This is a genomic window from Clostridioides sp. ES-W-0018-02 (assembly GCF_020658175.1).
Lineage (GTDB): Bacteria > Bacillota > Clostridia > Peptostreptococcales > Peptostreptococcaceae > Clostridioides.
In genome coordinates this window covers 1-57,671 of the sequence record NZ_JACVVY010000004.1, presented here as the reverse complement: position 1 = coordinate 57,671, position 57,671 = coordinate 1, and the positions used below count along the sequence as shown (strand labels likewise).

Annotated in this window: 46 protein-coding genes, 1 tRNA gene, 2 rRNA genes and 1 other RNA gene (1 of these 50 running past the window's edge); 7 read left to right on the top strand and 43 right to left on the bottom strand. The window is 27.7% G+C overall.

Annotated elements, in window-relative coordinates; genetic code table 11:
• The 4 genes from IC219_RS11245 to IC219_RS11230 all read right to left on the bottom strand — a co-directional run.
• Positions 1-181 carry the 5' portion of a PTS sugar transporter subunit IIB gene (locus tag IC219_RS11245; RefSeq protein ID WP_227434042.1) on the bottom strand. 95 nt of this gene lie to the left of the window's left edge, so only the first 181 of its 276 coding nucleotides appear in the window; the start codon lies at positions 179-181; the stop codon falls past the left edge of the window.
• 131 nt (positions 182-312) lie between these two features.
• The gene (mobB, locus tag IC219_RS11240; RefSeq protein ID WP_227831258.1) at positions 313-843 is read right to left on the bottom strand and encodes a molybdopterin-guanine dinucleotide biosynthesis protein B; all 531 of its coding nucleotides are present in this window, start codon (positions 841-843) and stop codon (positions 313-315) included.
• A 23-nt stretch (positions 844-866) separates the two neighbouring features.
• A complete protein-coding gene (locus IC219_RS11235; RefSeq protein WP_227831259.1) occupies positions 867-2,048 on the bottom strand; it encodes a molybdopterin molybdotransferase MoeA in 1,182 nt (393 codons plus the stop codon).
• Between the two features lie 253 nt (positions 2,049-2,301).
• The gene (locus IC219_RS11230) at positions 2,302-3,036 is read right to left on the bottom strand and encodes a hypothetical protein (RefSeq protein WP_227831260.1); all 735 of its coding nucleotides are present in this window, start codon (positions 3,034-3,036) and stop codon (positions 2,302-2,304) included.
• A 363-nt stretch (positions 3,037-3,399) separates the two neighbouring features.
• Between IC219_RS11230 and IC219_RS11225 the strand changes: the two genes are divergently transcribed.
• Positions 3,400-4,305: a selenium metabolism-associated LysR family transcriptional regulator gene (locus tag IC219_RS11225; RefSeq protein WP_227482171.1), complete on the top strand. Its 906-nt coding sequence runs from the start codon at positions 3,400-3,402 to the stop codon at positions 4,303-4,305.
• Between the two features lie 178 nt (positions 4,306-4,483).
• Here IC219_RS11225 and IC219_RS11220 read toward each other — a convergent pair whose 3' ends face one another.
• The 3 genes from IC219_RS11220 to IC219_RS11210 are packed head-to-tail and all read right to left on the bottom strand — an operon-like array spanning position 4,484 to position 7,580.
• On the bottom strand, positions 4,484-5,878 hold the full coding sequence (locus IC219_RS11220) for an aminopeptidase (RefSeq protein ID WP_227434037.1): 1,395 nt from the start codon (positions 5,876-5,878) through the stop codon (positions 4,484-4,486).
• Positions 5,879-5,897: 19 nt separating this feature from the next.
• Positions 5,898-6,107 (bottom strand): DUF896 domain-containing protein, encoded by a 210-nt coding sequence (locus tag IC219_RS11215; RefSeq protein WP_227482170.1) that lies wholly within the window; start codon positions 6,105-6,107, stop codon positions 5,898-5,900.
• 27 nt (positions 6,108-6,134) lie between these two features.
• Positions 6,135-7,580, bottom strand: coding sequence for a PLP-dependent aminotransferase family protein (locus IC219_RS11210; protein WP_227434036.1), 1,446 nt, complete (start codon positions 7,578-7,580; stop codon positions 6,135-6,137).
• Between the two features lie 109 nt (positions 7,581-7,689).
• Between IC219_RS11210 and IC219_RS11205 the strand changes: the two genes are divergently transcribed.
• Both IC219_RS11205 and IC219_RS11200 read left to right on the top strand, forming a co-directional pair.
• On the top strand, positions 7,690-8,484 hold the full coding sequence (locus IC219_RS11205; protein WP_227434035.1) for a histidinol-phosphatase HisJ family protein: 795 nt from the start codon (positions 7,690-7,692) through the stop codon (positions 8,482-8,484).
• 50 nt (positions 8,485-8,534) lie between these two features.
• Positions 8,535-9,857 (top strand): polysaccharide biosynthesis protein, encoded by a 1,323-nt coding sequence (locus IC219_RS11200; RefSeq protein ID WP_227831261.1) that lies wholly within the window; start codon positions 8,535-8,537, stop codon positions 9,855-9,857.
• Between the two features lie 101 nt (positions 9,858-9,958).
• Here the strand turns inward: IC219_RS11200 and IC219_RS11195 are convergent, their stop codons facing one another.
• The 3 genes from IC219_RS11195 to IC219_RS11185 form a co-directional block, all read right to left on the bottom strand.
• Positions 9,959-11,164, bottom strand: a complete 1,206-nt coding sequence (locus IC219_RS11195; RefSeq protein ID WP_227482168.1) for a hypothetical protein — start codon at positions 11,162-11,164, stop codon at positions 9,959-9,961.
• A 184-nt stretch (positions 11,165-11,348) separates the two neighbouring features.
• Positions 11,349-11,529, bottom strand: a non-coding RNA gene (gene ssrS / locus IC219_RS11190) — 6S RNA.
• Between the two features lie 117 nt (positions 11,530-11,646).
• On the bottom strand, positions 11,647-12,534 hold the full coding sequence (locus tag IC219_RS11185; RefSeq protein ID WP_227831262.1) for a hypothetical protein: 888 nt from the start codon (positions 12,532-12,534) through the stop codon (positions 11,647-11,649).
• Between the two features lie 211 nt (positions 12,535-12,745).
• Here IC219_RS11185 and IC219_RS11180 point away from each other — a divergent pair, with 211 nt between their 5' ends.
• A complete protein-coding gene (locus IC219_RS11180) occupies positions 12,746-13,147 on the top strand; it encodes a hypothetical protein (RefSeq protein WP_227434031.1) in 402 nt (133 codons plus the stop codon).
• Between the two features lie 122 nt (positions 13,148-13,269).
• Here the strand turns inward: IC219_RS11180 and ccpA are convergent, their stop codons facing one another.
• The 5 genes from ccpA to IC219_RS11155 form a co-directional block, all read right to left on the bottom strand.
• The gene (gene ccpA, locus IC219_RS11175) at positions 13,270-14,292 is read right to left on the bottom strand and encodes a LacI family transcriptional regulator CcpA (protein WP_413926669.1); all 1,023 of its coding nucleotides are present in this window, start codon (positions 14,290-14,292) and stop codon (positions 13,270-13,272) included.
• Between the two features lie 247 nt (positions 14,293-14,539).
• Positions 14,540-14,746, bottom strand: coding sequence for a hypothetical protein (locus IC219_RS11170; RefSeq protein WP_227434029.1), 207 nt, complete (start codon positions 14,744-14,746; stop codon positions 14,540-14,542).
• Between the two features lie 33 nt (positions 14,747-14,779).
• Entirely contained in the window at positions 14,780-14,959 is a 180-nt protein-coding gene (locus tag IC219_RS11165; RefSeq protein ID WP_227434028.1) for a hypothetical protein, read from the bottom strand.
• Between the two features lie 181 nt (positions 14,960-15,140).
• The gene (locus IC219_RS11160; RefSeq protein WP_227434027.1) at positions 15,141-15,347 is read right to left on the bottom strand and encodes a hypothetical protein; all 207 of its coding nucleotides are present in this window, start codon (positions 15,345-15,347) and stop codon (positions 15,141-15,143) included.
• A gap of 47 nt (positions 15,348-15,394) precedes the next feature.
• Positions 15,395-15,820, bottom strand: a complete 426-nt coding sequence (locus IC219_RS11155) for a hypothetical protein (RefSeq protein ID WP_227434026.1) — start codon at positions 15,818-15,820, stop codon at positions 15,395-15,397.
• A 171-nt stretch (positions 15,821-15,991) separates the two neighbouring features.
• Here IC219_RS11155 and acpP point away from each other — a divergent pair, with 171 nt between their 5' ends.
• Positions 15,992-16,219 (top strand): acyl carrier protein, encoded by a 228-nt coding sequence (acpP, locus tag IC219_RS11150; protein WP_227434025.1) that lies wholly within the window; start codon positions 15,992-15,994, stop codon positions 16,217-16,219.
• A 161-nt stretch (positions 16,220-16,380) separates the two neighbouring features.
• Here acpP and IC219_RS11145 read toward each other — a convergent pair whose 3' ends face one another.
• The 12 genes from IC219_RS11145 to IC219_RS11090 form a co-directional block, all read right to left on the bottom strand.
• Positions 16,381-17,385 (bottom strand): nucleoid-associated protein, encoded by a 1,005-nt coding sequence (locus IC219_RS11145; protein ID WP_227434024.1) that lies wholly within the window; start codon positions 17,383-17,385, stop codon positions 16,381-16,383.
• A gap of 14 nt (positions 17,386-17,399) precedes the next feature.
• Positions 17,400-18,302 (bottom strand): RluA family pseudouridine synthase, encoded by a 903-nt coding sequence (locus IC219_RS11140; RefSeq protein WP_227434023.1) that lies wholly within the window; start codon positions 18,300-18,302, stop codon positions 17,400-17,402.
• A gap of 178 nt (positions 18,303-18,480) precedes the next feature.
• Complete coding sequence (locus IC219_RS11135) at positions 18,481-19,656, bottom strand: acetyl-CoA C-acetyltransferase (RefSeq protein ID WP_227434022.1); 1,176 nt, start codon at positions 19,654-19,656, stop codon at positions 18,481-18,483.
• A gap of 91 nt (positions 19,657-19,747) precedes the next feature.
• Positions 19,748-20,593, bottom strand: a complete 846-nt coding sequence (locus IC219_RS11130; RefSeq protein ID WP_227482163.1) for a 3-hydroxybutyryl-CoA dehydrogenase — start codon at positions 20,591-20,593, stop codon at positions 19,748-19,750.
• A gap of 100 nt (positions 20,594-20,693) precedes the next feature.
• Entirely contained in the window at positions 20,694-21,491 is a 798-nt protein-coding gene (locus IC219_RS11125; RefSeq protein ID WP_227831263.1) for an enoyl-CoA hydratase-related protein, read from the bottom strand.
• A gap of 18 nt (positions 21,492-21,509) precedes the next feature.
• A complete protein-coding gene (locus IC219_RS11120; RefSeq protein WP_227831264.1) occupies positions 21,510-22,520 on the bottom strand; it encodes an electron transfer flavoprotein subunit alpha/FixB family protein in 1,011 nt (336 codons plus the stop codon).
• A gap of 17 nt (positions 22,521-22,537) precedes the next feature.
• Positions 22,538-23,320, bottom strand: a complete 783-nt coding sequence (locus IC219_RS11115; RefSeq protein ID WP_227434018.1) for an electron transfer flavoprotein subunit beta/FixA family protein — start codon at positions 23,318-23,320, stop codon at positions 22,538-22,540.
• Positions 23,321-23,376: 56 nt separating this feature from the next.
• Entirely contained in the window at positions 23,377-24,513 is a 1,137-nt protein-coding gene (locus IC219_RS11110) for an acyl-CoA dehydrogenase (protein ID WP_227434017.1), read from the bottom strand.
• 695 nt (positions 24,514-25,208) lie between these two features.
• Positions 25,209-25,676 (bottom strand): YbaK/EbsC family protein, encoded by a 468-nt coding sequence (locus IC219_RS11105; RefSeq protein ID WP_227831265.1) that lies wholly within the window; start codon positions 25,674-25,676, stop codon positions 25,209-25,211.
• A gap of 85 nt (positions 25,677-25,761) precedes the next feature.
• Positions 25,762-26,304, bottom strand: a complete 543-nt coding sequence (locus IC219_RS11100) for a hypothetical protein (protein WP_227434015.1) — start codon at positions 26,302-26,304, stop codon at positions 25,762-25,764.
• A 35-nt stretch (positions 26,305-26,339) separates the two neighbouring features.
• Complete coding sequence (locus tag IC219_RS11095) at positions 26,340-27,035, bottom strand: ABC-2 transporter permease (RefSeq protein WP_227482160.1); 696 nt, start codon at positions 27,033-27,035, stop codon at positions 26,340-26,342.
• Positions 27,035-27,895, bottom strand: a complete 861-nt coding sequence (locus IC219_RS11090; RefSeq protein WP_227434013.1) for an ABC transporter ATP-binding protein — start codon at positions 27,893-27,895, stop codon at positions 27,035-27,037. The genes IC219_RS11095 and IC219_RS11090 overlap by 1 nt, the downstream gene beginning before the upstream one ends.
• A 136-nt stretch (positions 27,896-28,031) precedes the next feature.
• Here IC219_RS11090 and IC219_RS11085 point away from each other — a divergent pair, with 136 nt between their 5' ends.
• Both IC219_RS11085 and yfcE read left to right on the top strand, forming a co-directional pair.
• Entirely contained in the window at positions 28,032-28,832 is an 801-nt protein-coding gene (locus IC219_RS11085; RefSeq protein ID WP_227434012.1) for an NAD(+)/NADH kinase, read from the top strand.
• Between the two features lie 23 nt (positions 28,833-28,855).
• Entirely contained in the window at positions 28,856-29,422 is a 567-nt protein-coding gene (gene yfcE, locus IC219_RS11080; RefSeq protein ID WP_227434011.1) for a phosphodiesterase, read from the top strand.
• Between the two features lie 372 nt (positions 29,423-29,794).
• Here yfcE and IC219_RS11075 read toward each other — a convergent pair whose 3' ends face one another.
• The 16 genes from IC219_RS11075 to IC219_RS11000 all read right to left on the bottom strand — a co-directional run.
• A complete protein-coding gene (locus IC219_RS11075; RefSeq protein ID WP_227434010.1) occupies positions 29,795-30,847 on the bottom strand; it encodes a cell wall-binding repeat-containing protein in 1,053 nt (350 codons plus the stop codon).
• Positions 30,848-31,056: 209 nt separating this feature from the next.
• Positions 31,057-32,283 carry a peptidase T gene (pepT, locus tag IC219_RS11070; protein WP_227434009.1) on the bottom strand — a complete coding sequence of 409 codons (1,227 nt, stop codon included), beginning with the start codon at positions 32,281-32,283 and terminating at the stop codon, positions 31,057-31,059.
• 88 nt (positions 32,284-32,371) lie between these two features.
• Positions 32,372-33,424: a sporulation integral membrane protein YtvI gene (gene ytvI / locus IC219_RS11065; RefSeq protein ID WP_227831266.1), complete on the bottom strand. Its 1,053-nt coding sequence runs from the start codon at positions 33,422-33,424 to the stop codon at positions 32,372-32,374.
• Between the two features lie 150 nt (positions 33,425-33,574).
• Entirely contained in the window at positions 33,575-34,828 is a 1,254-nt protein-coding gene (locus tag IC219_RS11060) for an HlyC/CorC family transporter (RefSeq protein ID WP_227482158.1), read from the bottom strand.
• A 132-nt stretch (positions 34,829-34,960) separates the two neighbouring features.
• Positions 34,961-38,488, bottom strand: a complete 3,528-nt coding sequence (locus IC219_RS11055) for an AAA family ATPase (protein WP_227831267.1) — start codon at positions 38,486-38,488, stop codon at positions 34,961-34,963.
• A complete protein-coding gene (locus tag IC219_RS11050; RefSeq protein WP_227831268.1) occupies positions 38,475-39,686 on the bottom strand; it encodes an exonuclease SbcCD subunit D C-terminal domain-containing protein in 1,212 nt (403 codons plus the stop codon). Before IC219_RS11050 ends, IC219_RS11055 begins: the two co-directional genes overlap by 14 nt.
• 46 nt (positions 39,687-39,732) lie before the next feature.
• Positions 39,733-43,560 carry a helicase-exonuclease AddAB subunit AddA gene (gene addA, locus IC219_RS11045; protein WP_227831269.1) on the bottom strand — a complete coding sequence of 1,276 codons (3,828 nt, stop codon included), beginning with the start codon at positions 43,558-43,560 and terminating at the stop codon, positions 39,733-39,735.
• Positions 43,560-47,030 carry a helicase-exonuclease AddAB subunit AddB gene (gene addB / locus IC219_RS11040; protein WP_227831270.1) on the bottom strand — a complete coding sequence of 1,157 codons (3,471 nt, stop codon included), beginning with the start codon at positions 47,028-47,030 and terminating at the stop codon, positions 43,560-43,562. The genes addA and addB overlap by 1 nt, the downstream gene beginning before the upstream one ends.
• Positions 47,020-47,850: a PD-(D/E)XK nuclease family protein gene (locus IC219_RS11035; RefSeq protein WP_227434002.1), complete on the bottom strand. Its 831-nt coding sequence runs from the start codon at positions 47,848-47,850 to the stop codon at positions 47,020-47,022. Before IC219_RS11035 ends, addB begins: the two co-directional genes overlap by 11 nt.
• 145 nt (positions 47,851-47,995) lie before the next feature.
• Positions 47,996-50,215, bottom strand: coding sequence for an ATP-dependent helicase (locus tag IC219_RS11030; RefSeq protein ID WP_227831271.1), 2,220 nt, complete (start codon positions 50,213-50,215; stop codon positions 47,996-47,998).
• Entirely contained in the window at positions 50,208-52,124 is a 1,917-nt protein-coding gene (locus IC219_RS11025) for a hypothetical protein (protein WP_227434000.1), read from the bottom strand. Before IC219_RS11025 ends, IC219_RS11030 begins: the two co-directional genes overlap by 8 nt.
• Before the next feature lie 246 nt (positions 52,125-52,370).
• Entirely contained in the window at positions 52,371-54,386 is a 2,016-nt protein-coding gene (locus tag IC219_RS11020; protein WP_227831272.1) for an N-acetylmuramoyl-L-alanine amidase, read from the bottom strand.
• Positions 54,387-54,968: 582 nt separating this feature from the next.
• Entirely contained in the window at positions 54,969-56,990 is a 2,022-nt protein-coding gene (locus tag IC219_RS11015) for an N-acetylmuramoyl-L-alanine amidase (protein WP_227853331.1), read from the bottom strand.
• 268 nt (positions 56,991-57,258) lie between these two features.
• Positions 57,259-57,375: ribosomal RNA gene (gene rrf / locus IC219_RS11010) — 5S ribosomal RNA — on the bottom strand.
• An 8-nt stretch (positions 57,376-57,383) separates the two neighbouring features.
• Positions 57,384-57,457: transfer RNA gene (locus tag IC219_RS11005), tRNA-Gly, on the bottom strand.
• 91 nt (positions 57,458-57,548) lie between these two features.
• Positions 57,549-57,671: ribosomal RNA gene (locus IC219_RS11000) — 23S ribosomal RNA — on the bottom strand; the annotation flags it as partial.

Here is a 57,671-nt window from a genome sequence, read left to right as displayed (position 1 = left end):
TTGGTAATATAGTAGTAGATACTATCAAATCAGCACCTTCTTGTTTTGTTGCACATTCAGCAATTTTACATTGTATAACTTCTGCTTGTATGTTATTTTCTTTAACCAATCTTTCTACTTTGTCGCAAACTACTGTTGATGTTGCAATTCCTGCTCCACATGCTACTAATATTTTTTTCATATTATCCTCCTACGATTTCTATAATATTTTATAATTCAAAATACGATTTTTATAATTAAATAAATTTCTCATATCTTTGTTTATATATAAATAATTATACCATTTTATATCAAAATAATATCTTAAAATTATTATTTTAAGATGTTTTTTATTTCACTATCATTTAATTTTAAAGTATTATTTTTTATACAATATGCTATGTACTTTGATACATTTTTATAGTCATTCAAACTAAACTGCTTAATATTTAAATCATATTCTATGTCACTTATAATACCTATCAAATCAGATTTATTTGATAAAATATCCTTATACTTATCTTTTCTAGTTACCTCTAATCTTTTAAATCTATAATTTTTATAGCCTTCTATAATAATCAAGTCCATGTCTTCATAAAACTTAATCATTTTATATAGTGGATTTTTATCTTTTAACTCTTCAATATATGCTAACCTCTTATTTGATATTATACAAACTTTCCTCGCACCTGATTTTCTATGTTTATAAGTATCTTTCCCTTCCTCATCTATCTCAAAATCATGGCATGTATGTTTGATAACTCCAACATTATACCCTTCTTTACTTAATTCTCTTACTATACCTTCAATCAACGTAGTTTTACCTACTCCTGAATAAGAGACAATTGATAATACATTATACATAAAACCATATCCCCTTCATAAAACTATATAACAACAACATCTACTAATTGATTTTCTTTTATTATTTCTCTCTTTTTTATCTTAATCATGCAATTGCTTCTCAATGTTGCAGATAATCTAGCCTTGGCATCTTTTTTATCATTTAATGTAACATATAATTTACCTTCATCTGTATATAATTTTCCACTTACAAATCTATCGTTATTTGAGAATTTGTTAAATTCTCCTTTAAATATAGCTTTTATATAATGATTGCTGTCCTTATATGTTAAATACTCAATCACAGGAACAACTACATTATCAAATACCACAATTGCTGCATGTGGATTGCCAGAAAGCCCAAACAATATTTTTTCTCCCAATGTAGCTACATAACAAGCTCCTCCAGGTTTAATATTTATCTTCCAAAACAATTCTTTTGCTCCTATGCTTCTAAATACATCTGGTATTAAATCTTTATCTCCAACAGATACACCACCTGTAGTAATTAAAAAATCTACAGTTTCTAGCATATCCTTTACTTTTTTTTCTAACTCCTGTATATCATCAGTACAATTACATATTGTATCTGCTTGTATTCCAAGCTTTAAAAGCTTTGAATATAATGTATATCTATTGCTATCATATATTTTGCCATCCTCCAAAGTTTCATTTATATCTTGTAATTCTGTTCCTGTATTTAAAATACCAACTTTTAAATCATCATATACAGTTAATTTAGATATTCCAAGACTCGCTAATACTCCTATACCATCATACCCTATATTTTGATTTTTACTAATAATTAATTGACCTTTTTTTATATCCTCACCTTTAAATATATAATTGTCATATTCCTTTAGTTTTATATTTAAAGTTATCATGTCTTCTCTAGTTGTCACATCTTCTTTCTTTACTACACAGTTTGCTCCCTTTGGAATTTTTCCACCAGTCATTATCTTCACTGCTTCATTTTTATTTAATATACCATCAAACACTTCTCCTGCATATAATGTTCCTATAACCTTTAAATTTTTATTTTCAGAATTTGCATCATATGCATAACCATCATATGGTGACCTGTCAAATGGAGGACTATCAATTGTTGAATATATATCTTCTGCAACTACTTTATTTACTGCTTCTATAAGATTAACTCTCTTAATCCTACTTATTGGTATAACATTTTCTTCAATAATTTTTATGGCATCTGCTAATCCTATCATTTTAAATACACCCCAATATATTTTTTATTTAAAAACATTCTTAATGTAGTATAATTGTAAATTGCAATAAATCATTTTAGCTTATATTTAATTATAACTAATTGTTATCTATAATTGCAGTTTAAATTTAATAAATCTTATAAAATTATCTTAATTGTATTAATTTCAATTTTATACATTTTATAAAAAAAAAACTGCTTCAAGTTAGAAATTTACTTCTACCTTAAAACAGACTTGTATGCTTTAAAATTCATTATTCTAATAAAGCTCCTTTTATTATTTTTACAACTTTATCACTCTCAATAGTTTTTATAGACTTTATTTTATTATCTACTATACTTATTGTAAGTATTTCTTTGTCTAATAATTTATTATCTTCTTTTAATCTATAACTCTTCACTACCCTATTTCCTTCATGGTTATATGCTGTTAAATTATAATTGGCATTACCCACGATTTCATTTATCCTAGATTCTTCAACTCCAATATACTCTCCCAAGTCAATGTTTTTATATTCCTCCAAGGATACAGCTGATTTTTCATTATCATTTGTTTCAATCATAATACCATAATTTTCATCTATATCTGTTATACTTTGTGATGAAAAGGAATTTGTTTCAACATTAACAACTTTATTTTTATTAATGTTAATGTATAAAGCACTTCCATCTAATTCATTGTTTCCAGTATATTTAGGGTAAACTAATGTCATATAACTTGATGTATTTATATCTTGCATTGTATTTGATTTTTTTAAATTCTTATTTTTTATATAATAAATTGTGTTATAAGGTATTCCCATATTTTTTATAACATATTTATAATCTTTATCCATCATTTCATTAACATCATTTTGAACTTTTGTCATAGTTTTTTGCTGTGTTGCTTTACTTGCTACTTGATTTTTCTCTTTAGTAGTTTCTTTATGACATCCAACAAGTACAATCCCTAAAATAGTTACACAAACTAATGACCTTTTTAACTTCATAAATCAATCCTCCTTTCTTAAATTTTATAATATTTATCTATATCTCATTGTGTGATTATCTTTTTTTTCAATAATTACGTTTATTATTTTATAAAATAATTATATAATATTTATTTAAATTTAATAAGATTAAGAAGCTATCTGTAATTTTTTTGTAACAAAACACATTTTAAAGTTGAATTTTGAAAATTCAATTTACAAGATACTTGTGGTAAATATCCTTATAACATTATACCAAATTATTCCTAAACAATCAAAAACTCCATAAACATTTTAAGGTTTTCTATTTCAAAAAATCACCTTTAACTATTAATTTATCAAATATGTTATAATAGTTTTAGATAATTTAAGGAGGATTAAATAATGGATTTTAAACAACTTGAAGTATTTGTTGCTGTTGCAAAACATCAAAGTTTTTCAAAAGCTGCAAGAGAACTTTTTTTAACTCAACCTACTGTAAGTGCACACATACAAAATTTAGAAAGAGAGTTAGAAACTGTACTTATAAACAGAAGCAACAAAGTTATTACACTCACAAAATCTGGTGAAATTCTTTATGAGCATGCCATATATATATTAAATAACTGCAAACGTGCAATTTATGATATAAAAGAATATTCAGGTAAAATAGAAGGTATTATAGATATAGCATGTAGTTCTATACCTGAAACTTATATTCTACCTGATTTTATGAAGAATTTTTCTATGAGTTATCCAGATGTAAAATTTTCCATAAGCCATTATGATTCTCAATATGCTATATCAGAAATTTTAAATGAACGGATAAGCTTTGGATTAGTTGGTTCTAAAATTAACAATCCTCAAATCGAATATCTAGACTTATTAGATGATGAACTTGTACTTATTACTCCTTCAGATTTTAAAATTGATAACAATAACAATTACATTGATATAGAAGAATTGGCTTCTGTCAATTTTATTATGAGAAAAGAAGGCTCTGGTACTAGAAACTTAATACTAAACACCCTTAGCAAAAATAACTTTCCGGTAAACAAATTAAATGTAATAGCTCATGTAGAATCAAATGAAGCCATTAAAGAAATGGTTAGATTAGGCCTTGGTGTATCTTTTATATCATATATTTCAGCTATTGATTATCTAAATGCAGGCAAAATAAAATGCTACAAAGTAAAAGATGTTGATTTTACAAGAAAATTTTTCTTTATTTATTCTAAAAAGAAAACTTTTTCTCCATTGGAAGATAAATTTCTAAACAGACTATGTGAGTACTTTGAAATCATAATATAATAATTTTAATACACGACACTCAAATTTAAATTATAAGCTGTTAAATAATAAAATAATAAATAGAGTAGTATTATACTATGTTCATTTAATTAATGAGCATAGTATAATACTACTCTATTTACTTATTACTTATTACTTATTACTTATTACTTATTACTTATACTATTGTATATTAAACTTATAAATTTATATTAAAAAACGATTTATATCCTTTGTACATTTCATATATATCTACTTTAGAAACAATCTCATGCGGTGCATGCATATTTAAAACACCAACACCACAATCTATAACCTCTGCACCTTGATTTGCTAAGATATAGGCTATTGTTCCACCTCCACCTTGGTCCACTTTACCAAGTTCAGCAGTTTGCCATACTACATTACCCTCGTTAAAAATTCTTTTTACTTCTGATATAAACTCAGCATTAGCATCATTACATCCACTCTTACCTCTCGAACCAGTATACTTATTTAAAACTATTCCATTTCCCATATATGCAGAGTTTCTTTTTTCATATGCCTCATCAAAATTTGGGTCATATCCAGCTGCAACATCAGCTGATAATACTTTACTATTTGCTAAAGCTCTTCTTACCTTAATATCACAGTAATCGCCTTCTAAAGCTATTAACTCAGCCACAGTATTTTCAAAAAACTTTGAATGCATACCTGTATTTCCTTGGGAGCCAACTTCTTCTTTGTCTACACATAATGTAACTGAAGTAAATTCTGGTTGTCTAGTCTCTAGTATAGCTTTTACAGCAGCATATGAACATACTCTATCATCATGACCATATCCTAATACCATTGACCTATCAAACCCCAAATCTCTTGCCTTCCCAGCTGGAACTACTTCAATCTCAGCGCTTAATAAATCTTCTTCAACTATACTATATTTTTCATTTAAAATTTTTAATATATTTGCTGTTATAGGTTCTTTTTCTTCGCCATCCAAAGGCATATTTCCAATTAATACATTTAAAGCTTCACCACTGATTCCTTCTGACAATTTCTTTTGCATTTGGTTTCCAGCTAAATGAACTAATAGGTCAGTTACACAAAACACTGGGTCACTGTCTTCTTCACCAATAGATACATCCACCTTTGTACCATCATTTAATATAACTACTCCATGTAAAGCAAGAGGAATAGCTGTCCATTGATATTTTTTAATTCCTCCATAGTAGTGAGTCTTAAAAAAACCTAGATTAGCTTCTTGATACAATGGGTTTGGTTTTAAATCTAATCTTGGAGAATCTATATGACTACCTATAATCTTCATACCTTTTTCTATATAGTTTTTACCTATTACAAAAAGTGCCACTGCTTTTTCTTTATTTATAGCATAAATCTTGTCCCCATGACTTACACTTCCATTTTCCATAGCTTCATCTATTGAAATATAACCATTTTCTTTAGCCAATTTTATAATTTCTTTTACTGAAAGTCTTTCAGTTTTTGATTTACTTAAAAAATCCATATAATTGCGAGCATATTCCATAACCTGTTCAATAGCATTCTCTTTTTTTTCAATTTCCCATGCATTCTTAAATTTATGCTTTAAGTCCATGTTTTCCTCCTATTAAGTTTTAATTTTTATTATTTTTCATATATTGTTCATATTCTTCTGGTGAGACTACTTTAACACTATCAAGTCTTGATTTAAAATGAGCTCTAAAATTTTCTAAATATTCCTTTCTTAAAATCTCCCTTTCTTTGATTTCATCATCAGAAAGAGCTCCCTCTTTATTTTTCTTTGCTAATTCATTAATCCTATCTAATTTCTTCTTGTCAAACATTTTTTCCTCCTAAAAAACTTCTATTTATTAATAAAATAATTTATTACTTTTTATATCTAACTTATTTTTATATTCACAGAAAAACTCTTCTATATTATCACTTATTATAGATATTCCCTTTTCTAACTCTTCCATACTTGGACGAGCTATATTTATTCTAAAAAATCTATCATCCACTAGATTATCAAAAAAATAAGTCCCTGGAAGCATGGATACTCCTTTATTTAACATAAAACTTGTAAAGCTTTGTGATGTATACCCTCTTGGCAATTCTAAAAAAAAGTTTATACCTCCACAAGATTTTCTAACTTTTAATTTACCACTCAATTTATCATTAATCAAGTTTTTTGCTAACTTGTACTTATCAGTATATATCTTCTCTATATGACTTAGATAATTCTTCCAATTGAAATTCTCCATATAGTAATACATTGATTTTTGAATAAGACCTGGTGTTGATATGTCTGATGAATATTTAGCCCACAAAACTTTTTTTAATAATTCATTTGGCATTTCTACAATTCCTATTCTTAAGCCTGGCATAAGTATTTTTGAAAAACTCTTTATATATACTACCCTATTTTTATCATCATAGCTCCTGACTGTCCTATTATCCTCTGAATCAAATATAAAATCACTGATAAAATCATCTTCAATTATATAAAAATCATGCTCTTCTGCCAATTCTATTAGCTTCTTTTTTTTATATGTAGAATAAGATATACCTGTTGGATTTTGAAAATTAGGCATAATATATATAAGTCTTGGTTTTATTTTTTCCAATTTTAATTTTAAAATACCTATATCAATTCCATCATCTAACATAGGTATAGATATTATTTTTGCACCTCTACTTTTAAATACTTCAATTGCTCCATTGTAAGAGGGTTCTTCCATAAAAACAACATCAGAATAACTTATAAGCCCTTTACAAACTATATCTATACCTTGCTGTGCTCCTGAGATTATTTGAATGTTTTCTTTAGTAGTATTTATATTTTCATCACTTAAATACTCTACCATCTTTTCTCTTAACTCCTCAGAGCCTAGCCCTTCATCGTAATCAAATATTGAACTTCCATCTTTAGATAATGCCATGTTTACAGCATTTTTAAATGAATCTATAGGAAACATATCATTAGATGGATTTCCATTATCGAAATGAATTAAATCATCTCTTTGTCTAATGTTCTTGTTTTTCCCTTTATCTATACCATTTTTATAAGAATTTGAATTTGATACAAAAGTTCCACTTCCTATAATTTTATATACATATCCTTCATTTTCCAAAAGCTCATATACTTTAACTATAGTAGTATTATTTACATGTAAATAATCTGATAACTTTCTTATTGGTGGAAGTTTTTCATGCTCAACTAGTTCTTTGTTTATTATTAACTGCTTTATATGATTAAATATTTGTATATATTTAGTTGACTTCCTTTCACTTAAATCTATTTTGTATTTTTCCACATTTATCACCGCTTATTGTTTTTATATTTTATTGATGCCTTAGCATATATTTGATATTATTTAGTATGTATATATAATACCAAAATTTTTATAAAAAGGGGAAATATTTATGTTTTACGACTATCACATGCACTCAAGTTTCTCTACTGATGGAAAATCTACAATGGAAGAAATGATAAAAAAATCTATAGACCTTGGTATAAATGAAATTTGTTTCACAGACCATGTCGATTATGATGTTTATGCGGATGATTCTTTTTCGATTGTTTACGAAGATTATTTTAAAAGTCTAGAAACTCTTAAAAATAGATATAAAGATAAAATATCAATAAAAAAAGGGATTGAATTTGGAGTTCAAACTCAATTAATAGATACATATAGAAAAGAAGCTCATCAATATCCATTAGATTTTATAATATGCTCTATTCATGCTATAGATAAAATGGATTTATACCTTGGTAGCTATTTTGAAGGTAAGACTCAACATGAGGTCTATGAGAACTACTACCTTTATTTGTATAATATTGTTAAAAACTACAAGGATTACTCTGTTTTAGGTCATTTAGATTTAATTAAAAGATATGCACCTTATGATACCATCCTAGATGACAGACTATTTTCAGATATAATTGAAGAAACTCTCAAGCAAGCTATCTATGATGGTAAAGGTATCGAAATAAACACATCTTGCTACAGATACAACCTGCCAGATTTAACTCCATCTAGATATATCCTTCAGATGTATAAAGATTTAGGAGGAGAAATCATAACTACAGGCTCAGATTCACATCATGTAAGTCAAGTTGCATATGAATTTGATTACATATATTCATTACTAAAAAACATGGGATTTAAGTATGTATCTAAATTTAATAAAATGAAACCAGAATTTATAAAATTATAAATTTTTACACCTCCTTATGAATATATTTAAAAGATAAGGAGGTGATTTTTTTGAAAGTACCTTATTTAGTACTATCAACAGTTATTTTATTTATGTCTAACTTTGTCGTAAGAATATTTGGATTTTTATATAAAATATTCTTATCAAGAGCTTTAGGCGAAACAGGTCTAGGTATATATCATATGATTTTTAACTTTTTAATGATTTGTTTAGCTGTTACAACAACTGGAATACCTACTGCACTTAGTTGTCTAGTTGCAAAAAGAAAAGCTTTAAATGATAAGCACAACACTAATGCTTTGTTTATATCAACTTTATACATATCATTTTTTGTAGCATTAATTATATCTATAGTTGCATCTTTCAATAGTTCTTTTTTATCACTTAAGTTTCTAAAAGACCCTAAATTGAACTTATTTATACTAGCAGTTTGTCCTGCCATAGTTATAATAACACTTTCAAATGTACTTAGGGGGTATTACTACGGCATAAAGAACGTAAAAGTTCCTGCTATTGGACAAATTATTGAACAGATGGGTAAAATTCTATTTGTTTTTTTACTCGTTATGTATGTAAATGATAAGTCTATGAATTGTTATATTGCTCTTTTAGGTATATCTATTGGTGAATTGAGTAATATCATATTTATGCTCATATGTTTATGTCGAGATTCTTCATTTGACAATAAATATATTATAAGTATAAAAGATTTTTATACTTCCTCTATGGAAACATTGAAAATGTCCATACCTATAACTTGCAATAGAATGTCAAATATACTTTTACAATCTATTAGCTCTATGATGATACCATCAAGATTAGCATTATCAGGCATGACTTATCAACAATCATTAAGTATGTATGGTGTCGTCAGCGGGATGGTAATGCCATTTATATTTTTACCATTTACTGTTGGCTCAGCACTTATTGTAAATTTGATACCTACTATATCACAAGAAATGGCCTTAAGAAAACGTAAAAGTGTCCTAAAAAAAATAAAGTATTCTGTACTCCTAACTTTGTTTGTAGGTATACTATCATCAGTGTTTTTTTATTTCTTTGGAAAAGATTTATGTATACTAGTATTTAAAAATAAACTTGCTGGAGAATATTTAAAAGCTATGTTTTTAGTACCACTATTTATGTCACTAAATCAAACACTATCTGGTATTTTACATTCAATAAGAAAAGAATTAGCTTCAAGTATAAACACTATCATTGGTATGTTAATTCAGCTAGTAGCTCTATATGTATTTCTTCCCATTCCAGGACTTAATATTTATGCATACATATACACAATGACAATAGTATCAATATTTACTTGTTTATTACATACTATAGTACTTTTTAAATCTATAAAATCTATACATTAGTTATAAATAACGTGAAGGCTACCAATGTAAATCATCTACTATTGGTAGCCTTCCTTAAATGATTTTTATTTATAATTTAAACTGTCTATATATCTACCTATCTATCTGTGGCAACCTGAATTTCCACTTCCATGATTAGGTCCACATTGCGAAAAATCACATACTTTAGAGAAAGTATCAACAAGTCTTGGTTGGATTGGGTTTGGTGATGCTAAAACTACTATTTGTTCACTTATTAATGTGCTAACTGTTTCTTGTAAGCAAAGTACTAAATCTATATCATTTGGTATAATTAATTCATACATAGGTTCACAACATTCATTACATTCTAATTTTAATATAGATTTTCCTATACAATCTACAGTTAAGTTAGTTTGGTATTCTTGTCTTAAAGTGACAGCTCTTCCGTCAGCTGGCAAGCATATTGGTGCTGAAAGTGTGTTAAAAGTAAATTCTACAAAATCAACTCTTCTCTTACATCCACCTCCTGCTCTAACTGCTGGGAAAGCTAATGCAACGAATTCTGTACATCCACATCTACCTCTTAGTTCTAATACTAGATTACGAACTGCTACAGTTAAGCCTCTTTGTTTATAAGCTACTGATTTGCCTTTTCCTTGTCTACAACATTCAGCGTTTCTTTCTCCACATACTGCATATTCAAAAGTTGTTTCACAGTTTCTTCCTATTATATCTCCTAATGGATCTAAATCGAAATCTTCTAAAGTTGTCATTCCTGTGTCTATAACTATTCCATCATTACTTAAGCATATTTTATCTATAGTTACACTTGCTCTACCTGCACTTGGAACTGAACCAAATACTTCTACTACTTCTGTTTCAAAAGTTAATGGTTCTCCATTTGGTCCAGTTGCATCTGTAAATGTTTGGAATTGCATAGTATCAAAAATTCTATTAGCTTCTATTGCAAATGGAACTGCATTTGCTACAGAAAAGTTTCTTGGAGATATAGGATTACAGCAGTTTGGTCCACATTTGTTTTCAAAACATTCATCTGAATCCATTTGGCATGGTTCACAATCACATTTACAATTATCATGGCATCCACAATTGTCATCACATGGATTAGGTTTGCATGGATTAGGTTTACATGGATTGCATGGATTAGGTTTACAATCATCATGACAATCACAATTATTATCATTGTTACATCCATTATGATGATGTGATTTTTTGAATCCTCTCATCTCATCTGAACTTATTTCATCTGTATACACTTCTTCTTCATTCATTGTAGACATTGGCTGATTTAGCATTCTTCTTTTATTTTTTTTGTAATCTTGCATTTTTCATTGCCCTCCCTGTAAGCGATTCTTATTAAGTCTTCGGCTTTTTATAGCCTAATTAATACTATGCACTTATAATCCTAATTGTTACTTAGCTTTTTAAATTTCTCAATAATTAGGTATATTTGGTAGAAAAATGCATTTTAATAAAAAAAAGTACTACTATTTAAAATAGTAGCACTTTTTTTGTCCCGAAACACCGGTGGCTAAGTAAATTCACACCCTAGGCACTCCCAGGTGGGTGACTTGCCAGTAACCTTTAACGTCCAAACTAAACAGGCATGTTATAATTTACTAGACACGGTCTCCCGTATTTCATTTGTAGGTTGAATTTAAAAAAGCCTTATCGTATGTTTCAGGATTTCATATTATTATTATATAATAAATTTTGAATTTTTTAAAGTGGTTTTATATAGTAATTAAGATAATCTTATTCTAGTATTACTTTTTCTTCCTTTTCTCTTTATGTATTTAGTTAATTATTACTTTCTCTTAGCTTTACTTCTAGTATTTTTTTCATTACGATTATGTTCATGCTTTTGTTCATTAACATCATACAATTCTTCATCATATACTATATTTTCATCATTTTCTGCATACTCATGGTCTGTTTCTTCATCTTCTGTTAATTCTTCTTCATTATCATCTATCTCATCTTCATAATTTAATTCTTCATCTTCATATGTTGACTCTTCATCTTCTTCATTACTATCTTCATATTCATCCTCATCATCATTATTACTATCATCACCTCTTAAAAGATTTCCTAGCAGTTTAAGATTATTCATGCTACCTAGATTATTTATATTTGCCAAAGAACTTAAACTAAATCCACCTTCACCAAAATCATCAGGCAAAAACAATTCTGCAAATAAATCTATCTTTTTTTTCATTCCTATAGCCTTTTCAACAGAATTTTTTCTCTTTTCTGGAAATACATCTATAATTTCTTTTATCATCATATTTTTTTTGTCTTCACTATCCATTTTTCTAAAAAAATCTGTTTCCTCTTCAATATCTACCACATCTATATTGTTAAGTTTCTTTATGCCTCTAACTAAGTCTAAAATACTTTCTATTTTTACTAGTATTTTCCTTTCATCTCTTGACATGTATTTTTTAGTTCTTGTTATTATTTCCATTCCCATTTCTAGGTCTTCTTCACTCAAATCCATAAGTCTTAGACCTCTTTTTATATCATTTGCATCAAACCTTAAAGTTTCATGTATAGCTTTTGATAATTTCTCATTTGAATTTTTTTTGTTTTTTCTGGCTCTATTATTTTTCTTTGATTTATCTTTATCATCAAATATAGAGATATTACCATTACTCAATGCAATCACTCCAATCAAAAATAGTAAGTTATTCAAGACAATTCCCCCTTATATTATATAATTGCCCTATATTAAAGTATGTTTTTCATATTTTAATGTTCCATTTTTAAAGCTCAGTGCATATATATTATCTATAAGAATTTTTATTTATATTATATATCACTCACAATTCACCACTTCAATATTATTTCTATATATAAATAGTATGAATATAATTCAATATATATTTATAGAAAGGGGTTTTTTTATGAAAAAAATAGATACAGATTCATTAGAAAAGATGGCTAAGCAAAAAAATATTGACAAGGATAAGATAGAAAAGATTGCTGATAATTACAAAGGTAAATCAGAAAGTGAACTTATGGAGGAACTTATAAAGATAGGTAAGAACCTAGATGGAAGAGAGGAAGTAGTATCAAAATTCAAAGCATTTTTAGATGACAATCAACGTAAAAAATTAGATACTATAATGGATAAAATATCAGATGCAGAGACTCAAAGAGATACTAAACCTGCTAAAACTAAAAAGACTAAACAACCAACTAAAGGTAAATCAAATACACCTGCACCAAAAAATACACCAAATAATCAACAAAAAAAATCTAAGAGTATATTTAAGAAAACTAAAAAATCCAATCCTCATGAATAAACAAAAATAAACTACTTTTAAGGCTTAAAGTTATTATTTTTAACTAAAATATTTTAATTGCATATTATTTAAACTAAAAATCAGGTAGTGTTTTAAACACTACCTGATTGACTTTAATAACTTTATTTCTTTCTCTCTATAACACTTTCTCTATCAACAATTTGATAAGGTAATTCTATTTTCTTGTTTTCAATTAATTCTTTATTGATTAATTTAATAACCATTCTTATTGCTACTGCTCCCATATCATATAAAGGCTGATAAACTGTAGTAAGCTTAGGCCTATACATCTTAGCTATCTTAACATCATTAAATCCTGCAACTGATATGTCTTCTGGAACCTTATATCCAGCATCACAGATAGCATTTATAGCTCCTATAGCAGCCTCATCACCCGTAACAAAGGCTGCATGAGGTATTATTCCTTCATCTAATAATTCTTTCATACTATGGTATCCACTTTCATAATCAGTTCCACCATATTTGATTAAACTCTTGTCCAACTCTATATTATTACTTGAAAGTGCTTCTTCGTAGCCTGAAAGTCTTTCCATTTCTAAAACAGTATCATCTTTACTTGTCATTATAAAAGCTATCTTTTCATGACCTTTCTTTATAAGATGTTCTGTCATATCAAAAGTAGCTTCTTTATTACTAGTGCTCACTGTGTATATATCATAATTTCTAGCAGTTTTACTTATATATGTTGCTGGTATACCACAATTTTGTATATAGTTGATATGCTCTTGTTCAACTACCCATGAAATCATAACTATACCTTCTACTTGTTTTGCTCTTAATAGATTTATACTCTTTAACTCTTGTTCTTTATCAGAGTATGTATTAGCTAAAAGAATATCATAATCATACATTTTAGCAACTTCTTCTATTCCATTTAATATCTCATTAACAAAAGAATCTGAAACTTCTGGAACTATTACCCCTATTAATTGACTCTTTTTAGTTACTAAGCTTCTTGCAAGTGGATTTGGAATATATCCAGTTTCTTTTATAACCTCTAAAACTTTTTGTTTGACTTCATCAGTCACAGGTTTTGAATCATTTATAACTCTAGATACTGTAGATATTGACACGCCTGCTTGTTTAGCAACATCTTTTATCGTTATATTACTTTTCATTTTCATCCTCCTAATTTTGCTAAATTTATCTAAATCTGAACCAAATTTATACAGGTTCTTATTTTAACTATATTTATATAAGTTCTTATTTTACCATAAAAGCAAGTACATTTAAATACATTATATTTTATATTATACCCTATATTCAACAATTTTAATAATATTCATTCTTAATTTAAATTACATTAAAAAATAAAATAAAAAAATGCTGGTATAAAACATACCAGCATTTTTTCACTTTAACAGTTTAGTTTTAGCAGCCGCAGCCACAACCATCATCACCATCAAAGAATCCACCACATGAACAAGTTATTAATAATAGTATTAAGAATGGTATCCATGACATTATATCGATATCTCTCCAACAATCTTCAAAAGCTAAGAATAGGAAGAATAATACGATTATCCACCATCCTCCCCCACCAAAACATCCATCGTTTCCAAAAAATCTATCTAACATAATAAACTCCTCCTTTTTTAATAATTACTACTCTTATTCTAAGCATCCACTACAGCAGCAAAGTATTAATAAAACTATTAGGAATGGAATCCATGCCATTATGTCAAATTCTGCCCAGCTCTCTCCAAAAGCTAAAAATAGGAAGAATAGTACGATTATCCACCATCCTCCTCCACCAAAACATCCATCTTCTCCAAAGAATCTATCTAACATTCCACGTTACCTCCTGTTGATATTTTGTTGAGCTTTTCGCTCCTAACATATACTATGCATTTGGTTTCCATTTTGCTAATGTATTTTTATTATTTTTTTAAAATTTTTTATCTTAACTAAAAAAGGCAAAACCATAACTTGTATAAGTTACTGGCTCTGCCTATTTAATAATCAATATTTTTTAGCAACAACAACCATCATCGAAGTTAAATAACAACAATACTATTAATATAACCCATATCCATATATTGTCATCGCATAATAAGTCTTCTAAAATGTCTGTACATAATAATAAGAATACTATAACTATTATTATCAACATTTTATTACTAAAAAATCCTTCGCATCCTCCAAAGAAACGTTCCATATTGTCTTCTAATTTTGTCATAACTAATCCTCCTTGAATCATTAAGAGACTAACTTTTGTCTCTTTAATTAAATATATGTAGTAATAGACAGATAAGTTACTTCTAAAAAGTTTTTATTGATTAATTTATTTATTTCTTTTTCTCCTAGTTTATTGTATCTATCAACTTCATCTAAATAATCCTTTTTTTCTTCTGATATAGTATAAATTAAACTTTCTATTGATTTTACTTTGTATTCTTTATATCTTTCTATCAAGAAGGATGTTTTTGAATTTTCTATGCCTTTCTTTACATGCATTAATCTTGATATATAATCGTCCTTTTCATTAGATACATAGCTTTCCTTCTCTGCTACATCTTCAAGAATTAAATTGGTTTCCATTACATAGTCCTCTATTCGTTGCATATCTAAAGTTATTGAATTATAATAAAAATTTACTGCTATAAGTAAAAATATTCCTACAGATGTTAGTAATAAGCCTACATATTTCATAGCATTTCCTCCTAAGTTATATTTGTTATCAATAAAGTTTATTCATCAAATAAGACTTTATTACTACCTTTATAAAATTTTATTTTTTTTTACTAATTGCATATTGAAAAATTTTTGATATTATATTAAACTAACATTAAAATTAATTAAAACTGCTGTAGGAGGCTTAAAATGTTTGAAAAAATAAAAGAAATAATAGCAGAACAATTAGGGTTAGACAATTTAGATGAAATAACTATGGAAGCATCTTTAATGGAAGATTTAGAAGCTGATTCATTAGATGCTGTTGAGATTATAATGGCTCTTGAAGATGAATTTGGTATAGAAATACCAGATGAGGAAGCTGAAAACTTTAAATGTATTGGTGATATATGTAAATATATCGAAGAAAATAAATAACATCATTTTGTCTACAAATATAAATAGTCTGTGTCTACTTCTACTTAATATTTCTATTAGAAGTTTACACAGACTAATCTACATTTTATTTATAACTATATTAACTATACATTTCTTCTAACTTAATTTATATCCAATCCTATAAATTACTCAAATTAAGATTACTTTTCTTCATAAAATGTTACATTCTTTATTACTATATCTATAGTTCCATCTTGATTTTGCTTTACAGTATATTTCATTGGGTCTTCAAAATCAGTTAGGTTCCCTTTTATATCAAAACCATTATCAGTTTTTATACTTCTCTTTTTGAGCTTTTTCTCAACCCATTTTTTATCTATGCTAAAACCTTCATCAAGACCTTTTTCTTCCATATGCTCTTTAAAACTACCTTTTAATTCTTCATCCTTAATTGAATTATCAACAAAATCATTTATATCAATTTCATGTTTTTCTTTTAATGTATAATTTAATATACTTCTTACATCTTCTGCTTGTTTTATATCATTACTAAGAGCATTAGTTATCCAATTTTCGGCTGTATTTTTAAATACTTTTGTCTTATACTTATCATCATCTATTTTTTTAGCATGCAAAAATTCTGTTACAAACTTTGATTCTGAACCCTCTTTTTCTGCATCTTTGTCTAAGAGTCTTAGATGAAACTCATCATTCATTCCACTTAATCCAATTAAAGCTCCTTGTTTTTGTCTTAAAGTTTCTGGAATACCAATTTCATTTGATACCATTTGAATATTAAATTTATCATCTACAAACTCAATTGAATGAGTATACAATTTTTTATAATCTAATTTCAATATAGCAACACTCTTTTCATCTTTTACAGTATACAAGCAAATTGCCAAATCACAAGATTCTAATGCTGCATTAATCTTCATAACATCAAACAGATAAGATGCTATTTCTTTAGAGTTTTTTAAAAATGAACTTTCATCATATATTATTTGTTCACAACAATTTTTAATTAAATTGTCATTATAATCTTTAAAAATCCCTTTTCTTAAATCTTCATCCTTTGAAATTCTCTTTATTGCTTTTTGAAAAAATCCATCTACTTCTTGATTAACTTTACCTTCAAAATCATTTAATATTGGAACATCACTATTCTTATCCAAAACATGTATTATAAATTTATGTATTATCATATATATCACCCCATCTATCTTAATTTCGATATTAACTCTTGCATATCCTTTGGTATATCTGTTTTAAATTTTAAAATTTCTTTTGTTCTTGGTTGTTCAAACTCTAAGCTATATGCATGAAGAGCTTGCCTATTTATAAGATTTCCATCTATATAACCATATAACTCATCACCTATTATTCCATGACCTATATGAGCCATATGAACCCTTATTTGATGTGTTCTACCAGTTTCTAGCTTTACTTCTAGTACAGTTGCATTTTTTAATCTTTCTACTACTTTATAATGAGTAACAGATGCTTGCCCTCTTTCATCTATTACTCTCTTTATTGAATCCTCTTCAGGTCTATAAATTGGTTCATTTATAGTTCCCTCATCTTCATCTATAATCCCATTCACTACTGTTATATATGTTTTTTCAACTTTGTTTTCACTCATTGATATAGACAAAGTATGGTGTGCATAAGCATTTTTTGCTACTATAACAAGTCCTGAAGTGTTCATATCAAGTCTATTTACAAATCGTATTTTTACATTTTCTTTATGCTTCTCTATATAATAACTAATACCATTTGCTATTGTATTATCATAGTGACTTTTAGTTGGATGAACTACCATAAATGGTGGCTTATTTACCATAATTATATCAAAATCATCATATATTATTTGTAAATTTAAATCTTGTGGCTCAAAATTTGCTTTTTCTTCTTCTATTTTTACCTCTATTAAATCCCCACGAGACACTTTTAAACTTGGCTTTTTATATACACCATTTACTAATACACTTTTTTCTCTTTTCATTTTTGATAGTGACCTAACCGAAAAATTTAGCTTGTCCAGCAAAACTTCTTTTAGAGTCATTTCTTCTTCATTTGTATAGGATATAAGATTATATTTTTGATTTTCTTTTTTAAACAAACTTTTACCTACTTTCTTTTATATCTTCAAAACCATGATATTATATATTTTACACTATTTTTGTTTAATAGATAATAATTATTTTTTAACCATAAAAACCTGTAAGAATAACAAATAGTTACTCTTACAGGTTAAGTTCATGGTTAAATGTTTAATTTTTAAAAATTATAATCTAAAACTATCTTTTAACTATTAAAGTAGTTCCCATTCCACCACCTATACAAAGTGTAGCTAAACCAGTTTTAGCATCTCTTCTCTTCATTTCATATAAAAGTGTAGTAAGTATTCTTGCTCCTGAGCATCCTATTGGATGTCCTATAGCTATTGCTCCACCGTTAACATTAACTTTAGCCATATCTATGTTTAAATCTTTTACTACGGCTATAGATTGAGCAGCAAATGCTTCATTAGCTTCAACTAAATCTATATCTTCAATAGTCATATTAGCAGCTTCTAAAGCTTTTTTAGTTGCTGGAACTGGTCCATAACCCATTATTGTAGGGTCAACACCAGCTGTTCCATAAGAAACTATAGTTGCAAGAGGTTCTATTCCTAACTCTTCAGCTTTTTCTTTAGCCATTACTACTAACATAGCAGCACCATCATTGATTCCTGATGCATTACCAGCAGTAACTGTTCCATCTTTTTTAAATGCAGGTCTTAATTTAGCAAGTTTTTCTATTGTAGTACCAGGTTTAATATACTCATCTTTGTCTACTACAGTGTCACCTTTTCTTCCTTTTATAACCACTGGAACTATTTCTTCGTCAAATTTTCCTTCAGCTTGAGCTTTTTCAGCTTTATTTTGACTTGCAAGGGCTAATTCATCTTGTTCTTCTCTAGTTATATTCCATTGCTCTGCTATATTTTCAGCAGTTATACCCATGTGATAGTTATTGAATATGTCTGATAATCCATCTTTTATCATTGAATCAACAAAAGCAGTATCACCCATTCTTGCACCATATCTAGCACTTGGTACTAAATAAGGAGACATACTCATGTTTTCAGCTCCACCAACTAGCATTATATCAGCGTCCCCTAATGCTATAAGTTGAGATGCCATTGAAACAGATCTTAATCCAGAACCACAAACTATATTTATAGTCATAGCTGGTTTTTCTACTGGTATTCCTGCACCTAATGCTATTTGTCTTGCTATATTTTGACCAAGACCTGCTGTAAGTACTCCTCCTAAAAGTGATTCATCTATCATATCTGGAGTTATATTAGCTCTTTTTATAGCTTCTTTAGCTGCTGTTATACCTAAGTCTACTGCTGAAACTGATTTAAATGCTCCTCCAAAACTTCCTACTGCTGTTCTAGCTGCACTGGCAATTACTACTTCTCTCATATTCATTACCCCCATTAAATTAGATTTTTATCAGATTTTTGAGATTGTTTTTTTTTAGACAATATCAGTTAAATTTTTTAGATTTCAGTTCTTATTTATTATAATCATAGAATCCTATTTTAGTTTTTCTTCCTAATTGATTAGCTCTAACCATTTTAGCTAAAAGTGGATGAGGTCTATATTTAGTGTCTCCAAATTCAGTGTATAAAACGTTCATTATAGCTAAAACAACATCTAATCCTATTAAATCACCTAATGCTAAAGGTCCCATTGGATGGTTTGCACCTAGTTTCATAGCTTCATCTATTTCTTCTTTACTTGCAACGCCATCTGCATATATACCAACAGCTTCATTTATCATAGGTATAAGTATTCTGTTTACTACAAATCCAGGAGATTCAGATACATCTACTGGTACTTTATTGATACTCTTAGATAATTCAAATACTGTATCAAAAGTAACTTTTGATGTTAATTGACCGCTTATAACTTCAACTAATTTCATCATAGGAACTGGATTGAAGAAATGCATTCCTATAACTTTATCTGCTCTATTAGTAGAAGAAGCTATTTCTGTTATAGATAATGATGAAGTATTTGTTGCTAAAATAGTATCGTCTTTACATAACTCATCTAATAATTTAAAAACATCTTTCTTTATGTTCATATCTTCTACAGATGCTTCTATTATTAAGTCCATGTCTTTCAAATCTTCATAGTTAGTAGTTGAACTAACATGACTTAATATTTCTGCTTTTGTAGCTTCGTCCATTTTTCCTTTAGTAACCAATTTAGTTAAATTTTTATCTAATAAGCCTAAACATTTATCTATAGCACCTTGAGTTCTACTCTTTAAACATACATCATGACCACAACTTGCAAAAGTTTGTACAATACCACTTCCCATAGTTCCACTACCTATTACAGCTAATTTCATAGTTATAACCTCCTGTTATTTTAGTATTTATATTCTGTTAACTAGATTAAAGTATTTATTCAATCTAGTTAACAGCAAATATATTTTTAATTAGATTTGTTTATCCTTTTATAAAGTTAGCTTCTCTTTTTTCAATAAAAGCTGACATTCCTTCTTTTTGGTCTTTAGTTGAAAAACAAAGTCCAAAGAAATTAGATTCTATATCTATTCCAGTATCTATATCAGTTTGAGCACCAAGTTGTATAGCTTCTTTAGAGTATCTAACTGCAAGTTGAGCATTTTTAGCTATTGTTTTAGCTAGTTTTTCAACTTCTTCCATTAAAGCTTCTGGCTCGACAACTTTATTTACTAGCCCTATTTTTTCAGCTTCATCAGCTTTTATAACTTGACCTGTAAAGATTAATTCTTTTGCTTTTGCCAGTCCAACCAGTCTTGTAAGTCTTTGAGTTCCTCCATACCCTGGAGTTATTCCAAGGGTTACTTCTGGTTGCCCAAATTTAGCTTTAGCAGATGTAATTCTTATATCACAAGCCATTGCTAGTTCGCATCCTCCACCTAAAGCAAATCCATTTACAGCTGCTATTATTACTTTTTTACTATCTTCTATTTCTCTAAAAGCTTTAGCTCCTAGAAGACTAAAATCTTTAGCAGCTACAGCATCTAAATCTTTCATATATGCAATATCTGCTCCAGCTACAAATGCTTTTCCTTCCCCTGTCAGTATTACTACATCAATAGTTTCATCATTATTAATATCAGCAAATACTTCATAAAGTTCTTCTAAAGTTTTTGAATTTATTGCATTAAGGGCTTTAGGTCTATTCATTTTCACTGTACATATATTTTCATTTACTTCAACAGCTATATTCTCATAAACTTTAACATCGCTTGTACTCATAATACCCTCCCCAAGAAATTAGTTAGCTAAAACTTCACCTTTTTCTTTTGCAACACTTAATTGACTTATAAGTTCTGGAAGTACTTTGTGAACATCTCCAACTATACCAACATCAGCATATTTAAATATTGGAGCTTCTGGATTTTTGTTTATAGCAACTATAAACTCAGCATCTTCCATACCAGCTATATGTTGTATTGCTCCAGATATACCACATGCTATATAAAGGTCTGGTCTTACAGTTTTACCAGTTTGACCAACTTGTCTTGCTTTATCTAACCATCCTGCATCTATAGTTGCACGAGAACCAGAAACTTCTCCACCTATAACTTCAGCTAATTCATAAAGTATATCTAAATTTTCTTTTCCGCCCATTCCACGTCCAGCAGAAACTAATATTTTAGCATCTTCTATTTTAACTTGTTTTTTAGCTTCTTTTATTATTTCTACAACTTGAACTAATTTGTCAGCCTCAGTAAATTCTACTTTAAAACGATTAATTACAGCTTCTCTAGTTTCATCAACTTCATTTTTCTTCATAACGCCTGGTCTAACTGTAGACATTTGAGGTCTGAAATCTTTACAAACTATTGTTGCCATTATATTTCCACCAAAAGCAGGTCTTGTCATTAATAATAATTTTGTATCTTCAGCTACTGCAAGTCCTGTACAGTCAGCAGTAAGTCCTGTATGTACTCTAGCAGATACTCTAGGTGCTAAATCTCTACCTATTGAAGTTGCTCCAAATAATACAACTATTGGGTCCGCTGCTTTTATTGCTTCATATGCAGCCTTTGTATATGGTTCAGTTGTATACACTGCTAAAGCTTCCTCATCTACTACTATTACTTCATCAGCTCCATAATGTGCTAATGTATCTATTAAATCTTCTACCTTACTACCTAAAAGTAATGCAGAAACTTTTGTATCATAATCTTTGGCTATTTCTGTTGCCTTTCCTAATAATTCTAAAGAAACAGTTTGAATTACATTTTCTCTTTGTTCTATTACTACTAAAACATTACCCATTCTTTATCCCCCCTTAATTATATGATATATTTTTCTTTTAATTTATCTATAATAATTCCAGCTGATGCTTTTGCATCTTCGTTGTATATTGTACCAGCTGGTTTAACTGATTTCGTAAATGATTTAAATACGCTAGTTGGAGAACCTTTTAGACCTAAGTTAGAAGGGTCAACTTCTATATCTTTTACAGTCCAAGTTTCTACTACATCATTTTCAAAAGAATCATATATTCTTCCAACCTTCATGTATCTTGGTGTGTTCATATCTTTAAGAGTTGTTATAAGGCATGGCATTTTAACTTTTAAGTCATGACAACAATCTTCAAATTGTCTTTTTACTAAAACATATTCGCCTTCAGTTTTTATTTCTTCAGCATATGTTATTGATGGAAGTTTTAAATGTTCAGCTATTTGAGGTCCAACTTGTGCAGTATCACCATCTATAGCCTGTCTTCCAGCTATTATAATATCAAAATCTATATTTTTTAATGCTCCTGCTAATGCTGATGAAGTTGCCCAAGTATCAGCACCTGCAAAGGCTCTATCTGTTAATAATATTCCTCTATCTGCACCCATTGCTAAAGCTTCTTTTAAAGCCATATCTGCTTGAGGAGGTCCCATTGTTATTACAGTTACATGAGCTCCCATTTCTTCTTTTAATCTTATCGCTTCTTCTAAACCTGCTTTATCATCAGGGTTTATTATACTTGGTACTCCATCTCTAATTAAAGTACCTGTATTAGGATCTAGTTTAACTTCTGTTGTATCTGGAACTTGTTTTATACAAACGACTATCTTCATAAATCCTTCCTCCATATCTATTTTAATATCGACCTATTGTGTATATTTTAATATCTCTATTTTAATAATTTTCCTGAAATAACCATTCTTTGAACTTCACTAGTTCCTTCATATATTTCAGTTATCTTAGCATCTCTCATCATTCTTTCTACTGGATAATCACGAGTGTATCCATATCCACCATGAAGTTGTACAGCTTTTGTAGTAACTTCCATAGCTGTTTCTGCTGCAAATAATTTTGCCATTGCTGCTTCTACTCCATAAGGTTTTCCTAAGTCTTTATTTATAGCTGCTTGATATACAAGATGTCTAGCCGCTTGTATTCTAACTTCCATATCAGCTAATTGGAATTGTGTATTTTGGAATTTTGATAGTGGTCTACCAAACTGTACTCTTTCTTTTACATATTTAACTGTTTCATCAAGAGCACCTTGTGCTAAACCTAAAGCTTGTGCTGCAATACCAATTCTACCACCATCAAGAGTAGACATTGCTATCTTAAATCCTTGGCCTTCTTTTCCAAGTAAATTTTCTTTAGGTATTCTACAATCTTCAAATATTAATTCACTAGTAGCTGAACCTCTTATACCCATTTTCTTTTCTTTAACACCAAAGCTAAATCCAGGAGTTCCTTTTTCAACTATAAATGCTGAAATTCCTCTATTACCTTTAGATTTATCAGTCATTGCCATTACTACATATATGTCACCAGCTATTGCATTTGTTATAAATATTTTTGAGCCATTAAGTATGTATTCATCTCCATCTAAAACAGCAGTAGTTTGTTGTCCAGACGCATCTGTACCAGCATTAGGTTCAGTAAGACCAAATGCTCCTAATTTTTCACCACTTGCTAATGGTCTTAAGAATTTTTGTTTTTGTTCTTCATTACCATATTGATATATAGGCCATGAACCAAGAGATGTATGAGCTGATAATATAACTCCTGTAGTTCCACAAACTCTAGACAATTCTTCAACAGCCATTATATAACCTACAGTGTCTCCACCTTCTCCACCATACTCTTTTGGATATGGTATACCCATCATTCCTGCTTTTGCCATTTTTTCCACTGTTTCATAAGGAAATCTTTCTTCTTCATCAAGCTCTGTTGCTAAAGGTTTAACTTCATTTTCAGCGAAGCTTACATATAACTCTTTAAGCATCTGATATTTTTTAGAATTTAAATCCATAATAGCCTCCTCAGTATTTTATAAATATTTTATTTTCATTTATTAATTAAAATCTCGGCAACATCTATAATAAAGTATTTGAGTATACGTCGAGAAATTTATAACCTTAATTAAAGTCCGCCCTATATTTATATGCAATTATATTAACCGATTATGACATTAATTTAATTATAAATTGTTAATTTAAAGTCAACTGTTCTTAAAAAAAATCTCGCTTTTTGGAATTTTGTGAAATTTCAAGCTAGAATAAGACTTCTCTCACAATGGTTATAGATAAAATAATTTGTTTATGATGTTCATTCTAGGGTATATCAATAGTAAATGTTATATATATTAGTATTTCAACCCATATATAAATTTTTTCTATCATATCAAAATTATTTTAATAGAGCTAAATAATCATATTTTTTCGTGATTATTTTTGTTTTTTAAATATCTTACATTTATAATAGTATCACTCAAAGGATAATTTTTCAATAATTTCTAATTATTTTTTTAACAATATTTACTACATTTTTTCCATTTTTTTGTCATTTTTTTATTATTTTGAAGAAAAATCAGAATTTTTTAACTTTTTTTTGGATTATTAGTTTAAATTAGATTTTTCTCTTAGATTTATAAATATTTTCCACATAAAAATATCCCCACACAGATTGTATACAGGGATATTTTTTTACTAATTTTCACTATATTTTTTACCAATTTTTACAAACATCTACCCATTTCTCACACTTAGAAAATTTCTCTATTTCATCACATGTAAGTTCTATTGCTGAATTACTGCTACCACATGCAGGAAATACTGTATCAAATCTCTTCATTGAATCATCTAGATATACTTTTAAAGGATTTTTTAAACCAAATGGACAAACACCACCAATAGCATGTCCAGTAAAATCTAGAACTTCTTCTGGTGCTAACATTTTAGCTTTACAACTAAACTCATCCTTGTATTTTTTATTATCAATCTTAGCATCTCCAGCTGTAACAATTAAAATTGCATCCTCTCCTATTTTAAATGAAAGAGTCTTAGCGATTCTAGCTGGAATAACTCCTGCTGCTTCTGCCGCAAGTTCTACAGTAGCACTAGATTGTTCAAACTCTAGTATGCTATCTTCCCTTCCAAATTCTTTAAAATACTCTCTTACATTGCTTATTGACATTGAACACCCTCCTAACCTGAATATTTATAAATTTCATACTATTTTAATTATATATGCAATAACTTTATTTTTCAATTTTTTCAAATTACTCCATAACATTAGAATTCCATACATCATTATTTTTTCTAACTACTAGATATAAACCTTTTGCGATAGGCATTTCCACAGTAAATTCGCCCTTATATTCTACACTCATACCAGAGTCATTAAAATACCTGTAGTCAAAGTTTAACCCCTTTGGAATCACAAAATCGACATAACCTTGATTATTCGACTTTATCCCATAGTTTAAGGTTTTTTCAGTTATAGAATTTTTTTCATTAAACAAATCTATATTTACATAATAAGAGCATTTATTCTCTCCTTTTTTACTCTCAATACAATTCTCAAATCTCATTTTTGCACTGTTTAACCTATATCTGTATTTACTATTATTACTTATTTTGAATCTTATAACAGTACCAATTTCTTCACTTCTTCTGCTATCAAAATCAAAAACAATTTCCTCTAAATGATTTATTTCATAATCTTTGACACTTACCATATCTCTATATGCTAATTTATTTATAGCTATGAATAGTGTAAAAACTCCCAAAATAAAAATTGAAACTTTTATAAACTTATTCATTTCTAATCTCCTTATATTTTACGCTATAATATTAATTAAAAACTTTTATAATTAAACTTATTTTTTTTTGAAATCTTAATAGAAAAATACATAGATATTATAAAAATTATTATAGTCAAAAATGTAATACTATATAGATTTATATATCTAGTATTAGTCATATCAGTAATATAATTTGAAAGGTATACGCCTCCTACCTTACTATAATTAACATGCTTTACTTGATATACTATCATACTAACCATTCTTAAAATACTCCCATATACAAAATAAACTAAAATACTTATTATTAATCCACAAATTTTCATTTTGCCATATCCAAATTTAAAAAATAAAGGAAGTACTATTGATAAAATTGCTAAAAATATATTTATAGAAAAGAACACATCATTTAAAACCATGCTTCTAAAAAACACTAATGATGTCAATTTACTTATTAAAGATGCAATTGTTGTTATAAAAATTATTAATCCCACACCTAATAAATACTTTGAATACACTATATCTTCAATACTAACTGGCATACTTCTTATAAATATTCTTGAATCACTTTCATAATCACATTCAAATGTATTTACAAAAATCAAATAACTTATGACAACACTTACAGTATAATACGAAATTGAATTAAGGAAAAAATAAAAAATAAAAAATAGCAATATGTACTTCAAATTACGAATCCCATCTGAACTAACTCCTACTATTAAATCTTTTCTTATCAAATTGAACATTATTTCACCTCATTTACATAATAATACATTAGTTCTTCTATAGTAGGATTTTTAACTTTATGTTTATCAATTTCTATCAATAAGCTTTTTACTTTTAAGCTATCTCCAACTTTTAGTAGTGCTTCACTATAATATTTATACTCTTTTACACCCACTATATTTTCTTTAATTTCGTCTAATTCTGCTTTATTTGCCCTAATTATTTTATATTCCTGCTCTATCATATCTTTCTTTATTGTAAAAATTTGATTTCCTTTATTTACAAAAATAAGATAATCCGCAATCCTAATTAAATTATCAGTATTGTGAGTTGAAATTATTACACTACTACTTCCATTTTTCACAAAATCTTTTAGATACTGCATTATTTCTTTTCTTACAATTGGGTCTATTCCAGCGGTTGGTTCATCCAAAATAAGTAGTTTTGCATTATGGCTAAGTGCATTTGCTAACATAAGCTTCTCAGATTGTCCTTTGGATAAATTCTTAATATGTATATTTTCTTCTATTTCAAATTTTTCAAGATATTCATCAAATCTTTCTCTATCAAAATTACTATAAAATAAAGATACTATTCTTCTAAACTCTTTTACCTTCAAATGCGGATAAAATTGTAAAGAATCATATACAAAACCAATATTGTTTTTAAAACTTACTGGAGAGTTGTCAATTGTTTCATTACAAAGTTCAATTTCACCTTCATCAGCATCAATAATCCCCATTATAATTTTTATTAAAGTTGTCTTTCCAGAACCATTTGGTCCTATAACTCCAATAATCTCTCCTTCTTTTAATTCCAAGTTTATATTATTTAATTTAAATTTACCTAATTTTTTTGTGATATTTTTTACCTTAAACACGTCTTCACCTCTTATGTAATTTTTTATACCCCCTATACATATTTTAACACATTCACAACAAGCTAGGTCATTTATAAATTTATAAATTAAGAATTATAAAACTATGTTATAATACAAAGTATGAAGAGGTGAATATATGAAAAGAATTATAACTATAAATGCAAACCAATTAAATAAGTCCCTTGAGACTAAAGAACTCTTAACTAGAAAACTTGTCAACGCTGGCTTTGAGGTGTATTCAGATATTTATCCAGATACAGAACTTATTATATCAATTGGCGGTGATGGCTCTTTTTTAAGAACAGTTAGAGATTTCGATTTTCCTGAAATTCCCATAATGGGTATAAATACAGGACATCTGGGATTTTTTCCTGATATTTTACCAGATAAGATTGATAGCTTTATTGAAGCTTATATAAAAAAGGATTATATTATTCAAGAAATGTCACTTCTTAATGCTGAAGTATATACAACTACTAGCGGCTCTAACATGCTTGCTGTAAATGAAGTTGTTATAAGAGGAGACAAGTCTAGAACTATACATCTTAATCTAAGCCTTGATGATAAACATATACAAAATTTTAGTGGAGATGGTATGATTATTTCTACTTCCACAGGTTCAACCGCCTACAACTATTCTGCTGGTGGTAGTATTGTTGATATAAAACTTGAACTTATGCAGATTACACCTTTACATCCAATAAACACTAATGCATATAGATGTTTTACATCAAGTATAATATGTTCAAATGAATCTGTTATAAAAATTGCACCAGAATACAGATTTGAAGATTCATTATTGATTGTTGTTGATGGGGTTGAACACAGATTTAGACAAATTGAAAATATAAAAGTTAGCATGTCTGATGCAAAAATAAAATTACTTAGGATGTCAAATTACGAATTTTGGCATAGAGTATCTGAAAAATTTTTATAGACTGCACTTAGGAGGATTTTAATATGAAAATAGGAATAATGAGTGATACTCATGGTAGTTTACTTTACTTTGAAAAAGCATTAAATGTATTATCTGATTGTGATATCCTTTTACATGGAGGAGATGTATTATATCATGGTCCTAGAAATGATATTCCAGAAGGATATAACCCTAAAAAATTTATTGAAGTATTAAACAAATTAGAAAATATTATAATTGTTAAAGGTAACTGTGATGCAGATGTCGACCAGATGGTAATAGAACATCCTATTCAAAGTCCTTATGTCATGAGCCAATTTGGAGAAATTAGGATTATATTAAATCATGGTTATACAGAAACAGAAGAAGAAATTATTGATAAATCAAAGAAAATGGGTGCTGACATATTAGTTTTAGGACATACTCATGTAAAGAAACTATATATGGATGACAATTTAATAGTTATAAACCCTGGAAGTACTTCTATCCCCAAAGATGGAAGCCATTCTGTAGCAATTATAGATATTATAAAAACTGATGATGAAGATGAACTTGAACTTGATATCAATTTAATCGATATTAATACTGGAAATATAATCAATATTAACTAAATGTAGTATTCCATAAGAATGTATTAAAAACGTTAAAGGCTAATATTTAAAACATATAGAGTAAATTTAATTACAAAAGTAAAATATATTATAAAAAGACACTTTACACTAAAGTGTCTTTTCTATTCTATATCATCAGAAAACTGTATAACAACATACGATATTGTAAAGTATCACAAAATTTCTACTAATTATGTTTTAAATAACTTCATCTGTATAACCTACAATATTATAAAGTGTATATTTGCACAAAAACAAGTAAACTAGGCTATTTGCAACTTAATTAGAATTTCAAATACATTAATTCAAACTTCTAATTAAACATAACTTAGTTTACTTGTCTCTATTATATAATATTGCTAATTGATAAAACTACTGTAATCCTAATGCTTCTGTATAAGGATTACTATTTTTTCCTCCACCAACTTGTACAAACTTATTTGCTTTTACTTTCTTTATAAAACTTTGTTGCCCATTACTTAAACTTCCACTTGCAAGAATGACAGGCGATTTTGTTTTTGCTGCCAATACTCCAGCAGCAAGCCCATCAACTAAATCAGCTTCTCTACCACTTCCATCCTTTGCAAAATACATATTACTAACCTTACTTAATTTTCCATAAAATTTTTCTAAAACTTTAGCATTTGTGTCTTTTCTATCTGTTCCAGCTAGTCTTTCTGAATTTACTAGTTGTCCCTCAAGTTTTTTGCTTATATTATATTCTCCACCTATTATGTATGTCTCATTTGAATTTTGTGTTATAAAACTTTTAGCCTCACTTCGTATACTATCTTTACTTGCATATATTATAGCCATATTATCACTTGCAGCTGGACTTGATATAGAAGTTGCATCTGCTAGACCATTATATCCATTAACTACTGCTATTTTTGAAACGCCTAAATCTCCTGTATCATCCAATTGTTTAGTAAGAAGCAAAGAAGTTTCTTCTCTATCTGCTCCTCCAATTCTGCTTACTAAAACACCTATATCTTCAAGATATTTTTTTACATTTGATGAAATTGCTCCTTCACTTCCAATTAAAATAATTTCTTCAGGATTAAGTCTTGTTATCTCATCTGCTACATTTTCTGGTACATTATTTTTATTAGTAAGTAGTATTGGAGCATCCAATTTGCTTGCCAAAGGAGTTGAAGCTAGTGCATCTGGTAATGAATTTGAATTTACTAGAAAAACCCTCTCTGAGCCATTATTCCATCCACTTTGAGATATTTTTATAGCTGTATCAAATCTATCTTCCCCAATTAACTTTTCTCCCTTTGGAGATTTTCTGTTTTGAATATAGCTATTCATATTTTCCTGCGAATTTTGATTCTTGCTAGTTGTATCTGCATATACACAGCTAGGCATTACAAGCCCTAATACAAGTGCAAATACCATTATTTTTTTAGATTTAATTTTCAATATAATTCCCCCTTATTTAAAATATTAATACTTATAGACACTCTGCAATACTTATTTATACCCCAAAGTAAATATAATTACCTTTTATCAAGATAATTATAAAATAGCTACATCATCTTAAATACAAAACAAACTTATAATCCATTTGTTTCATAAAGAATGATATAGCTATTATAACTTTAAACTCTTAATTTTTGAATACTTTTTAACTAAACTCTTTCAGCATATTTTTCAGCTATTCTTATAATTAATTTAGTAGCTTTCTCCATAGAACTAACTGGAATACATTCATTTTTACCATGGAAGTTTAATCCTCCCGTAAATATATTTGGACAAGGTAGTCCTTCAAATGATAGTCTTGCACCATCAGTACCACCTCTTACAGGAACTAAACGTGGCTTTATGCCTACTTCTTCCATTGCCTCTTTAGCTATATCAACGATGAACATAACTGGCTCAATCTTTTCTTTCATATTATAATAAGAATCTTTTAAGTCTAGTTCCACTCTATTATCATATTTCTTATTTATTTTTTCTATATTTTCTATCAATATAGATTTTCTTTGTTCAAATTTTTCTCTACAATGGTCTCTAATAATATAAGCCATGCTTACAGTTTCAACATTTCCATTTATAGTATTTAGATGCCAAAAGCCTTCATAACCTTCTGTTGTTTCTGGTCTTTCATCCGCTGGGAACATTTCTGATATTTCAGCTGCTATATGTATAGCATTGACCATTTTATTCTTAGCTGAACCTGGATGAACGTTTCTACCATGTATAGTAATAGTTGCATTTGCTGCATTGAAGTTTTCACATTCAAGTTCTCCAACTACTCCTCCGTCTAAAGTATATGCATATTTTGCTCCAAATTTTTTAACATCAAATAGATTTGCACCTCTTCCAATTTCCTCATCAGGTGTAAATCCTATTTTTATATCTCCATGCTTAATTTCAGGATGATTGATTAAATATTCTATTGCAGTTACTATTTCGGCTATTCCAGCTTTATCATCAGAACCAAGCAAAGTTGTTCCATCAGTAACTATTAAATCATCTCCTTTAAATTCTACTAATTCTGGAGAATCTTTTATATAGGTAACAACATTTAATTCTTCATTTAAAACTATATCTTTTCCATCATAATTTTTTATTATTCTTGGTTTAATATCTTTTCCACTTATATCTTCAATTGTATCCAAGTGTGATATAAACCCTATAGTATCTACACCTTCAACATTTCCTTTTAAAGTAGCCATTACATAACTGTTTTCATCTAAACTTACTTCATCAATACCAATTGATTTTAACTCTTCAACTATATATTCAGCTAAAACTCTTTGACCTTCTGAAGATGGACAATTTTCACATTGAGAATTCGATGTTGTATCAAATGATACATACTTTAAAAATCTTTCTACTACTTTTTGCTTCATGCATATACCTTCTTTCTTACAATATTAATGGAATTTTTATTTATTAGTGAATAAAATTTTACTACAAAAATATATTAATTATTTATAGCTAAAAGATATCCACCTTCTTAAGTATATCATGCATACATACCAAACCCAAACAAAAAATTACTCCTATTATTCCCTTTACCTGAATTCCAATAAAAATTGCAGCCAGTGTTGCTAATGGATTTAACCCAACATTTACTGATACTAATTTAGGTTCAAGTATTTCTCTTATCAGAGACAAAACAAAAAATATTATAGTCATACTTACAGCTATAAAATAATTTTTTATAAGAAAATAGTACACGATTATTGGAAGGTATATTGTTATTATTCCTAAAAATGGAATTAAGTCCATTAAAGCTCCTACAAAAGCTACTATAAGACCATATTTCAATCCAAATATAGCAAAACTTCCCCATATAGTAAAAAAAGTTATAGCCATAAGTATTGTATAAGCTCTTATATACCCTACAAGAGAAAGACCTGCTTCCTTCTTTACATTCTTTACCTTTTTTCTTACATCACTAGTAAACATATTATAAAAATTATTTTCAATTTTATCTAAATCTTTTGCTATAAAATATGTAGCAATAAACAAAGTAATTATAAATATTATAATATATGGAATAGAAGTAGCCAGTCCAATTATACTTGTAAGGAGATTTTTTGTAATATGCATTACTTCATTACTAAACTTACTTACTAATTGTTCTATATCAAAGTTAGCTATTTCTTGAAATGATTTCATATAGTTATTTACTTTATTTAAAAAATACATAATTGTATTGCTTATATCTTCAGGGTTAGCAGATATATTATTTAGGAATCTCATTAATTCTTTCACTGAATTTATTGCTATTATTGTAGTAACTGTACTTACTACTGCTACTGCAAGAAAACTCAAAACTAATGTAGATACACCCTTATTGATGTTAAACTTATTTTCTAATTTTTGGGATATAGGATTAATCATAAGAGCTATTATTCCACCTAAAAAAAATGGAGCTATGTATGGAAACGCTTTATAAATAAAAATAAACAACAATGTGTATATACAAAAAAAGATAGTGTTATTTTTTAATTTGTATAAAAAATCATTTTCTAATATATTCATCTTAAAAATCTCCTTCCTTCTAATTTATATTTCTATTTTGTCCATTTAATACTAGTTTTATTTGAATATAAAATAAAAATAAGTGCATTAAATATAGAATTTAAATTCTACATTCAATGCACTTATAATAAATTTAAGAACATTATTACATCATGTATATATTCTTATTTTTTTTATTCTGTTTTTTTCTATACTTTCTATACAAAATCTTATATTATCAACTTCAATTACTTCATTTTCTTCTGGCAGTCTGCTTAAATGTCCAATTATAAACCCACCTATAGAATCAAATTCTTCAGATTCTAAGTTTACACCTATAAGTTCATTGACATCACCAATTTTAGTACTTCCATCTACAATATACTCATCTTCTTTTATAACTTGTATTTCATCTTCTTCTTCATCATATTCATCTTCTATATCACCAACAATTACTTCTACTAAATCTTCTATAGTCAAAAGCCCAGATGTCCCACCATATTCATCTACGACTATAGCCATTTGACTTTTTTCAAGTTTCATCTCTTCAAGAAGCTGTGTTATCTTTTTAAACTCATATGTGAAAAATGGTTCTCTCATATAATTTTTAATATCAAATGACTCTATTTCCTCATCTGATAAAAATATAATATCTTTTATATTAAGTATTCCTATAATATCATCTACAGTTTCTTCATATACAGGCATTCTACTTAGTTTTTCTTCTTTAAATACTTGTATGATTTCATCGTAACTATCTTCCATATCTATAGCTACCATATCTATTCTCTGTATCATTGCATTTTTAGCTTGCATATCTCCAAATTCAAATACATTATTTATGATTTCTCTTTCTTCCATTTCAAGGACGCCTTCTTCATGGCTTACATTTACCATAGTTTTTAATTCCTCTTCAGTTATAAATGACTTGGCTCCTTTATGTGTTATACCAAACAATTTAAATATAACATTCGTAATTATATTAAATACCCATACTACTGGTCTTAATACAAATATAATTACTCTTATAGGCTTAGATACCAAAAGAGAAACCTTTTCTGAGTTACTTGCTGCTATAGTCTTTGGAGTAATTTCACCAAATATTAACACTAGTACTGTCATAACAGCTGTAGCAATTGCTACTCCTTTTTCTCCCATCAACCCTATAAACAGTGACGTTGATATGGATGTTGCTGCTATATTTACAACATTATTTCCAACTAATATAGAACTTAAAAGTTTATTTGGGCTTTCTATTAATGAACTTACTAACTTAGCTCCTTTGACTCCTTCATCTTGCATATATCTTATTCTGATTTTACTTAAAGACATTAAAGCTGTCTCTGATGCTGAGAAAAATGCAGACCCCATAAGTAATACTACTAAAATTATAATCTGGACCAAACTATTGGGCGATTCCAACACTTACCACACTCCTACTTACTTGTTTTTTTATATTGACATTAATTATAAATAAATTTAATATTAGTTTTAATTATATCACAATTATATATTTTTTGGAAATGTTAGATAATATATTCAATTAACATATTGTTTCTAACTGTATTCAATTTTTACTTTTGAACCTACACCAGCTTCACTTGATGAAACCAATAACTTAACAGGAACCCTATTTTTAAGTTCTTCGACATGACTTATTATACCCACACTTAGATTATTACTATGCAATCTTTCCAATGATTCTATAACAATCTCCAAAAGTTCACTGTCCAATGAACCAAATCCTTCATCTAAGAAGAAGAATTCAAGCGGTGCACTCCCTTTTAATTGTATTTGAGATGAAAGAGCAAGTGCTAATGATAGTGAAGTTAAAAATGTCTCTCCTCCAGATAGAGTATCAATACTTCTTCTTTCTCCTCCATTAAAATTATCTCTCATTACAAAATTGAGTGTTGAGTCAATTTCAAGTGCATATCTTCCTTTAGTTATTCCTTCTAGTCTTTTTGATGCTTCTAAAGCTATATACTTTAGTTGATTTGTAGATACATATTCTACAAATTTATTTCCTTGTATACATTTATCTAATTCTTCTAACAAATCTACTTTATGTTCAACCAATCTAAGTTCCTTATTAAAATCATTTATCTTATCTAAAGAATCTTTTAATGTTAGCAACCTATTTTGATTAGCTCCAATGTCTTTGGATATATTTCCTATTTCTACTTTCATATTATAAATATTATCTTTTAATTGTTCAAAGTATTCTTTTTTAATAATTCTTCCATTTAATTTTTCTTTTGACGATTTTATTTTAAATGATAATAACTTTTGTTCTTCTTCATATTCTAATATTTCTTCAATCAATTTTTTTACTTCTTCACCTTCTAATAACGCTCTTTTTACTGCGTATATACTTTCAAACTTATTTTCTGCTAGCAGTTTATTTAATATTATTTTTTGTTCTTTATATTGTTCTTTAGCAGTTTTAAGTCTTCCATCTATATTGTGCTTTTCAGCAAGATTTTTTTCATATTCTGACCTTTGTTCTTCTAGCTTTACTTTACTAGACTCTTCTTGTTCTAGTATCTTGCATATACGTTCTTCAACACTATGTAAAAGATTTTCAGCTAAATCACCTTTTGTTATGTTAATTACTTCTTTATACTTACTGTCTCTATGCACTTTTTTTTCTACATATAACTCTCTAGCTTTTATTAACTCTAATTCTATTTCATGTAACTTACTTTCTTGTTCTCTTATTTTAATATCTAATAAATCTCTGTTTTTTAATAAGTTTGAGTATCCAGTATTTAATAATTCTAATTTTTTTTCATTTTCTCTTATTTCTTCTACTTTTGATGATAGATTTGAGACTTTAGTAATTGTTTTTAATCCTAAATACTCTTGTTTTAATTTCTTACATTTATGTTCCAGGTTTTCAATTTCGATATTTAAGTCTTTTATTAATTTCTTATAGTTATTCAGACTTTCATTTATCTTTAATTCTTCTTTTTCAATTCTATTTTTTTCTTCTTTTGCCAATGTTATTTTATTTTCGGTGCTTTCCTTCTCTTTTTCCCACTCTTGAATATTAGACTTAAGTACAGCTAATTTTCTTTGTTCATCATCAAGTCTTTTAAATAATTGACTTGATGGAATTTCCCCAAGCTTTCCTTTTACATCTTCCAATTCTTTAGTTTTCATTTTTTCTACAGACACATAACCACTTACTTTAGAATTTAATTCTTCAATATTGTGTCTTATGCTTACTTTTTCTTTTTCCAATTTATCCAATTTGTCTTTGACAAAAACTATATTTTCATCATAATTAGTTATATTATGATTTTCATGGTGCTTTGAACCACAAACTGGGCATGGCACATTTTCTTTTAATTCACGTCTAAGTTCAGAAGCCAAATTCAAGTATTTCAGTTCTTCCAACTCTTTCTCAAGGTCTTCTCTATTTTTTCTATTATTCTCAAGCTTTTCATTTACTAGACTTAGCTCTCTCTCAATATTAAATTTCTTTTCTAAAACTACCTTTAATTCATCTTGTATATTATTTTTCTTACTTTCATTTTCTTTGGTATTATTTGCCTTATTTCTTAATTCAGTTACATATTCAGATTTTAAAAGCAAATCTTCACTTTTACCAGGACATTTCTTAAGAAGAACATCTAAATGAAGAGACAAACTTTCTAGGTTATGGTTGATATCATTTTTATCTCTATCAATATATCTAACTTTTAAATTTATATCTTCTGTATCCTTAGATATTTCTCCTAGCTTATTTATTTTTTGAGTTTTCTCTTCTAGTACTTTATTATAATCTTTCTCATATTCATATGCTAAAAATATTTTTTGTTTTAATTCTGCACTTATATTTACTTTATCTATTTTTCCTTCAACTTCTTTTACAGACTTAATAACTGCTTCTTTTCTAGATTCAGAATCTTTTTTTAGTTTTTCTAACTCCATTTTGTTTTTACTTAAATCAAGGCCATTTTCTTTTAATTCTTTTAATTCCTTATCTAGTAAAACTAATTCTTCTTCTAGTTTTATTGCTTGTTGTAACTTTATTTTTTCCTCACTTAACTTAGGAACTTCTTCATTTTTAATTCGACTTATTTTTTCATATCTATGCTTTGTAACTTCAAGTTCTTGATTTAAAATTACTAATTTTTTATCTAAATTATCTACTGTGAAACTGTCCTCTTTTATTCTTTTTTCTAAATTTTGAACTGTGCCTATATATGGGTCCACTCTTCTTGCATTATTATCATTTTCTACAAGATTAGTTTTTTCTTTTATCTCATTGCTTTTTAGATTAAGTTCATTTTTTCTAAGCTCATTTTTCTCTAGTTTCAATTGTTCCTCATATATTACTTTACTCTCTTCATAAGATTTTTGAGCTAAATCTAAAGTTTTATTTTTATCTTTTTCTAGTTTTTTTAACTCTATTAGTTCTTGATTGATATTATTATACACTTCTTCTGTAATTCCATCGTATTGACTTAATTTTGATTTCAAGTCTTTTAACTTTTGCAAATGTAAATTTTTTCTCTTTTTTACCTTATCTCCAAGACTTCTTCCATACTTTTCAAGATTGAAAATTCTCTCTAACATGTCTCTTCTATCTGCACGTGATAATCTCAAAAACTCATTGAATTTGTCTTGTGGTAAAACTACTGACCTCGTAAAATCGTTTGATGTTAGTCCTACAACTTGAGCCACTTTTTCATTTACTTCAACAACTTTATCAGCCAAAACATTTTTTGTATTATCATTTAACACCTCTACTAATCTAGCGCCAGAAGTTTTTGTTCCTGTTTTACTTCTTACAATAGTTCTATCTACAATGTATCTTCTTCTTGTATTTTTGCTTCCTATCTCAAATTCATATGATATAATTGCTTTGTCACATACACTGTTTATATATTCTTTTGTATTTCTAGATATATTTCCATACATAGCAATGGTTATGGCATCTAAAATTGTAGATTTCCCACTTCCAGTAGTCCCAAATATTCCAAACAAACCTCTTTCAATTAGCTTTTCAAAGTCTATAACTTGTTTATCAATATAACTATTAAGTCCAGTCAGTTCTAATCTAATTGGTCTCATCTGTTGATTCACCTTCTTCACTTATTATATCTAGAAATAAATCCATAAGTTCTCCTTTTGGTTCTGCTCCTCTACTAAAGGAATAAAATTCTTTGAATAATTCTGCCATAGACTTTTCTTTTATATCTACACTTTCTTGTTCATAACAAGATGTTATTATCGGTTTTATCTCTATTATGTCTTTTAATAATTCTTTCATTTTTTTAATTTCACTTTGAGATATTATCTCATCAGTATTTATTTCAAAGTATGACCAAATATCTCTACCTTGATTTTTCTCACATATATCTAAAGCTTCATCTATACCATTACATTTAAATACTTCTATTGGCTTGTAATTATTAAAATAAATTTCCTCGATATTTGGTTTTTCTCCTGCTTTTATATCCACTATATACGCACCTTTAGTATATGCTCTTTCATCTTTGCTGTATTGAAGCGGAGAACCAGAATAATATGCATTTAAACGTTCAGAAGCTTTTTGTTGTTTGTGCAAATGTCCTAATGCAGTATATTGAGCTTTTTCTGGTAAGTCTTTTTTTTCAACCAGAAAGCTTCCCCCTAGTTGTATTGGTCTCTCTGATTCTGTACTCTCTCCACCTATTACAAATATATGTGATACTGCTATATTTATAGTATCGCTTCTAAAATTTTCTCCTAAACTTCTAAATATATCACCTACTTTTTCAGAGTAAGTCTTTTGCTTTTCCAAATCATCTTCACTTGAAAAAACCTCATTTAATCTTTTTTCACTTGGATAAGGTAATGTAGCAATTACAATACTTTCTCCATTTATATTTAGTGTTGTGCATCCTTGTACAGCCTCTATTATTTCAAACTTTTCATACTTAGCTCTTTCTGTAGAACTTGATGGATAACCAAATATAAGTATACCCTGTTCATGTGCTAAAGGTGTTATTGCAGAAAGTCTCTCTGGATTATCATGATTCCCAGAAATTATTATTACACATCTTTGTCCATTATTAGCAAGTCTTGAAACAGTTCTATAAAACAGTTTTTCTGCTTGAGCTGGTGGATTAGAATTATCATATATATCACCAGCAATTATTACCATATCAACTTCATTTGATTCTACTATTTGTATGAAGTCCTCACAAAATTTTGCCTGCTCTTCAATTCTAGAGTGGCCTTCTAGGTATTTCCCTAAATGCCAATCTGATGTATGAATGAATCTCATTTTTTCCCTCCCCATTTATATTTATGTCTAATTTATATCAAAATAATTAATAACAAACAGCCTCATCAATTCCAAATAAATATATACATTTTTCTTTTACTGATTTTCCAGTTAAAGTTTCAATAACATCTGCATATAAATCTAATTGTCTCTTATATTTCTCTATTATCTGATTTATATTTTCTTCATTTACAAAATCTGTTTTATAATCTACTAAAACTATCTGATTATCTTCTTCAAAATAAGCATCAACTATACCTCTTAACATGACACTTTCTTTGTCATAAATTTTCTTATCATCATTTTTTATCAATTCTTCATAAAGATATATATCTTTCATATTTACTTGTGCATAAATTGACTTTTCTCTATTTATAAGTTCAGCATTTAACATCCTTTTTCCTATATTAGATGTAAAAAATTTATATATTTTATAAGGATTTACTATACTAGCTTGCTTTTCTGTTATTATACCCTTTGAAATAAAACTTTTTATTTGCATCTTTATATCACTTATGTTGTTTACCTTCTTTAAATCTAAAACTTCCATAACTAAGTGAATTATTGTACCTCTTTCTGCTCCATTTATTTTTTCTTTTTCTTCATCATTTTGAATAAATAGAGGTTTTTTTAAGGTTATTTTTTGTTCGAATATAGTATTTATCAACTCTTCTTCATAATTATTTTGTATCTTTTTTATTTCTGTAACTGATATACTAGCAGGTTTTTTTGTACTAAATTCATATGGATATATATAGTTTAACTTTTCTTCTATTTCAGCATAATAATCGCCATCAGGCTCATCTACATCTATTTTTTCAAGAATTTCTTCAATACTTTCTTTTTCTTCATCATTTTTCTTTTGTATTAAAATATCATCCTTATTCCATAACTTTCCATACCATTTTGAATTATGTTCAACATTAAATGGCACATCTAATCCCATATCTTCCAATAAATTAGATAAATCTTTATGTTTTAATACACAAGGCATTATCCAATCTAAGAAATTCTTACTTTTTAGTATTTCATATTGTGATATTGTATCTAAATTTTCAATTCCATTGGACCATTTTTTCATGCTATCTTGTACATTTCTAGTAGAGCCTGTTATAATCAGCTTCTCTTTTGCTCTCGTAAATGCAACATATAAGACTCTCATCTCTTCTGATAAATTTTCTATATTTATTTTGCTTTTTAGTGCTTCTTTAGCTATACTTGGAAAAGAAATTCGTCTCTCATAATCCACAAACTGAGGTCCATATCCTAAGTTATGATGATATAAAATACTCTTTTTAAAATCTTGAGTATTGAAATTTTTTCCCATAGCAGAACATATAACTATTGGAAATTCTAGACCTTTACTCTTATGGATACTCATTATTCTAACAACATTTGCATTTTCTCCAAGTGTTTTTGCACTCCCCATATCAGAGCTAGATTTTTTTAATTTCTCTATAAAATTTACAAAGTTGAATATTCCCTTAAAGCTAGTCTCTTCAAATTGTTTTGCTCTCTCAAAAAGTACTTTCAAGTTGGCTTGTCTTTGACTTCCACCTGGTAATGCCCCAACATAAGCATAGTATCCAGTTTTTGTATATAAATACCATATAAATTCATCTGTACTCATGTACATTGATTTTTCTTTGAATTCTTTTAGTTTAATCAGAAAGTCTTTGCTTTTATTTATACATTCTTCACTTGGTACAAAATCCGACTTATTTTCATTCTGTGATTCTGTAAATTCATCATACTCTGATGTACTTTCTAAAACTTCATAAAAAGTTTTATCTTTATTTTGAGTTCTAATATCAATTAAATCTTCTGGTGTAAATCCAAATATAGGTGACTTTAACACAGCTATAAGTGGTATATCTTGCATTGGATTATCTATTATCTGAAGTAATGATAGTATTGTTTTTATTTCAATTGTATCAAAATATCCAACTCCAACATCAGCATAAGTAGGTATATCCATATTCATCAACTCATCTGCAAACACAGGTGCCCATGCAGATGTAGCTCTTAAAAGAATCACTATATCCTTAAATTCCACAGGTCTATAGGCATCAATTCCTTTATCATAAACTTTTTGAATCTTTCCATCTTCATTGGCTCTCATTAAATCCTTAATAATCTTTCCAACCATTCTAGCTTCAAGTTGTATATTGTCTAGTTCTTCATCTTCTTCTACTTCATTTTCTTCATTATTAACATTATTATCTTTATTATTTATAATATCATTACTAGGTTTAGTATTTTTTTGTATAAGGTGTATTTCTGTTGCTCCGCCAACAATAGAGTTCTCATCTAAATCTGATTTAAAATCTGCACCCAAATTAAGTCTTTCTTTTTCTGTATATTCAATCTCTCCTATATTCTCATTCATTATATTTTCAAATATATAATTTACAGAGTCTACAACTTCTTCTCTACTTCTAAAGTTTTTATAAAGCATTATTTTTCTGTGAGAACTTCCTTTTTCATCTTTATAGTTATTGTACTTTTGTAAAAACAACTCTGGTTTTGCTTGTCTAAATCTATAGATACTCTGCTTTACGTCACCAACCATAAATCTATTTGGAGTATCTATGTTTGCTACAGTTTTGAGCAGTACTTCTTGTACAAGATTGCTATCTTGATATTCATCTATAAATATTTCATAGAAATTATCTCTATACCCCATAGCTATATCAGAAGGTACGATATTTCCATTCTCATCTATATTCGTAAGTATATTTAAGGCAAAATGCTCTATATCATTAAAATCTATTATTCCTTTTTCACTTTTTTTATTGCTGTATTCTTCTTCAAATCTTAGAACAATATTGGATATTGGTTTAACTATATTATAAAGATACTTAATTTCGTCTTTAATAGATTCGCTATCTTTATTAAATGTAGCATTTATTATACTTTCTAAAGATTTTTTAATTTTATCTCTTATTGCTTTTGCTTTTTCTTTTGATTCTTTTATATATGAAGGAGCATCTTTTGGTATCCTTTTTATACCTTTTACATAGTTTTCAAAAGACATACTTGACATCTTCTTATGTGCCTCATTCCATGATTTATTACATGCTTCTGAAATATCAACCACTCTCTTATACTCAATCGAAAGCTTCTCTGTAAAAGTTTCTAGCTCTTCTATTGACTTAACTTCTTTTAAGGCCTTTTCCATATTTGAGCAAATTCCATCAATTTCTATTTTTACAGTGTCTAATATAGCTCTAGCCCAAATAGATTCTGAAAAATCAAAGTCCTCATCAATGTTAAATCTCTCTGCTGAATCAACAAGCCATTTTTTAGGCTCAGGAGAAGCCATTGCAAATGAATATATTCCTAAAATAATATCCTGAACCTCTTTATCTCCGCCTCTTTCTGCATAACTTTCAACTAAATTTAAAAAACCCTCTTCTCTTTCTTCATATAATTTTTCAAATACTTCTTCTATTGCCTCTTGTTTCAAAATAGCGCATTCAGTTTGGTCTCCTATTCTAAAATTAGGGTCTAGGTTTATTCTATGGAAGTTTGATTTTATAACATCTAAACAAAATGAGTGTATTGTTGTAATACTTGACTTATTTAATAAGACAAGTTGATTTTGTAAATGTTTATTTTCTGGATTTTCATCTAATGCTTTTCCTATAGCATCACCTATTCTCTCTCTCATTTCTGATGCAGCCGCATTAGTAAATGTAACTACTAATAATTTATCTATATCAATTGGATTTTCTCTACTTGTTATCATTTGAATTATACGTTCAACCAGTACTGCTGTTTTTCCCGACCCAGCAGCAGCTGCAACAAGTAAGTTACAGTCTCTACTTTCTATAACTTCTGTTTGCTCTTTTGTCCATTTAGGAGAACTCATCAATCAACATCTCCTTCCATCATTTTTATTATCTCTTCATTGCTCTTATTATTTAAAATTTTATATTTATTATCTTTCATAGTTGAATCAAATTGACATATAGCTGAATAATCACAAAAATCACATGATGTTCCCTCTTTATGTTTATATGGAGATATCTTTATTTCACCACTCAACATTTCTTCACATAAATCCTTTATCGAATGTTTTACATATTTTCTAAGTAACCTAAAATCTTCATAACTTACTGTAGATGTGCTTTTACCTACATTTCCATCCTTTGTAAGACCTACTGGTATTACTAATGAATTTTTTCTTTTTCCATCTATCAATGACTTATCCATCTCTTTTATTATATGAGAATCTTTTACCACAAGCCCTTTCATTCTAAGCTCTTTTAATATTGCTTCTTGAATTTCAGCGTCATCTTTATCTTCATTAAACTTTGCTATTGGGTTATTTATTCTACAATATAATATTGCTGCTGGATTTAAATTTATATCTTCTTCTTCTTTTACACTTTCAAGGATTGCATCAAGATATACAAGTAATTGTAATTGTAGGCCATAGTATATCTCTGTTAAACTTATAGCTTTATTACCTGATTTATAATCTACTATTCTTATATATTTGTTTTCACCTTCTTCAAACTCATCTACTCTATCTATTTGACCGATTAAATTTACTTCTTCTCCATTATTCAAAACTATTTTTATAGGAGGGTATTTACCGTCTTTACCAAATTTAACTTCATAATCTACAGGTTCAAATGAACCTTGTTTTATCTGTTGGCTAATTATATTTATAGCTGTTGTAAGCATATTCTTCAATCTATACGCAAGATATTTATATCTTTCAGAACTATTTAATATATATCCTGGTATCTTTGAGATTATTTCATCAACTATAATACCTACCTTTAATTCTATATATTCTTCATCAATATCTTTCCACAATAAATTATCTTGTGATAGTTCTTTTGAAAATCTATCTAAAATATTATGAACAAAGGTTCCTAAATCTGGTGGTGTAAATGAATACTCTTTACGCTTTCTGGCTTTAAGGCCATATTGTATAAAATAAGCAAATGGACACTCTGCATATTTTTCAAGCCTAGACACACTAAGAGAATTACTTTTATATAATGACCTTATTTTTTTCTCTTCAATCCTATGAACTTGATTGGTATAACTAAGACCTTTTATAACTTTTTTTGTTATAGAACTATATAGTTCATCCTTTAGATAGTATCTATATATATCTAACCAGATACTATTCATTTCTTCTTTGCTATACTCATCACTATCGTAGTTTTTTATTACACTTATAAGCTCGTTAAATGTAGGTGATTTTACAGTTATTTTTTTAAGTATATCTTCATTAGTTCTTTTATCTTCTTCTATCAAATAACTTTTATTTTCTACATTTGGGAATATTTTCTTCAATCTTGATATAATTATTGAAGGTCTAAGTGTCTTACCCTCATGGTCAGATATAGGATATGTTATAATTAGATTTTCAGATGTTGAAGTAAGGGCTTTATATACTAAAAATTGTTCTTCAAAACTTCTAGTTTTACTATCTATGTCAACTTCAATACCTTTATTTCCAAGACTCTCCCTATCATTATCACTTAATATTCCACTATCTTTTGTAATTAAAGGAAATACACCATCTGTAGTTCCTATTAAGTATAAGTATTTTGTATTTGGATTTTTCATTCTGTCCACACTACTTACAAGTACTTGGTCTATACTAGGAGGAACTAGCCCTAACTCATACTCATCAAAACCAAGAGTTATTAATTTTATAAATTTTTCTAAGGATATTATTTCTTCACCCATAAGTTCCACCATTTGGTCTAAAACATCTACTACTATATCCCAAACTTGTGAATACTGATTAGCAACATCGAGTTCTCCTTTATCCTTAAAATTTACTATTAAACTCTCTATAGTTTCTGGCATATTTATATCTAGTAAAAACTCATATATATACTTGCAAATTTCTTTTACTCTGTTTTTTCCCTTTAATTTTTCTTGTAAATTTATTATTGGCTCTAATACTCTATTTTTTATTTTATTTATTTTATCTTTTAATTCTACCTCAAATTCACTTTCTTCATTAGTAAGACTTTGTGTTATTCTATAATCCCACTTTTCATCAAACCATTTCTTACCTTTAATCCCATTGGCTAGTACATAATTTTCTAGTAAATTTATATCATCATTATCAATTCCTATAAGACCACTCTTTAAATACCTAAACATAGTTTCATATCCATATCGTCTGTTTTTCATTTCTAGAGCCGAAATAATTAATATAACTATTGGATTACTTTTTGCTTCTCTCTTTTTATCTATAAAGTTAGGTATGTTATACTCATTAAATATAGAATGTACCAAAAAATCATATCTATTTAAGTCTCTTGTAGCAAGAGTTATATCTCTATATCTAACATTTTTGTCTCTAACCAAATGTACAATTTCTTTAGCTATTTCTTCTACCTCTGAATATAGATTATTAAATTCTTTTATTTTTATATTTTTAGTTGGATTTATATATGTTTTATATGGATAAGCATTATAAAACTTTTCTAAATGTTGTAACTCTTGAATTCCTTCAAATCTTTTTATAGTGCCTGTATTTAAATTTACTTGTGGTAATATTTTTACTCCTTCTTCATTACATAATTGAGTTAATTTTGAATAAGTAAACTTAGTTCTAGAAAATACATCTGCTTTGCTATATCCAATATAATTAACATTATCTACAGTCAAAGATATATTAACATCTTTAGCTTTATTTAATATACTTTTTATAACATTGTATTGATTTGGTGTAAAACCTGTAAACTCATCTATATAAACATAAGCTCCTTCTAAATAGTTACTCAATTCTATTTTGCCTGATAATGAAGTCAACATATCTTGAGCATCTATATAATTTTCATGTAATTTTCCTTCAAAAGAATTATATATCTTACTTATATCTTTTAACTTTAAACTTAATGTCTCATTTTCTAATTCTCCAGATATATTTTCTAACATTTCAGGACTTATATTGTACTGTTTCATTTCTGATATCATATCTGTAATTGAACTTACAAAACCAGATTGCGACTTTGATTTTGAAAATACATTTAACTCTTCACTTACATCTTCTATCGCTCGATACACCATCATTGCTTTTCCACTAGAATTTATATTTACATCTGTTAATCCTCCTGTTTGAGAAAAAACTATGTTACTCAGTGTTTTAAAACTAAGCACTCTAACTCTTAAGTACTTGTCCTTTTCTCTTCCTAAAAATAGTTTGCTTACTCTATTTTCAGCTTCAAATGTATACTGTTCTGGAACTAAAAGTATAACAGATGTCATTTCATTTTTTTGAGATTCTTTTTTAATTTCATCTAATATATATGTAGATTTTCCACTTCCACATCTACCTAATATAAACCTAAGTCCCATAAATTTCCGCCTCCAAAATACTATAATCTATTTCTTTGTCATTGCATAATTTATTAAACTCACAATACTTACAATGACTTTTATTTCTATAGCACATACGTTCTTCTTTATTATATACCTTTTCTATATCATTGTATAGATTGTGTTCGTATGTATGTTCTTCATAATTAGTACTTTTTATCATGTTTATATAGTTTTGAATCTTATTTCTATTTGCTTCATGTTTTTCTTCATCATATGAGATATTAATTGGCAAATCATCAAATTCAGGTTGGTAATATTTCATACTTATATCTTTAACATTTACTTCTATTTTTAAAACTTTTGGTATAACTTCTTTTGCCAAAAACATATAAACTATTGTTTGAATCCTACTTTCCACATTTTTATAGTTAATCTTTTTAGACTCAGTTTTCCAGTCCCATATCTCTATATTGCCTTTTCCAACTACAATTAAATCATACTTTGCTTGTAATATGTCCCCATTTAAATTCATCCTTACTTCATATTCTGGTAAATACATTTTTTCTTTTTCGATAGGAACAATTTTTTTTATATTCTCAATCCATTTTGAAAATCTTTTACTATTTTTATCATCTTCATTAAAATAGATTCCAAGTGGTATATTACTAAAGTATCTTTCACAAATTAAATGAAAGTCTCTTCCAGTTTTTAAACTATCATAATATTCTCTACTACCTATATCATCATTTTTCCAATTTATTTTATCAATATACTTATATTTAAATTTTAGTGGGCACGATTTATATGTGTTAATTGAATTTTGACTATAAGAAAAATATTTTAATTTATCATTCAATCATATCACTTCTCTCTTAACTTTATTTTTTAATAACTATTTATTATATATTAATTTGGCATTCTTTTAATAGTATATAAGCTAAACTCATCATATATTAACTTATATTTCTTTCAATAATATATCAACTTAACTCATCTATATGTTAATTTGACCTTTTCTCAATAATATATTGATTCAACCTTCTTAAATAAACACAAGGATTCTGTTCTTTTCTTTTATTACCTATATCATTTTCATCTCTATAAGCACTCCCTGAAAGTACTAACATCTCCTTTGCCCTAGTGATTCCTACATATAAAAGTCTAATCTTCTCATTTATAGAATCAATTTTAGTTTGATAAGCGTAATCAGTTGAAATACTACCTTTTAATATAGCTTCAATTTCTGACTTAATAATAGCCATTGGATTTTTGTATTTTTCTTTTAAGTACCATTTATCACTCTGAAATTTCTGAGTAATATTGTCAGGGAAATTATATTCAACAAGACCTAATAAAAACACACAATCCCATTCCATCCCCTTTGATTTATGATAATTACATAGTGTTATGCTACCAGGTTCTGGCTCATATCCATTTATCTCATAAACTACATCTATTATGTGATTAAACACCTTATTTTTAACATCAAATAGAACATTGTAAACATCTTCTAAGTCCATATATATATTTTCCGAAACTAAATACTTTATATAAAAAGATATATAATCTAATACTGCTTTATCCTCTTTTTCTAAGTTGAGCTTTTTACCAATGAACAGTATCAGCAGGTCTAACCTTATTATTGGGTATTCTAATATCTGTTTTATAATATCTATACCATATTTAAAACTTGTATATATATCGCTTTCTTCATTAATTTCTAGTGATTCAAATTTATCTTTATTAAATTTCAAATCATATATAATTTCTTCTGTTGTATATTTTTTTAATCTGTCTAAAAAATTCTTTTCTTCTATCTCATTGTCTGTATTTATAAAAACCTTATCAAGTACGATTATTAACTTTTCTATATCATCGCAGTTTAGCATAAAATCTATAATAGAAGCTATGCTATTTATAACCTTTCTTTTACTTAAAGAATTTGGACCCAATTCTTCAAAGGTTAGACTATACTCTCTAAGTTCCTTAGCAACTTGTGTAACTTGTTCATTAAATGGAACTAGTATTCCTATACTCTTATCTGGATATTTCTTTTTTATACCTTTAACATATTTAGCAGTTTGTTCTATTTCATTTTTCCAACTATTATACCATTTTACATTTATATTATAATGCTCTGGCTTAGGGTTTTCTTTATATCCAACTCCAGTTGGAACAGTTTTTATTTGCATATCCTCAAGAGCATATCTGCATTCCTCTTGTTTAAATTCTTTTGTGACATATTCTACAAGTGAATTTGCTAAATCTAGTATATCTTTTGAACTTCTATTTGACATATCCATCCTATAACAACACTTTGCATTTTTTATAAATTCTTTAAAAAACCTAGGGTCTGATGATGAAAATGTACCTGTTATACTCTGATTTATATCTCCCACTCTAACTAAATTATTATTTTCACTTGATATAATTTTTATTATATTCCCTTGTATTTCATTTGAATCTTGACATTCATCTTCAAAAATATATTTATATCTAGTTTGGAATTTTTTTCTAAGTCCTTCATCTAAGCATAAGGTTTTTTCTGCTAGAATTAATATATCATCATAATCTAGTAAGCCATTTTGCTTTAATTTTCTATCATACAATTTGTATATTGGCAAAATCACTTTAAGCATGCCTTTGTGCCCTCTTGATAGTATCTCTTCAAGCTTATCTGGAGAAATTCCCTTGTATTTAAGTTCACTTATAGCATTTCCTACAAATTCAAAAAAACCTCTCTCCCAAGCTTCAAGAGTTATCTCTTTCCATCTCTCATCTTTTTGCTCCTTTAGAAACCATCTAAATGCTCTTTCTCCTCCATCAAATCTAAATTTATTTATACATTCATTTAATATAATACTTTTTTGTAAATCATCAGCTATATTAAAATCTTCACTTAGCATTACTATTTCGGGTTTTTCCTTTATTATTTTTACAGCTAGACTATGTATAGTCATTACTTCATATGAGTTAATATCGTCTATTTTGTTTTCTTCAAGTATTTTTTTTATTCTACCTTTAAAATTATTTACAGCACTATTCATATATGTAAGAACTAATATTTTACCACCTTTATGTTTCTGTTCAAGGAGTAGTTTAGCTACTAAATTGGTTATTATAAATGTCTTGCCAGCCCCAGGAACTGCTGGAACTGCCATAGTTCCATCCTCATAATTTATTATTGGTATTTGGTCTTCTCTATAGTTTATATTAATCATAAATTTTATCTCCTTTATGTGAGAGTTTCAAAAGTATACTATATAGCATACTTTCTTGAATATAACCATTAATTGTGTATTCACTCTTATATGCATAAACTTTCTTTGCACTTAACAATAAATTATATATTGTATTATATAGATAATATTTCTTGTAGTACTCTTCCATTTCATTTGTATAAATTTTTTTCTCTTCAAAAGATTTTCTAAGTACAATTAAATTACTTATATCTTTTTCTATTTTCATATTCCAAGAATTACTTCCTATATCTACCAATATCTGGACACTTCTATCTATATTTGATGATATATATGAATAAGGAGTTGTTATTACTATTTTATCTTTGCTTTTTAACTCTTCTATATCAATAACAGAATAATAATCATTTATTGTCGTCTTTAAAGCTTCTATAAAAATCTTTTCTTCTTTCAATCCAAGTAGGTTTGCACTTTCACTAAATGATTCACTTTCAGTTATTATCTGTTTACATAGACCAACATTCTTTTTACCATCTTTTAAATTTAACATTTTATCTATATAAAATTGAATTAAAAATTCATGTATTTTTATATCACTTTTCTTTTTTTCTTCAATATACTGTAAAATATCACGATATTGATTATATCCTCCTATTTTATCAACTTCTAAATACCTTGTTTCTTTAAAAATCTTAAATGCTTTTATTCTGTTTATGTCTAAAAGAGTCTCTAAAAAACTTATATATTCTTCATCTTTTATAAAGTCTAAATATCCATAAAATATGCAAGTTGCAACCACTAAAGCATTTCCATATGGGTAATCTATAGCTTTTTTATCTTTTTTAGTGTTAAAAACATCTATATTTTTTTCTTTCAAAGAATCTCTAATTTGATACTCCAATATTGTATTGTTTATAGGTGATATAATTGCTATATCTTTTGGAGATACTCCACTTTCTATAAGTGTTACAACCTTTTCGCTCACTAAATCTAACATTTCATTATATAGTTGACTTGATTGATTTAATTCTATACTTGAGGGTAATAAATATAAATCTTCTATTTTTATATTACTTTTTTCAAAGTTAATTTCTTCTTTAAATTTAATTTTAGATATTATCTTTTCATTTATATAACCCATGTCAATATTATTAAATACAGAATAATCTTTACTAAAATCAAAGAATATATAGCTTTCTAATGCATTGCTTGACACCTTTTCAATAAAATCTACTTCTGCATTACTTGAATTTTCAAGACTATCAACTACTATATATCTCAATTCTTTAAGTAAATTTTTTAAATAAAACTCATCATTAAGAAGGTAATTATTATATAGATATACACTCAGTGCATTATCTAACATTGAATTTGAAAGCAGTGTATTTATATAATATGATATAATTTCATCCATCTGAGTATATGAAAATCTATATATACTATTTCTATTTTTCTTTGATGAATATATTTTTTCTCCAATAAAATCAAAGTCAATTAAATTAAATGCGGACTTACTTATATTTGTAATTATACTTTTTGCGATTGATTTATTCGTTCCTGTGATATCTTCGAAATATCCTTCTTTCACTCTTTTTTCCTTAACTTTTTTAATTATTAAATATTCACTTAAACTATTTGATATAAATGTTGGAGATATAGATTTTTTATTTATTCCTTCACATTTCTCTATTATAAGTGCCCAATATTTTAATAATTCTTTTTTTACAAATCCTATATATGTTGTTATTTTTAATTCTTCACTATAATCTAATTCTAATGACCTCTCATATCTTATTCTAGTATTGTTATTTGGTACTAATAAAATAATACTTCTTGAGTTATTTTCAGTTCTATTCAATAATTCCTTATATTTACCTAAGGATTCATTTTCATCTTTTTTTAGACTGCTTTTTTTTAATAAATATTCCACATAATCACCTTCCTTAATTAAATTAAGTGTATATTATCTAATTATATCATATTGTGCATTTTTCAAAATACAATCAAATTATTGCATTTAACTACAAAAAAGACCATATATACACTGTTATGCATTTGTATATGCAACAATGTATATATAGTCTTTATATATTTACACACCCATACTTCAAATTATAGCTTTAATATAAACTCACAATCATAAATTTATATTAAACTTTAATCACTCTATTTTTAATTACTTTAATGATTCTTCTATTCCTTTAGCTATTTGTGTGCCCATTTCTTTTACTTTTGCAGGTGAATTTATTAACTTCATATCACTCTCATTATCCAAAAATGCACATTCTACAAGTACAGCTGGCATGTCATTGGTTCTTAAAACGTATAAATAATCTTTTGTAGGGTCACTAGTAAGTACTCTTGTTTTTATACCTCTATTTGTAAGTTTAAATTTCTCTAAAATTCGATTTAATATGTTTGTAGCCACAGTCTTAGAAGTTCCTCCATTTTTATCTTTAAGCTTGTAAAACACTTCTACTCCATGACCTTTTCTATTATTATCACCATTGTAATGTATACTTGTAAATAAGTCTGGTTTAAGTGAGTTAGATAAAGCAGTTCTACTTCCAAGTGATAAAGTCTTATCTGTATCTCTAGTCATAATTACATTTATTCCTTTTGAACGTAAATATTCAGTAGTTGCAAGTGAAGTATTTAAATTGTAATCTTTTTCAATCATTCCTCCAAATGAATTTCCAGGTGCTGAACCACCATGTCCTGGGTCAATCATAACTGTCTTTGCTCCATTACTAGCTCCTGGGTCTGTCGGTGTTGTATTATGCTTAGATAATGATGATGCTATAGAATTCATTACCTTAGAAGTTAATCCGCCTCCTATCTTATACACTTTATTAGCAGATTTAGCTTCTAAATTATCCTTATGATATGCAGATACATATGTTTTTGGTGTTATAAGTATTGGAGATTTTAAACTAGCAGCCAATGGTCCTGCTGCTAAAGCATCAACAAGTACATCTGACTTAGCTACTAGAACAGCTTCTAATTCATCCTCTGTATAGAATGTTTTTATTACATTTGCATTTGTTTCATGTCTATCTGCTCCATATACTCTATTTTTAGTAACACTATCTTTAGTTATATCATTTATTTTATTGATAACATTTGTTGATAACATTTGAGGACCACCTATAAAGTAAGCATTTTGTAAATCCTCACTTTGTAACCACTTATACGTATCGTTTGTAAGACTGTCTTTATCACTTAATATAATTGGTTGCTTATCTTGACCTGCTTTTGCTGCAATAGTAAGTGCATCTACTTCTCCACCATTTGCATTTGTTATATATACTTTATCTACATCATGATTTTTATCTATTTCTTTTGCTATCAATAAAGATGTCTCATATCTATTAGAACCATTCAAACGTGTTTGACTAGCACTTACAGTTGATTTTATTTGATTAGCAGTAGTTTTAGAAATAGAATTATCATCTCCAATTATAATTATATCTTTAGGATTTAGACGCTTTAATTCTGCTTTTACACTGGCTGGTACACTGTTTTTTTCAACCAAAAGTATTGGTGCATTATATGTAGTTGCTAGTGGAGTTGATATAATACCATCTATGCTTACATCTCCATTTATTATAACTACTTTATCTGAACCATTTTTCCATCCCTCTTTACTTATTTTAACAGCTGTTTCATATCTATCACTTCCTGTAAGTTCTGTGATAGGTGCAGAAGTCTTTCTCAAATATTTATTTACATCTTTTCTTGAAGTTATATCTTCAATTATACATTCCTGTGTTACATTGTAGTCTTTTAGATTTAATCCCATAGCTTCTAATTCTTGTCTGTCTAAAGTCTTAGGATTAGTTGCGCTATTTATTGTTATCCCTTGTAACTCCCAAACATTTAGATACTCTGGGTCTTTATTATAATTTATAGTTCCTTCATATACCCCAGTTGATTGATTGTAGTTCAGAGTTGTATCTAGTGGCATATCATAACATTTATATTTTAATGTAATGCTATCAGCATCTGGTTTTTCTTTAAATTTTATACTTACTTTTGATGTACTTCCTAAAACTATACTTTTTTTCTCCAAATTTATGTTTAAGTTAGCATTATTTTCCATAGCATTAGACTCAGTAGCAAATGCCATTGTAGGTGCAACAATTGCCATTGAAAGAACTCCTGTTGTTATTAATCTCGTATTTTTTTTCATATTAATCTCCTTACTTAACATAGATTTTCACCTTGCTTTTTTTATCTTTTAATTTTTTAAAACACAGCAAAGTGTGCTTATCTAAATTTGCAAAAATTTATTAAAAATTAAATTACAAAAAATAAACAATTACAAAAAATAAACATAATTAAATATATTTGCTCATTTCCACTATATCATTTATTACTAAAAAAATCTATAAATGACAAATAAAAACATATAATGATTATATTTTGTAGAGTTTTATATCAAATTTTTATAAGTCAATAAAATTAATTTTTCAAAGTTGCATTCTAAATGTTACATATATATTTTAATAAATAAACATCATATAAATATTATTCAAGTCCTCGACCTTATTAATACCTAGAAGTTAAATACATCTCTATAATTACACCTGAGACTTAGCAACCAAAACTTCAACACAAAAAGACTATGTATACACTATTTGCACTTATATCTGCAACAACTTATACATAGTCTTTATTACTAACAGAATTATATTTTTATTTTATGGATTTAAACTAAATCTAAAGTCATAAATTAATTTATGCTGAGTTTTTTAAGTATTTTCATTATGTACTATTTTAATGACTCTTCTATACCTTTACCTATTTGTGTACCCATGTCCTTTACTTTTGATGATGAATTCAATAAACTCATATCCTTCTCATTATCTAAAAATGCACATTCTACAAGTACAGCTGGCATATCATTAGTTCTTAAAACATACAAGTAATCCTTTGTAGGGTCAGTTGATAGTGTTCTTGTTTTTATACCTCTATTTTTAAGATTAAACTTCTCTAAAATTCTATTTAATATGTTTGTAGCTACAGTTTTAGTAGTTCCACCATTTTTGTCTGCAAGTTTATAAAATACTTCTACTCCATTTCCAGTTGTATCAGATGCATTATAGTGTATACTTGTAAATAAATCTGGTCTTAAAGAGTTAGATAGGGCAGTTCTATTTCCAAGTGATAAAGTCTTATCTGTATCTCTTGTCATAATTACATTTATTCCTTTTGAACGTAAATATTCAGTTGTTGCAAGTGAAGTATTTAAAGTATAATCTTTTTCTCTAATTCCACCTAATGGTTTACCTGTTGTTCCAGTATCCGAGCCACCATGACCTGGGTCAATCATAACTGTTTTTGCTCCATTACTAGCTCCTGGGTCTGTTGGTGTTGTATTATGCTTAGATAATGATGATGCTATAGAATTCATTACCTTAGAAGTTAATCCGCCTCCTATCTTATACACTTTATTAGCAGATTTAGCTTCTAAATTATCCTTATGATATGCAGATACATATGTTTTTGGTGTTATAAGTATTGGAGATTTTAAACTAGCAGCCAATGGCCCTGCTGCTAAAGCATCAACAAGTACATCTGACTTAGCAACTAGAACAGCTTCTAATTCATCCTCTGTATAGAATGTTTTTATTACATTTGCATTTGTTTCATGTCTATCTGCTCCATATACTCTATTTTTAGTAACACTATCTTTAGTTATATCATTTATTTTATTGATAACATTTGTTGATAACATTTGAGGACCACCTATAAAGTAAGCACTTTGTAAATCCTCACTTTGTAGCCACTTATATGTATCATTTGTAAGACTGTCTTTATCACTTAATATAATTGGTTGCTTATCTTGACCTGCTTTTGCTGCAATAGTAAGTGCATCTACTTCTCCACCATTTGCATTTGTTATATATACTTTATCTACATCATGATTTTTATCTATTTCTTTTGCTATCAATAAAGATGTCTCATATCTATTAGAACCATTCAAACGTGTTTGACTAGCACTTACAGTTGATTTTATTTGATTAGCAGTAGTTTTAGAAATAGAATTATCATCTCCAATTATAATTATATCTTTAGGATTTAGACGCTTTAATTCTGCTTTTACACTGGCTGGTACACTGTTTTTTTCAACTAAAAGTATTGGTGCATTATATGTAGTAGCTAATGGAGTTGATATAATACCGTCGATGCTTACATCTCCACTTATTATAATTACTTTATCTGAACCATTTTTCCAGCCTTCTTTACTTATCTTAACTGCTGTTTCATATCTATCACTTCCTGTAAGTTCTGTTATAGGAGCAGAAGTTTTTCTCAAATATTTATTTACATCTTTTCTTGAAGTTATGTCTTCAATTATACATTCCTGTGTTACATCATAATCTTTTAAATTTAATCCCATAGCTTCTAATTCTTGTTTATCTAAAGTCTTAGGATTAGTTGTGCTATTTATTGTTATACCCTGTAATTCCCATACATTTAAATATTCTGGGTCTTTATTGTAGTTGATTGTTCCTTCATATAATCCAGTTGATTGATTGTAGTTCAGAGTTGTATCTAGTGGCATGTCATAACATTTATATTTTAAAGTAATGCTATCAGCATCTGGCTTTTCTTTAAACTTCACACTTACTTTTGATGTACTTCCTAAAACTATACTTTTTTTCTCCAAATTTATATTTAAGTTAGCATTATTTTCCATAGCATTAGACTCAGTAGCAAATGCCATTGTAGGTGCAACAATTGCCATTGAAAGAATTCCTGTTGTTATCAATCTTGCATTTTTTTTCATATTAATCTCCTTATTTAACACAAATTTCTATTTTATTTATTTTTTATCCTACTTACTGTTAAAATTACTTTTAAAACATATGTCAAAGTGTATCTCCCAAAAATTTTAAAAAAAGTTATAAAAATAAACTTACAAAAAAACAAAAAAAATTAAATATTTAAATATTTAATTATATTCACTATATCATTTATTGCCAAAAAAATCTATAAAAGACAAATAAAAACATATAATAATTAGATTTTTATAAAATTTTATGCAAAAAAAAATTACGTGGCTACGTCCTACTCTCCCAGGCAGTTTCCCACCAAGTACCATCAGCGCTAGAGAGCTTAACTTCTGTGTTCGGAATGGGAACAGGTGTATCCTCTCTGCTATTGTAACCACATAATCTTTTGGAGCGGGTGAAGGGGATCGAACCCTCACAGCTGGCTTGGAAGGCCAGAACTCTACCATTGAGCTACACCCGCATTAAATTTTTATAGCTAGTAAAACTAGTTTTTTAAAGTTAACACTCTAAAAACTACATATATATTTTAATTAATGAACATCAAATAAATATTGGTCAAGTCCTCGACCTATTAGTATCGATAAGCTAAATACATTGCTGCACTTACACCTTCGACCTATCAACCAGATAGTCTTTCTGGGGTCTTACCCTTGCGGTGGGAAATCTTATCTTGA

What these genes read in the sequence shown, in the direction of transcription:
- mobB (WP_227831258.1), bottom strand. Translation starts at nt 843, where the DNA reads ATGTATAATGTATTATCAATTGTCTCTTATTCAGGAGTAGGTAAAACT.
- IC219_RS11235 (WP_227831259.1), bottom strand. Translation starts at nt 2,048, where the DNA reads ATGATAGGATTAGCAGATGCCATAAAAATTATTGAAGAAAATGTTATA.
- IC219_RS11230 (WP_227831260.1), bottom strand. Translation starts at nt 3,036, where the DNA reads ATGAAGTTAAAAAGGTCATTAGTTTGTGTAACTATTTTAGGGATTGTA.
- IC219_RS11225 (WP_227482171.1), top strand. Translation starts at nt 3,400, where the DNA reads ATGGATTTTAAACAACTTGAAGTATTTGTTGCTGTTGCAAAACATCAA.
- IC219_RS11220 (WP_227434037.1), bottom strand. Translation starts at nt 5,878, where the DNA reads ATGGACTTAAAGCATAAATTTAAGAATGCATGGGAAATTGAAAAAAAA.
- IC219_RS11215 (WP_227482170.1), bottom strand. Translation starts at nt 6,107, where the DNA reads ATGTTTGACAAGAAGAAATTAGATAGGATTAATGAATTAGCAAAGAAA.
- IC219_RS11205 (WP_227434035.1), top strand. Translation starts at nt 7,690, where the DNA reads ATGTTTTACGACTATCACATGCACTCAAGTTTCTCTACTGATGGAAAA.
- IC219_RS11195 (WP_227482168.1), bottom strand. Translation starts at nt 11,164, where the DNA reads ATGCAAGATTACAAAAAAAATAAAAGAAGAATGCTAAATCAGCCAATG.
- IC219_RS11180 (WP_227434031.1), top strand. Translation starts at nt 12,746, where the DNA reads ATGAAAAAAATAGATACAGATTCATTAGAAAAGATGGCTAAGCAAAAA.
- ccpA (WP_413926669.1), bottom strand. Translation starts at nt 14,292, where the DNA reads ATGAAAATGAAAAGTAATATAACGATAAAAGATGTTGCTAAACAAGCA.
- IC219_RS11170 (WP_227434029.1), bottom strand. Translation starts at nt 14,746, where the DNA reads ATGTTAGATAGATTTTTTGGAAACGATGGATGTTTTGGTGGGGGAGGA.
- IC219_RS11165 (WP_227434028.1), bottom strand. Translation starts at nt 14,959, where the DNA reads ATGTTAGATAGATTCTTTGGAGAAGATGGATGTTTTGGTGGAGGAGGA.
- IC219_RS11160 (WP_227434027.1), bottom strand. Translation starts at nt 15,347, where the DNA reads ATGACAAAATTAGAAGACAATATGGAACGTTTCTTTGGAGGATGCGAA.
- IC219_RS11155 (WP_227434026.1), bottom strand. Translation starts at nt 15,820, where the DNA reads ATGAAATATGTAGGCTTATTACTAACATCTGTAGGAATATTTTTACTT.
- acpP (WP_227434025.1), top strand. Translation starts at nt 15,992, where the DNA reads ATGTTTGAAAAAATAAAAGAAATAATAGCAGAACAATTAGGGTTAGAC.
- IC219_RS11145 (WP_227434024.1), bottom strand. Translation starts at nt 17,385, where the DNA reads ATGATAATACATAAATTTATAATACATGTTTTGGATAAGAATAGTGAT.
- IC219_RS11135 (WP_227434022.1), bottom strand. Translation starts at nt 19,656, where the DNA reads ATGAGAGAAGTAGTAATTGCCAGTGCAGCTAGAACAGCAGTAGGAAGT.
- IC219_RS11130 (WP_227482163.1), bottom strand. Translation starts at nt 20,593, where the DNA reads ATGAAATTAGCTGTAATAGGTAGTGGAACTATGGGAAGTGGTATTGTA.
- IC219_RS11125 (WP_227831263.1), bottom strand. Translation starts at nt 21,491, where the DNA reads ATGAGTACAAGCGATGTTAAAGTTTATGAGAATATAGCTGTTGAAGTA.
- IC219_RS11120 (WP_227831264.1), bottom strand. Translation starts at nt 22,520, where the DNA reads ATGGGTAATGTTTTAGTAGTAATAGAACAAAGAGAAAATGTAATTCAA.
- IC219_RS11115 (WP_227434018.1), bottom strand. Translation starts at nt 23,320, where the DNA reads ATGAAGATAGTCGTTTGTATAAAACAAGTTCCAGATACAACAGAAGTT.
- IC219_RS11110 (WP_227434017.1), bottom strand. Translation starts at nt 24,513, where the DNA reads ATGGATTTAAATTCTAAAAAATATCAGATGCTTAAAGAGTTATATGTA.
- IC219_RS11105 (WP_227831265.1), bottom strand. Translation starts at nt 25,676, where the DNA reads ATGTCAATAAGCAATGTAAGAGAGTATTTTAAAGAATTTGGAAGGGAA.
- IC219_RS11100 (WP_227434015.1), bottom strand. Translation starts at nt 26,304, where the DNA reads ATGAATAAGTTTATAAAAGTTTCAATTTTTATTTTGGGAGTTTTTACA.
- IC219_RS11095 (WP_227482160.1), bottom strand. Translation starts at nt 27,035, where the DNA reads ATGTTCAATTTGATAAGAAAAGATTTAATAGTAGGAGTTAGTTCAGAT.
- IC219_RS11085 (WP_227434012.1), top strand. Translation starts at nt 28,032, where the DNA reads ATGAAAAGAATTATAACTATAAATGCAAACCAATTAAATAAGTCCCTT.
- yfcE (WP_227434011.1), top strand. Translation starts at nt 28,856, where the DNA reads ATGAAAATAGGAATAATGAGTGATACTCATGGTAGTTTACTTTACTTT.
- pepT (WP_227434009.1), bottom strand. Translation starts at nt 32,283, where the DNA reads ATGAAGCAAAAAGTAGTAGAAAGATTTTTAAAGTATGTATCATTTGAT.
- ytvI (WP_227831266.1), bottom strand. Translation starts at nt 33,424, where the DNA reads ATGAATATATTAGAAAATGATTTTTTATACAAATTAAAAAATAACACT.
- IC219_RS11055 (WP_227831267.1), bottom strand. Translation starts at nt 38,488, where the DNA reads ATGAGACCAATTAGATTAGAACTGACTGGACTTAATAGTTATATTGAT.
- IC219_RS11050 (WP_227831268.1), bottom strand. Translation starts at nt 39,686, where the DNA reads ATGAGATTCATTCATACATCAGATTGGCATTTAGGGAAATACCTAGAA.
- addA (WP_227831269.1), bottom strand. Translation starts at nt 43,560, where the DNA reads ATGAGTTCTCCTAAATGGACAAAAGAGCAAACAGAAGTTATAGAAAGT.
- addB (WP_227831270.1), bottom strand. Translation starts at nt 47,030, where the DNA reads ATGGGACTTAGGTTTATATTAGGTAGATGTGGAAGTGGAAAATCTACA.
- IC219_RS11030 (WP_227831271.1), bottom strand. Translation starts at nt 50,215, where the DNA reads ATGATTAATATAAACTATAGAGAAGACCAAATACCAATAATAAATTAT.
- IC219_RS11020 (WP_227831272.1), bottom strand. Translation starts at nt 54,386, where the DNA reads ATGAAAAAAAATACGAGATTAATAACAACAGGAGTTCTTTCAATGGCA.
- IC219_RS11015 (WP_227853331.1), bottom strand. Translation starts at nt 56,990, where the DNA reads ATGAAAAAAAATGCAAGATTGATAACAACAGGAATTCTTTCAATGGCA.